Annotated in this window: 39 protein-coding genes; 21 read left to right on the plus strand and 18 right to left on the minus strand. The window is 68.1% G+C overall.

The window, feature by feature from the left end:
* Positions 1-981, minus strand: a 981-nt coding sequence (locus FJV41_RS18890) for an RCC1 domain-containing protein (RefSeq protein ID WP_368773770.1), incomplete at its 3' end; no start/stop codon positions are given.
* Positions 982-1,198: 217 nt separating this feature from the next.
* On the opposite strand from FJV41_RS18890, the gene FJV41_RS18895 reads away from it, so the two are divergent.
* The 3 genes from FJV41_RS18895 (at position 1,199) to FJV41_RS18905 (ending at position 4,086) form a co-directional block, all read left to right on the plus strand.
* Positions 1,199-2,215 carry a sensor histidine kinase gene (locus FJV41_RS18895; protein ID WP_246137276.1) on the plus strand — a complete coding sequence of 339 codons (1,017 nt, stop codon included), beginning with the start codon at positions 1,199-1,201 and terminating at the stop codon, positions 2,213-2,215.
* Complete coding sequence (locus FJV41_RS18900) at positions 2,212-2,997, plus strand: LytR/AlgR family response regulator transcription factor (protein ID WP_141643908.1); 786 nt, start codon at positions 2,212-2,214, stop codon at positions 2,995-2,997. Before FJV41_RS18895 ends, FJV41_RS18900 begins: the two co-directional genes overlap by 4 nt.
* A gap of 114 nt (positions 2,998-3,111) precedes the next feature.
* Complete coding sequence (locus tag FJV41_RS18905; protein ID WP_141643909.1) at positions 3,112-4,086, plus strand: TolB family protein; 975 nt, start codon at positions 3,112-3,114, stop codon at positions 4,084-4,086.
* 139 nt (positions 4,087-4,225) lie between these two features.
* Here the strand turns inward: FJV41_RS18905 and FJV41_RS18910 are convergent, their stop codons facing one another.
* Entirely contained in the window at positions 4,226-5,056 is an 831-nt protein-coding gene (locus FJV41_RS18910) for a helix-turn-helix transcriptional regulator (RefSeq protein ID WP_141643910.1), read from the minus strand.
* 90 nt (positions 5,057-5,146) lie between these two features.
* Between FJV41_RS18910 and FJV41_RS18915 the strand changes: the two genes are divergently transcribed.
* Positions 5,147-5,665 (plus strand): DUF3224 domain-containing protein, encoded by a 519-nt coding sequence (locus FJV41_RS18915; protein WP_246137277.1) that lies wholly within the window; start codon positions 5,147-5,149, stop codon positions 5,663-5,665.
* An 84-nt stretch (positions 5,666-5,749) separates the two neighbouring features.
* Here FJV41_RS18915 and FJV41_RS18920 read toward each other — a convergent pair whose 3' ends face one another.
* The 3 genes from FJV41_RS18920 to FJV41_RS53745 form a co-directional block, all read right to left on the minus strand.
* Entirely contained in the window at positions 5,750-6,349 is a 600-nt protein-coding gene (locus FJV41_RS18920; protein WP_141643911.1) for a hypothetical protein, read from the minus strand.
* Positions 6,350-6,439: 90 nt separating this feature from the next.
* Positions 6,440-8,899, minus strand: a complete 2,460-nt coding sequence (locus FJV41_RS18925) for an ABC transporter permease (protein WP_141643912.1) — start codon at positions 8,897-8,899, stop codon at positions 6,440-6,442.
* A 148-nt stretch (positions 8,900-9,047) separates the two neighbouring features.
* The gene (locus FJV41_RS53745; protein WP_246137278.1) at positions 9,048-10,184 is read right to left on the minus strand and encodes a leucine-rich repeat domain-containing protein; all 1,137 of its coding nucleotides are present in this window, start codon (positions 10,182-10,184) and stop codon (positions 9,048-9,050) included.
* Between the two features lie 171 nt (positions 10,185-10,355).
* Between FJV41_RS53745 and FJV41_RS18935 the strand changes: the two genes are divergently transcribed.
* The gene (locus FJV41_RS18935; protein ID WP_141643913.1) at positions 10,356-11,561 is read left to right on the plus strand and encodes a serine hydrolase domain-containing protein; all 1,206 of its coding nucleotides are present in this window, start codon (positions 10,356-10,358) and stop codon (positions 11,559-11,561) included.
* A 9-nt stretch (positions 11,562-11,570) separates the two neighbouring features.
* On the opposite strand, the gene FJV41_RS18940 is transcribed toward FJV41_RS18935, so the two are convergent.
* On the minus strand, positions 11,571-12,446 hold the full coding sequence (locus FJV41_RS18940; RefSeq protein WP_141643914.1) for an NAD(P)-dependent oxidoreductase: 876 nt from the start codon (positions 12,444-12,446) through the stop codon (positions 11,571-11,573).
* 23 nt (positions 12,447-12,469) lie between these two features.
* Complete coding sequence (locus FJV41_RS18945; protein ID WP_141643915.1) at positions 12,470-13,216, minus strand: SDR family oxidoreductase; 747 nt, start codon at positions 13,214-13,216, stop codon at positions 12,470-12,472.
* Positions 13,217-13,384: 168 nt separating this feature from the next.
* On the opposite strand from FJV41_RS18945, the gene FJV41_RS18950 reads away from it, so the two are divergent.
* From FJV41_RS18950 to FJV41_RS18965, 4 genes are all read left to right on the plus strand, one after another.
* Entirely contained in the window at positions 13,385-14,197 is an 813-nt protein-coding gene (locus tag FJV41_RS18950; protein WP_141643916.1) for an AraC family transcriptional regulator, read from the plus strand.
* Positions 14,198-14,244: 47 nt separating this feature from the next.
* Positions 14,245-14,811 carry a hypothetical protein gene (locus FJV41_RS18955; RefSeq protein ID WP_141643917.1) on the plus strand — a complete coding sequence of 189 codons (567 nt, stop codon included), beginning with the start codon at positions 14,245-14,247 and terminating at the stop codon, positions 14,809-14,811.
* Between the two features lie 67 nt (positions 14,812-14,878).
* Positions 14,879-15,316 (plus strand): GFA family protein, encoded by a 438-nt coding sequence (locus FJV41_RS18960; RefSeq protein WP_141643918.1) that lies wholly within the window; start codon positions 14,879-14,881, stop codon positions 15,314-15,316.
* A 21-nt stretch (positions 15,317-15,337) separates the two neighbouring features.
* Positions 15,338-15,877 carry a hypothetical protein gene (locus FJV41_RS18965; protein WP_141643919.1) on the plus strand — a complete coding sequence of 180 codons (540 nt, stop codon included), beginning with the start codon at positions 15,338-15,340 and terminating at the stop codon, positions 15,875-15,877.
* A gap of 19 nt (positions 15,878-15,896) precedes the next feature.
* Here the strand turns inward: FJV41_RS18965 and FJV41_RS18970 are convergent, their stop codons facing one another.
* Positions 15,897-16,526 carry a TetR/AcrR family transcriptional regulator C-terminal domain-containing protein gene (locus tag FJV41_RS18970; RefSeq protein ID WP_141643920.1) on the minus strand — a complete coding sequence of 210 codons (630 nt, stop codon included), beginning with the start codon at positions 16,524-16,526 and terminating at the stop codon, positions 15,897-15,899.
* A 68-nt stretch (positions 16,527-16,594) separates the two neighbouring features.
* On the opposite strand from FJV41_RS18970, the gene FJV41_RS18975 reads away from it, so the two are divergent.
* Complete coding sequence (locus FJV41_RS18975; RefSeq protein WP_141643921.1) at positions 16,595-17,200, plus strand: peroxiredoxin-like family protein; 606 nt, start codon at positions 16,595-16,597, stop codon at positions 17,198-17,200.
* Positions 17,201-17,324: 124 nt separating this feature from the next.
* Positions 17,325-19,160, plus strand: a complete 1,836-nt coding sequence (locus FJV41_RS18980; protein ID WP_141643922.1) for a M4 family metallopeptidase — start codon at positions 17,325-17,327, stop codon at positions 19,158-19,160.
* 9 nt (positions 19,161-19,169) lie between these two features.
* Here FJV41_RS18980 and soxR read toward each other — a convergent pair whose 3' ends face one another.
* Positions 19,170-19,637 carry a redox-sensitive transcriptional activator SoxR gene (gene soxR, locus FJV41_RS18985; RefSeq protein WP_141643923.1) on the minus strand — a complete coding sequence of 156 codons (468 nt, stop codon included), beginning with the start codon at positions 19,635-19,637 and terminating at the stop codon, positions 19,170-19,172.
* A 157-nt stretch (positions 19,638-19,794) separates the two neighbouring features.
* Between soxR and FJV41_RS18990 the strand changes: the two genes are divergently transcribed.
* From FJV41_RS18990 to FJV41_RS19010, 5 genes are all read left to right on the plus strand, one after another.
* A complete protein-coding gene (locus tag FJV41_RS18990; protein ID WP_141643924.1) occupies positions 19,795-20,766 on the plus strand; it encodes a zinc-binding dehydrogenase in 972 nt (323 codons plus the stop codon).
* A 583-nt stretch (positions 20,767-21,349) separates the two neighbouring features.
* A complete protein-coding gene (gene pdxR, locus FJV41_RS18995) occupies positions 21,350-22,780 on the plus strand; it encodes a MocR-like pyridoxine biosynthesis transcription factor PdxR (RefSeq protein ID WP_141643925.1) in 1,431 nt (476 codons plus the stop codon).
* A 194-nt stretch (positions 22,781-22,974) separates the two neighbouring features.
* Positions 22,975-23,394, plus strand: a complete 420-nt coding sequence (locus FJV41_RS19000; protein ID WP_141643926.1) for a type II secretion system protein GspG — start codon at positions 22,975-22,977, stop codon at positions 23,392-23,394.
* Positions 23,395-23,700: 306 nt separating this feature from the next.
* Positions 23,701-24,030 (plus strand): YgdI/YgdR family lipoprotein, encoded by a 330-nt coding sequence (locus FJV41_RS19005; protein WP_141643927.1) that lies wholly within the window; start codon positions 23,701-23,703, stop codon positions 24,028-24,030.
* Positions 24,031-24,302: 272 nt separating this feature from the next.
* Complete coding sequence (locus FJV41_RS19010) at positions 24,303-25,955, plus strand: carboxylesterase family protein (protein WP_141643928.1); 1,653 nt, start codon at positions 24,303-24,305, stop codon at positions 25,953-25,955.
* Positions 25,956-26,073: 118 nt separating this feature from the next.
* On the opposite strand, the gene FJV41_RS19015 is transcribed toward FJV41_RS19010, so the two are convergent.
* From FJV41_RS19015 to FJV41_RS19025, 3 genes are all read right to left on the minus strand, one after another.
* Positions 26,074-26,931, minus strand: a complete 858-nt coding sequence (locus FJV41_RS19015) for a PA5033 family protein (protein ID WP_141643929.1) — start codon at positions 26,929-26,931, stop codon at positions 26,074-26,076.
* 139 nt (positions 26,932-27,070) lie between these two features.
* Positions 27,071-27,847, minus strand: coding sequence for a class I SAM-dependent methyltransferase (locus FJV41_RS19020; RefSeq protein WP_141643930.1), 777 nt, complete (start codon positions 27,845-27,847; stop codon positions 27,071-27,073).
* A 216-nt stretch (positions 27,848-28,063) separates the two neighbouring features.
* Positions 28,064-33,010 carry an RCC1 domain-containing protein gene (locus FJV41_RS19025; RefSeq protein ID WP_181790755.1) on the minus strand — a complete coding sequence of 1,649 codons (4,947 nt, stop codon included), beginning with the start codon at positions 33,008-33,010 and terminating at the stop codon, positions 28,064-28,066.
* A gap of 289 nt (positions 33,011-33,299) precedes the next feature.
* On the opposite strand from FJV41_RS19025, the gene FJV41_RS19030 reads away from it, so the two are divergent.
* Positions 33,300-34,496: a serine hydrolase domain-containing protein gene (locus tag FJV41_RS19030; RefSeq protein WP_181790757.1), complete on the plus strand. Its 1,197-nt coding sequence runs from the start codon at positions 33,300-33,302 to the stop codon at positions 34,494-34,496.
* A 36-nt stretch (positions 34,497-34,532) separates the two neighbouring features.
* On the opposite strand, the gene FJV41_RS19035 is transcribed toward FJV41_RS19030, so the two are convergent.
* Positions 34,533-36,236, minus strand: a complete 1,704-nt coding sequence (locus tag FJV41_RS19035) for a serine hydrolase domain-containing protein (RefSeq protein WP_141643933.1) — start codon at positions 36,234-36,236, stop codon at positions 34,533-34,535.
* A gap of 384 nt (positions 36,237-36,620) precedes the next feature.
* Between FJV41_RS19035 and FJV41_RS19040 the strand changes: the two genes are divergently transcribed.
* The gene (locus FJV41_RS19040; RefSeq protein WP_141643934.1) at positions 36,621-36,992 is read left to right on the plus strand and encodes a hypothetical protein; all 372 of its coding nucleotides are present in this window, start codon (positions 36,621-36,623) and stop codon (positions 36,990-36,992) included.
* Between the two features lie 140 nt (positions 36,993-37,132).
* Here the strand turns inward: FJV41_RS19040 and FJV41_RS19045 are convergent, their stop codons facing one another.
* A complete protein-coding gene (locus FJV41_RS19045; protein ID WP_181790759.1) occupies positions 37,133-37,561 on the minus strand; it encodes an ester cyclase in 429 nt (142 codons plus the stop codon).
* A gap of 168 nt (positions 37,562-37,729) precedes the next feature.
* Here FJV41_RS19045 and FJV41_RS19050 point away from each other — a divergent pair, with 168 nt between their 5' ends.
* Positions 37,730-38,266, plus strand: coding sequence for a GNAT family N-acetyltransferase (locus tag FJV41_RS19050; RefSeq protein ID WP_141643936.1), 537 nt, complete (start codon positions 37,730-37,732; stop codon positions 38,264-38,266).
* A gap of 65 nt (positions 38,267-38,331) precedes the next feature.
* Here the strand turns inward: FJV41_RS19050 and FJV41_RS19055 are convergent, their stop codons facing one another.
* From FJV41_RS19055 to FJV41_RS19065, 3 genes are read right to left on the minus strand one after another with little or no spacing between them, the layout of a single operon-like run.
* Complete coding sequence (locus tag FJV41_RS19055; protein WP_141643937.1) at positions 38,332-39,885, minus strand: hypothetical protein; 1,554 nt, start codon at positions 39,883-39,885, stop codon at positions 38,332-38,334.
* A gap of 10 nt (positions 39,886-39,895) precedes the next feature.
* The gene (locus FJV41_RS19060; protein ID WP_141643938.1) at positions 39,896-40,228 is read right to left on the minus strand and encodes a hypothetical protein; all 333 of its coding nucleotides are present in this window, start codon (positions 40,226-40,228) and stop codon (positions 39,896-39,898) included.
* A complete protein-coding gene (locus tag FJV41_RS19065; protein WP_141643939.1) occupies positions 40,218-40,925 on the minus strand; it encodes a DUF899 domain-containing protein in 708 nt (235 codons plus the stop codon). Before FJV41_RS19065 ends, FJV41_RS19060 begins: the two co-directional genes overlap by 11 nt.
* 114 nt (positions 40,926-41,039) lie before the next feature.
* On the opposite strand from FJV41_RS19065, the gene FJV41_RS19070 reads away from it, so the two are divergent.
* Positions 41,040-42,260 carry a tetratricopeptide repeat protein gene (locus FJV41_RS19070; protein WP_141643940.1) on the plus strand — a complete coding sequence of 407 codons (1,221 nt, stop codon included), beginning with the start codon at positions 41,040-41,042 and terminating at the stop codon, positions 42,258-42,260.
* Positions 42,261-42,293: 33 nt separating this feature from the next.
* Positions 42,294-42,962 (plus strand): Vgb family protein, encoded by a 669-nt coding sequence (locus FJV41_RS19075; protein ID WP_141643941.1) that lies wholly within the window; start codon positions 42,294-42,296, stop codon positions 42,960-42,962.
* Positions 42,963-43,056: 94 nt separating this feature from the next.
* Here the strand turns inward: FJV41_RS19075 and FJV41_RS19080 are convergent, their stop codons facing one another.
* Positions 43,057-44,517: a fibronectin type III domain-containing protein gene (locus tag FJV41_RS19080; protein ID WP_181790761.1), complete on the minus strand. Its 1,461-nt coding sequence runs from the start codon at positions 44,515-44,517 to the stop codon at positions 43,057-43,059.
* Between the last annotated feature and the right edge of the window lie 429 nt (positions 44,518-44,946).

Genomic DNA, 44,946 nt, shown 5'->3' on the forward strand with positions numbered 1-44,946 from the left:
GCCCCACCCCCACAATCCCCCGCTCTCGTCGAGCGCGATGACCCACTGGCTTCCTCCTGCGGCAAGCTCTTTGACGCGAGCGGGGATGTTCAACGAATTCGGTCGCGCATAGTCGGGGTTGTTGCCCCTGCCCAAGGTCTCACCGGCGGCGCTGCCGCCCCAGGCCCAGACCTTGCCGGTGTCATCGAGCGCGAAGATGCTGCTGTCGTTCGTGGTGAAGCTCGTGATTCGCACGCCCTGCGGCAGCGGGACGCGCACGGGCCGGGTGATGTTGCGCGGCTCCCTGTTGCCGTCTCCCGCGATGCCCAACGTGTCTCCAATCGCTTTGCCGCTCATGCCCCAGACCCAGACGGAGCCGTCCGCCTTCAGCGCCATGTTGAACAGCAGCGCGCTGCGCACCGCGATGACGTTGTCGAACGTCGCGCCGGTGGAGTCCTGGAGGATGAGGTACGGCTGGCCGTTGTTCGGCGTCGTCGTGCGGTTGGGGTAGTCGTTCGTGGTGCCGTCGCCCCGCTGGCCGTAGAGGTTCTGTCCAAAGGTCCAGACGCGGCCCTGGACATCGAGCGCGACGCTCTGGAAACCGCCGCCCGCCACGTCCTTGAAACGCAGCTCCGCGGGCAGGGCGATGTCGACGGGCGGGACCTGGTTGTATGGGTTGGCGTGGCCGACGCCGAGCTGCCCGGCGCGGTTGGAGCCGATGCCCAACACCCGACCGTTCACCAGGTAGAACAACTGGTACTCGGCGCTGGCGATGCGGGTCAGCCCCGCGAGGCTGTCGGTGGGCCCTCCACCCGCGTCCTGCGTTCCCGCATCCTGAGTCCCCGCGTCTGGTGCTCCCGCGTCTTGTGTTCCCGCGTCGTCGCCGGCCACCTCGATGAACCCCGTGTCTGGAGGGTCCTCCGTTCCCGAATCATCGGACGACGCGGAGCACCCCATGAGGACCACGGCGAGCGAGACGAAGAGCGTACGGAAAAGTGACATGTGTCTATTGTCACTTGATTGCCGCAATAAAGGGAAGTCAGGCGGAGATGGACTCCGTCCGACATCCTTCAATCGCCCCCGGTCACGGGGCTGACCTGCCTGCTCACTCGGGCCCGCGAGCCTGGCCTTCAGAGGGGAGCCCGGCGTGGATGTGAAAGCCGACGCGAGTCCGTGTACCTTGGGTGGCATGTCACGCGGACGCGGTTGGATTTTGTGGGTGGCGGCCTTCGCCTACTGGACCTTGCAGGGGCTTGCCGCCTCCAGTGAGGCGCACTCGGTGCGGGGCGTGTCCTGGGCTCATGCGCTGCTCACGGATGGCTTCGCCACCGCGCTGTGGGCACCCGTCACCATCGCCGTCGTGTACTACGGCCTGCGCTTCCCCTTCGAGCGGCGTCGCTGGCGCTCCCGTCTGGCGCTGCACGTGGGCGGCGCGCTCGCCGTCTCGTTCTTCCGCGCCACGGTCATCTACTCGCTGGACCCGTACTTCCACTGGTACGACGCGCCCCCCGCCTACACGGCCGTCCTCGAGCACGCGCTGCTCTACAACCCGTTCATCTACCTGACGCTCCTCGGTGTGGCGCACGCCATCTACTACGCCGAGCAGCTCCGGCTTCGGGACACCCAGCTCGCCCGCGCCCAGCTCCACGTCCTCAAGTCCCAGCTTCACCCGCACTTCCTCTTCAATACGCTCAACTCCATCTCCGCCCTGGTGCACCGGGACCCGATGGGCAGCGAGCGGATGATTGCTCGGCTCAGTGACTTGCTGCGGGGCACGCTGGATGCCGCGGGCCGCGAGGAGGTGACGCTGCGGGACGAACTGCGCACCCTCCAGCTCTACCTGGACATCCAGGGCGTGCGCTTCACGGACCGGCTCCAGGTGAAGCACGAAATCGAGCAGGACACGCTCGGCGCCCACGTGCCGCACTTGTTGCTCCAGCCTTTGGTGGAGAACGCCATCCAGCATGGCATCGCCCCACGCTCCGCCCCGGGCACGGTGACGGTGTCCGCCCGGCGCGAGGGCTCGGCGCTGCTCCTGGAGGTCCGCGACGACGGCGTCGGGCTGCGCGAGGCGACAGCGCCCAGGCCCTCGGGAGGCGGCAAGGGCCTGTGGATTACGCGGGAGCGTCTGGTACAGCTCTACGGCCCGGACCACCGGCTGGAGCTGCGCGGACGCTCGGAGGGCGGGGCGCTGGTGTCCCTGGCCATTCCCTTCCGGACGGAGCCGGCGACATGACTCCGCCCATCCGCGTGCTCATCGTCGACGATGAGCCGCTGGCCCGGGAGCGGCTGAAGGAACTGCTCGCGGACGAGTCGGACATGGCCGTCATCGGCGAGTGTCGCGACGGTGTGGAGGCCATCGCCGCCATTGGCAGGGAGCGTCCGGACCTGGTGCTGCTGGACGTGCAGATGCCGGAGCCCGACGGCTTCGGCGTGCTGCGCGCGGTGGCCCAGGAGCAGCAGCCGGCGGTCATCTTCGTGACGGCGCACCGGGACTTCGCGGTGCAGGCGTTCGAGGCCAACGCGCTCGACTACCTGCTCAAGCCGTTCGACAGGGAGCGCTTCCGTCTCAGCCTCGCGCGGGTGCGCGAGCGCCGCCGCACCGGGGCCATGGAGTTGGACTCGGACCTCATCGAGCGGCTCGAGTCGCTGTCGCAGCGACTGCCTCCCACGTCGGAGCCCTACGCGACGAAGTTGGTGACCAAGGTGGGCTGGCGCATGCGGTTTCTTCGCGTGGAGGACATCGACTACCTGGAGGCGGAGGGAAACTACGTCTCCGTCCACCTGGGCAAGCAGTCGTACCTGGCGCGCGAGACGATGAACGCGCTGGAGGCGAAGCTGGACCCGAAGGACTTCGTGCGTGCGCACCGCTCGCTCATCGTCCGCGTGGACCGCATCGAGGAAGTGGAGCCGCTGCCCCCGGGCGAGTTCGTGCTGACACTGAGGGATGGCACGAAGCTGACGTCCGGCCGGAGCTACCGCGCCAGGCTCCAGCGGGCCCTGGACCTGCCCTCCTGAGCGGGGTGGGGCGGCGATTCCACCGTTGGCCCCAGGACCTCCACCGTTCGTCACAACTCCATCGCGAGCGTTGGGAGGTCGGGCGACTGTGTCTCCAACACAAGGAGACGTCGCATGAATCGATTCACCCCTGGGAAGTCGTGGTCTCTTGGCCTCTTCGTCGCCATGTCCTCCATGACGATGGCGTGCGCCGCGCAGGAGCCTGAGTCCGCCAAGGTGGCGGAGGCGCTCGGCGCGCAAGAGGTGTCCAGCGAGTCGTTGCGGTTCCTGACCTGCCCCGCGGGCGGCAGCATGTTCGCGCCGGGAGAGGTCTCCCTCCCGGACCGCTCGGAGTACCGGCTCACCTTCTCCTCGGACGGCAACACGGCGTACTACCACGTGGATGCGGCGGAGGCGCCGTTCCAGGCCATCTACGAGACGCACAAGGTGAACGGCCACTTCACCCCCGGACAGCTGGTGTCCTTCTCCGGCACGTACCTGGACACCGACCCGTTCCTCACGCCGGACGGCAACTCGCTGTTCTTCTCGTCCACCCGTCCCGTGACGGGCACCGAGGAGCGCGCGGACTCGGACCTGTGGGTGGTGCACAAGCAGGCGGATGGAAGCTGGGGCGCGCCGCAGCACCTGGGCCCCAACGTCAACTCGGACCGCCAGGAACTCTACGTCAGCGCGACGCGTGATGGGACGGTGTACTTCGCCAGCGGCACGTTCGACTCGGACTTCAACATCTACCGCTCGGAGCGCCGCGGCCCCGGCTACGCCCCCGCGGAGAAGCTGGGCACGGGCGTCAACAGCCCGGACTACTGGGAGTACAACTCGCACATCTCCGCGGACGGCCGGGTGCTCATCTTCGCCTCGCTGAACCGTCCGGAGGGTCACGGCCTGGGAGACCTGTACGCGAGCATCAACATCGGGGGGCGCTTCACCAAGGCCATCAACCTGGGGCCGGCGGTGAACACGGAGAAGGACGAGTTCCACCCTTCGCTGAGCGTGGACGGGCGTCACCTCTACTTCGTGCGGCAGACGTGGGCGCCGTTCGTGCCGTCGGACTTCTACCAGCTCGACACCTACTGCCTGCTGTTCCAGTGACGGCGAGGGAGACCGCCACCCGGGGCGGCGCTCTCTTGACGTGAAGCAAGGCGGGGCGGGCGGGGAGTGGCGCAGGGGCACTCCACGCTCGCCTCGCTGTTTCGTCGGGGGGGGATTCAGCCGGCGATGTACCGCGCGCCTATCGCGAGGCGCGCTTCCCACGTGCGGCGGCGGCCTGCGCGGCGTACTGCCCGGGCGCGCGGCCCACGAGCGCCTTGAAGTCCCGGATGAAGTGGGACTGGTCGAAGTAGCCGAGCTGGAGCGCGAGGCTCGCCATGTCGGGCGCGTCCGCTCGCGCGAGCTGCTCGGCGGCTTCGTGCAGGCGATATCGCTGGATGACCCACTTGGGGCTCACGCCCACGGCCGCGCTGAAGCGTCGCTGGAGGTTGCGCGGCTCCAGCCCCGCGAGCGCCGCCACCTGCTCCATCCGCGTGAGGGACGCGTCCACGGCGAGCCGCTCCACCAGGTCGCGCATCCGCGCAATCGGCTCGGGCATGGCGGGCATTAGAGGTCGCAGGAAGTCCTCGGCCAGCACCATGCACCGCCGCACGTCCGGCTCCGCGAGGATGGCGTCCTTGAGCGCGATGCTCTCCTGGCCGAACACGGAGCGCAGGCTCACCGTCCGGTCCGTGAGGCGCGACAGCGGGGCCTTGAGCCAGGGCTGGAAGGCGGCGGGACGGAACTTGATGCCGAACACGCGCGACTGTCCCTGGAGCCTGCGGTGGAACCGGCGTGACTGCACGCCCGCGATGCGCGCCTGGTCCCGCTCGAACACCAGGTGCACGCAGGGGTGGGGCAGGGTCTCCGCCAGCAGGGGCGGCTCGCCGCGCAAATCCCAGCGCACCGTCCAGAAGTGCTGGATGAACGCTTCCAGGTCAGCGGAGGGAGCGAAGCGCTCGTGCGCAATCCTGCCCTCGGGGGCGGGGCGCTGAAGGACGCCACGGGGCGCGTCGATGCGAGGGCGGCTCACCGGCGGGCATTCTGTCGGCGTGTCGCGTTTTTGCAATCGGCGCGCAACAGGCACCTGTATCTGGTGGGCCACTCGATGAGGGGCCAGCGCATGATGAAGCCCGGGATGATGATGTTGTTGGCGTGGGCGCTCGGCGCCGTGCTCGCACAGGGATGCGCGGGCAGTCAGGCGACGGTTCCCCCACGGACAGGGAGCGAGACGAACATGACGAAGCGTGTACAAGGGCCTTTTGACGTCAAGGTGAAGCCCATGGCCCCGGATGAGGGCGCGGCGGCGTCGCCCATCGGACGGCTGTCCATCGACAAGCGGTACCACGGCGAGCTGGAGGGCACGGGGGTGGGGCAGATGCTCGCGACGATGGATGACGGCAAGTCGGGCGCCTATGTCGCGATGGAGCGCGTCACCGGAAGCCTCCAGGGGCGCAAGGGCAGCTTCTCCATCCATCACACCGGGCGCATGACGCGCGGCGCGTCCGAGCTCACCATCCTCGTCGTCCCCGACTCTGGAACGGACGAACTCAAGGGGCTCTCCGGCTCGATGCAGATTCAAATCGACGACAAGGGCGCCCACAGCTACGTGTTCGAGTACACGCTCCCCGACTCGCCGTGAGCGTCCCACCTGGAGCCGGGCATTCCGGCTCCCCGGCTCCCCGGCTCCGGTGAAAGGCGCCAGGCCCGAGGCGCGCAGGTCCGCTCAGCGCAGGACGGAGCGGCCCGCCTTCAGCTCCTGATGGAGCGACTCGCCGAGGACGAGCTGTCCGTCCTCGCTGAGGACGTGGCTTTGGAGCACCGTCTCGAAGCCGCCGATGACGGCCTCCGGCTTCACCTCCCGCCACGTCTCGTCGTCGGAGATGAGCGCGCCCACGTCGAGCGCGCCGAACTCCACCTGGTGGCCATCCTCGATGAACACCTTCGCGCTGAGCTTCCCGCTCACGCCCAGCGTGTCCATGTCGAACGAGTTGGCGTAGAGCACGTTCTGCACCTCGAGGTTGCCCGTCACCCGCACCTCCGAGCCGCAGACCATGTCCCGCGCGCGCAGGTTCCCCATGACGTAGAGCTTGGAGAAGTCGTCCTCGTTGTAGAACTGGTCCGCGAGGCAGCCCGTCACGGTCAGGTTCCCCACGACGATGATGACGTCATTGGGCTCCAGCTCGAAGTCACCCTCGAACGTGAGGTCCCCCTGGCGCAGCGCGAACTGGAGGTGCTCGTCGTCTTCACTGAAAGGCGTCTCGAGGAGGCTCTCGAGAATCATGTTCGCGCGGGCGCGGTCGATGGGGTCGAAGGAGTCAGCCATGCGAGGCACTCTAACGAGCGCCCCCAGGGCCTCAAGCACCGCGGGCCTCCTCGTCCTCCGGGGCCCGGGCGAATGCTGGAGATTCAGCGCTTACTCGCTTCGCAGGGCCACTTGCGGATCCACCCGTGTGGCCCGGTGCGCGGGCAGCCAGGTGGCCAGCAGGGCCACGACGGCCACCAGCAGCGACAGCGAGCCGAAGACGACGGGGTCCGTGGCGCTGACGCCGAACAGCAGGCTGGACAACACGCGCGTCAATCCCCAGGCGCCCACCAGTCCCAGCGCGACGCCTCCGAGCGCCAGCCGCAGGCCCTGGCTCAGCACCATGCGCAGCACGTCCGAGGGCCGCGCGCCCAGCGCCATGCGGATGCCAATCTCCCGCGTGCGCTGACGCGCCGTGTACGCCATGACGCCGGACAGGCCCACGCTGGCGAGCAGCAGCGACAGGACGGCGAACACCGCCACGAGCATGGACACGAAGCGAGGCCGCGCGGTGGACTCCGTCACGCGCTGCTCCATCGTCCGCATCACGCCCACGGGCAGGTCCTTGTCCAGCGACGCCACGGCGGAGCGCACCGAGGCGGCCAGCGCCATGGGGTCGCCTTCCGTCCGCGCGACGAACGACATGAGGAACAGCGAGCGCTGGAGCGCGGGCAGATATGCCTCCGGTCGGGTCTCCTGGGTCGGCCCGTCGTACCGCACGTCACGCACCACGCCCACCACGGTGAGCCAGGGCGTGCTCGCATCCCCCACTCGCACGCGTTGCCCCACCGCGTCCGTCCCCGGGAAGTGGAGCCGCGCGGCCGTCTCGTTCAGCACCACCACTGGCTGTGACTCGCGGGTGTCGGTGCTCGTCACGTCCCGCCCCTGGCGCACGGGGATGCCCAGCGACTCGAAGTAGCCGGGCGTGACGACCTGGAAGCCCACGCTCGAGCGCTCCTCGGGAGTCGCGGGCGCGCGTCCCTCCACTTCCAGGTCGAACCAGATGTCGGCACCCCCCAGCGGGAGGTCCGTCACCGCGCCAGCGCTCCGGATGCCGGGAAGCATCGACACGTGCTCCACCACCTGCTGGAAGAAGGCGCCCTGTCGCGCCTCGTCCGGGTACTTCTCCTTCGGCAGCGCCAGGGTCCACGTGAGCGCGGACTCCTGGCGGAAGCCTGGGTCCACGTCCTGGAGTCGCCACAGGCTGCGCAGCAACAGTCCCGCGCCAATGAGCAGCACCACCGCCAGCGCCACCTCGCCCACGACGAGCGCCCCGCGCGAGCGACCGCCTCCCGCGAGCTTGCCGCCCGCCGCCTGTCGCAACACGCCATCGAGGTCCGGCCGCGACGCCTGGAGCGCGGGCAACAGGCCGAAGAGGATGCCGGTGCCCAGCGACATGCTCAGCGCGAAGGCCAGCACCCGGGCGTCCACGCGAACCTCGTCGAGCCGGGGCAGCTCCGCCGGTATCAGGCTCAGCAGGACGTCCATGCTCCACACGGCGACAATCAACCCCAGCGCGCCCGCGAGCAGGCCCAGCAGCACGCTCTCCGTGAGGAGCTGCCGAATCATCCGCCCGCGCCCCGCGCCGAGCGCCGCGCGCACCGTCATCTCCTGTCGCCGCGCCGCCGCGCGCACCAGGAAGAGGTTGGCCACGTTCGCGCAGGCGATGGCCATCACGAGCCCCACCGCGGCCAGCAGCACCCACAGCACCGGCCGCACGTCGCCGAGAATCTGCTCGCGCAAGGGCACCAGGGTGATGCCGGAGTGGACGTTGCTCGCGGGGTACTCCTGCTCCAGTCGCTGGGCGATGGCGCCCATCGCCGCGCTCGCGCGCTCCATCGTCACGCCGGGCTTCAGCCGCCCGAGCACGCGCAGGTACGTGGTGCTTCGGGACTGACTGAGGTCCAGCGTCCCATCCGAGCCGAGCTGCGGGATGTCGTGCGAGGGCGCGGGAATCCACAGCTCGGGCGCATCCGCGGGCGCGGAGGTCTTCGGTCCGATGTTGGGCAGGGTGAAGCGCTCCGGCATCACCCCGACGACCTGGTAGTCGCGGTCCTCGAGGCGCACGTCCCGGCCGATGATGCGCGGGTCCGCGCCGAAGCGGCGCTGCCACAGTCCGTGGCTCAGCACCACGACGTGGCGAGGCCCCGTCTCCTCGGCGACGGGTTGGAACGCGCTGCCCAGGGCCGCTCGCACGCCGAGCACCTGGAAGTAGTTGGCGGACACGCTGGCGCCGCGCAGGCGCTCGGGCGCTCCGTCCCCGGACAGGCTGACGCCGATGTGGGAGAACGCCGCGAGCTCCTCGAACACGTCGCCTTGTGCACGCCAGTCGAGGAAGTTGGCGGGCGCCACGGTCCACCGAGGCTGGCTCGGCAGCCGGGTCCAGGCCAGCACCAGCCGGTCCTGCTCGGGGAAGGGCAGGGGCGACAGCAGCACCGCGTTGACCACGCTGAAGATGGCGGTATTGGCCGCGATGCTCAGCGCCAGCGTGAGCACCGCGACGACGGTGAACGCCCGGTGCTTGGCGAGCATCCTCACTGCGAGGCGAAGGTCTTGGGTGATGTCGGACAAGGCCCCTCCGGGGGCGAAGGCTGTGGCCCAGCAGCCGAAGCAAGGCTTGCGCCATCCCTCTATCAGGGCGTGCCGAGTGAAACCCCGGAGTTGTCTCGGGTCGGGTTGCCCGTCCCTGGGAAGTGGCTTCCCATTTCTGGAACGCCGCTCAGGGGAAGCGCACCTGGCACTCCGGGCGCGTGTGCTTGAAGGCGTCGACCTCTTCCGAGGGCAGGCAGGTGAGCGAGACGTCGAGGGACTTGAGGTTCGGTATCCGTGACACCCACGCTGGGAGCGTGGTGATGGGCGTGGCCTTGAGGCTGAGAGCGCTCAAGCGCGGGAGCCGTCCAATCCACTCCGGAACGACGCGAAGTCCCGTGCGGTCCAGGGTGAGTGACTCGAGGTTCTGGAGTTGTTCCAGCTCGGGAGGAAGGGCGTCCAGCCCCTTGTTCCAGGACAGGTCGAGCTGTGTGAGCTGCGTGAGCCGGGCCAGCGCGGGGGACACTCGCGTCAGCTGCGCGTCCATGAGGGTCAGTTGCTCCAGCGCGGTGAACTCCCGGACCATGTCCGGTAGCACGCCCAACCGCCGCTCCTGGAGCAGGATGGACCGGGTGTCCCGAGGGAACGTGCCGAGGATGTCGGCGGCGGCTTGCTCCTGGATTCGCGCGGACACTTCTCCGTGTGACTCCTGCTCCAGGCCGAGCGGGTCTCCCAGTCCCTTGGGGGCACCACGGCGAGGCGGCTTCGCCACGGCCTTGCTCAGGGGGGCGAGCTTCTTGGCGAGCCAGGGCGTGAAGGGACCCAGCTCGCGCAGGGGCAGGCTGTCCTCGACCTCCCAGACGACGAGCGAGTCGTCGTGCTCGCTCTTGCCGAAGCAGTAGCCATTGACGTCATGGAGGTCCTCGGACGCGAACATCAGGAAGCGGTAGGCGTGATGGCCCGCCTCTCGTTCCTCGCGCACCTGGGTCCACGAGCGTTCCGGTACGCCCATGCCTTGGGACGCCTGGACGCGCCAGCGCGGCGGAAGGAATGCCAGCGCCTTCTTTCCGGTGGTGACCCAGCGAAAGCCCAGCGCCTCGGTGAAGCGCTGATACGCCTCCGGGAGCATGCCCGTCGTGTCGGGGGCCTGCTCGAAGGTCATGTGCAGTGGCTCCAGGTCCGCCGGGTACTGCCCCACCGCGTCCTGGCCCAACGTGTCCCGGAGCTGTTGCTCCAAGGCTTGCCAGGTCACCTCGGGCGCGACGGCGGGAGCCGCGGACGTCTTTTTCGAAGTGGCACGAGGGGCGGCGGTCTTCTTTTGCGCCATGGGGTCCTGGCTCGGTGGTGGCCCCGATTCCCTACCGCCCCGTCAGCGGGCCAGCAAGGGCGCTGGAGAGGAGAGCCCCGCGATGGTGAGATGCCGAAGAAAGCTGACACTCCCCTGTCATCTCCGGGGGACATGGTCCCAGCCTCGACTCGCATCTCCGGAGAGACCTTCATGAGCGCGCCCACTTCCCAGAAGTCACCTGACGCAGGAGCCGGTCCGCGAGGGCCCGCTGTCGCGCGGGAGCCCGCGCTCGCGGCGCGCGTGGACGCGGGCATCGACTGGGCGCTCGCGCAAAAGCGCATCGTGGGCACCGTCGTGATGGTCGCCAGGAATGGCCAGGAAATCTATCGACGCGCGGCGGGCTTCTTCGACCGTGAAGCCGGTACGCCCATGCGCGACGACGCGCTGTTCCGGCTGGCGTCCCTGACGAAGCAGTACGTGTCCGTGGCGGCGATGGCGTTGCTGGAGCAGGGCGTGCTGCGGCTCGAGGACCCCGTGACGCGGTGGATTCCGAGCTTCCGCCCGAAGCTGGAGGACGGGAGCGAGCCCGTCATCACCGTGCGCCACCTGATGACGCACACGGCGGGGCTGACGTACTCCATCATGGAGTCCGAGGATGGGCCGTACCACCGAGCGAACGTCTCCTCGGGCCTGGACCAGCCGGGCCTTTCCATGGAGGAGAACCTGCGCCGGATTGTCTCCGTGCCGCTGTCCTATGTGCCTGGGACGCGCTGGGGCTACTCGGTCGCCACGGATGTGCTGGGAGAGGTCCTCGCCCGCGCCGCGGATGCGACGCTGCCCCAACTCGTGGAGCAGCTCGTCACCGGACCGCTGGGCTTGAAGGACACGGGCTTTCACGTGGTGGACACTGCGCGGCTCGCGACGCCGTACGGTGACGGAAAGCCGGAGCCGGTGCGCATGGGGAAGGAGCACTGGGTGAGCTGCGTGCCCAGCAACGTGCCCTTCGTGCCCGACCGCGTCTTCGATGCGCGCTCCTTCGCGGCGGGAGGCTCCAGCATGGTGGGCACGGCGGAGGACTTCCTGAAGCTGTTGGAGGCGCTGCGCACCGGCGGCACGCCCGTGTTGAAGTCGAGCACGGTGGAGGCGTTCGCGACGGAGAGCGTGGGCGTGGAGGCCGCGACGCTGGCCCCTGGCTGGGGCTTCGGGCTGGGCATGGGCGTGCTCGTGGACCCAGGTCTGGCCCGCAGCCCTCAGCCGAAGGGCACGTGGCAGTGGATGGGCGCGTATGGGCACACGTGGTTCGTGGACCCGGTGAACCAGCTCTCCGTCGTCGCGCTGACGAACACCGCGTTCGAGGGCATGTTCGGTGCCTTCCCGAAGGTGGTGCGCGACGCCGTCTATGGCGTCACGCGGTGAGCGCCCGGCTCAGCGCAGGAAGCGGGTGAGGACCGCGAAGTCGTCCTTCCCGTGTCCCGCCTTCAGGGCCGCCTGGATGAGCGCATCCATGGCCCGGGGGATGCCGTCGTGGATGCCGCGCTCCTTGCACAGGTCCAGCAGGTGCTGGAACGCGACGTTGTGGGTCTCCAGCGTCGCCAGGGTCTCCTCGTCGGCGCCCAGCGAGTCCCGCTGGACGCGGGCGAACACGTCCGCCACGGCGCCATCCACGACGGGGGCGAGGGCCTTGTCGAACGTCGCCAACGTCTCGAGCGGGAGCTTCTCCGCGCGGCAGATGGCCACCGCCTGCAGCACGCCGAACAGGGAACCCCACATGTGGACGAGCAGCGCGCTGTCGAGCGCGGACGCGTGGCCCACGTTCTCGCCCACGTGCCGCGGGTTGCCTCCGAGCGCGAGCAGCGTGGGCCGGTGTTTCTCGAACAGCGCCGAGGGGCCCGCGTACAGGAGCGTTCCCTCGGGCTGGCCGATGAAGTCCGGCGTGCCCATGATGGCGCCGTCCAGGTAGTCGATGCCGTGCCGAGCCGCCCAGTCCGCCTGCTCGCGCGCGAGGGCAGGGGAGCCGGACGTCAACTGCACGAGCAGCTTGCCGCGCAGCGCCCGGGTCACCTCGTCCTGACGGAGCAGGTGGTCGCTGGTGTCGTAGTCATTCACGTTCACCACGACGATGTCGGCGGCGTGCACCGCGTCCCGCACGCTCTCCGCGATGCGAGCGCCCAGCGCGGCCAGGGGCTCACACCGGGCCCGCGTGCGATTCCAGACCGTCGTCACATGTCCACTTCGAAGAAACGCCTTGATGAGCGCGGAGCCCATGCGGCCCGCGCCGATGACACTGATGTTGGGCTTCATGTTCGTGTGTCTCCTGTATCGAATCAGAACTGCGAGAGGCCGCCGTCGACGGGCAGCTCCGCGCCGGTGGTGAACGTCGCCTCGAAACCGAGGAACAGCGCCGCACGCGCCACTTCGTCGGCGGAGCCGATGCGCTTCATGGGCGTGATTTCCTCGCCCTCCTTCTCGAAGGCCGCCACCTCCTCGGGCGTGGCGCCGGTGACACCCAACGTCGGCGTCCGGGTGAAGCCGGGGCTCAGCGCGTTGACGCGGATGCCTCGGGGCAGAAGCTCCACGCCGAGCACGCGGACGAAGGCGCGGACCGCCGCCTTCGCGCCCGCGTAGGCGCTCATGCCCGGTGCACCCAGTTCGTCCGCCACGGAGGTGGTGAAGACGAACGCCCCGCCTTCGCGGACGTGAGGCGCCAGCCGCTGCGCGGCGAAGAACGCGCCCTTGGTGTTGATGCCGAAGGTCTCGTCGTACTCGGCCTCCGACACCTGGTCGAAGGGGCGCAGCTTCGAGTAGCCCGCGTTGATGAGGACGAAGTCGACCGAGCCCAGTTTCTCCTTCACGAGCGAGGCCAGCGCGTCGATATCGCGCAGGCTCGCGGTGTCGGAGCGCACCACGTGCGCCCGCGGACCCAGCTCCTTGCGTGCCGTGTCCAGGCCCTGCTCGTTGCGCCCGGTGAGCAGCACCTCCGCGCCCTCCGCGAGCAGCGCCTTCACCGTTGCGAGTCCGATGCCCGCGGTTCCCCCGGTCACCACCGCTTTCTTCCCTGAATACCTGCCCATGTGCATGACTCCGGACGCCTGGCTGGAGGCGTGGCCGCGCGGCGAGCGCCACCGGACGGCCACGTCGTGTTGGATGTGGGAAAGGAATACCGACGGCCCCCGCGCGGGTCGCGCACGCGCGGATGATTCGGGAGCACGAAAAGCCGGTGGCCCCTATATTCGGGCGCCATGAGCGAGCACGCGCGACGAACTCCTCGAATCAGCCTCGGTGTCGAGATGCGCGTGACGGCCGTGGGTGACTTTCTGCACGCCGCCAGCGCGGACCACTTCATCAGCATCCATTCCGGCAACCCCGTCCGGGTGGCCTGTCACTCCAGCCGCATCCGCTCACTGCGCACGCGGGGCGACCTCAGCCTGATGCCCGCCGGCGTGTCGGACACCTGGGTGGAGGACGACGCGAGCACGGCGGTGGACCTGCGGCTGCCCCACTCGCTCTTGCGGATGGCCGCCGAGGACATGGGCCTGGACCCGGACCGGGTGGGGCTGGAATCGCGCCACCACTTCCGCGACGAGCAGATTGAGCACATCGCCTGGGCGCTGGAGGCGGAGTCCCGCGCGGACTTCCCCAACGGGCTGCTCTACCGGGAGAGCCTGGGGCTGGCGCTCGCGGCGCGACTGCTGGCCCGGTACCGGACCCAGGCCGAGGCGCGCGGCGGGCTTCCCGCGTCCCAGCTCCAGCGAGTCACGGACTACGTGGAGGCGCACCTGGAGGAAGACCTCTCCCTCGCGAGCCTGTCGCGCGTGGCGGGTGTCAGCGCGTCGCACTTCAAGACGCTCTTCAAGCGCTCCACGGGACTGCCCGTCCACGAGTATGTGATTCAACGGAGGGTGGAGCGGGCCCGCACCCTGTTGCTGCGCGGTGGGCTGCCCACGGGGCAGGTCGCGCTGGAGGCGGGCTTCTCCCACCAGAGCCACATGTCCCGGTGCATGCGCCGGGTCCTGGGAGTGACACCGGGCGCCATCGTCCGCTCGCGCGCGTGATTCCACGTTGCCCGTGAGGTGAGGCGCGGCGTAGAGCCGGGTCCACCATGTCAGAGACGCCCACCACGCAACTGCTCGCCCTGTTCCAGGCGAACGACCTCCACTTCGACTCCGCCGAGGACGCCTGGGCGCGCGCCGAGCACCTCTCCCCCTTGTTGGGGTGGGTGGTGGCCCACTTTCCCGACGAGTGGGCCTTCCAGACGTGCTCGGCATGGCTGAGCCTGTGCGCCGAGCGCATCCAGGGCGCGAGGCCCTCGGCGGAGCGATTCGCCCAGGCCTGCTCGGGGGCGCATCCCCGGCAGGCCCACATCGTCGCGAGCAAACTGGGAGACGTGCGCAATGCGTCGATTCTCGCCAGGAAGCCCGCCGCCGCCGCGTTCGCCGACGCCGCCAGCCACCTCGCCGAGGTGTGGGCTGCCGTGACGACGGGTGAAGTCGACGAGGAGACGGACCCCTGGGCGCGAGCCAGGGGGGCCAGCCAAGCCATGGTGACCGCCTGGCTGGAGCACCAGGGCCTGGGCTCCAAGGACAATCCGGGGCGTCAGAAGGCACAGGGGGAGTTGCTCGACCTCCTGCGTCAGGCCCGGCAGGCAGGGGGCCTCGCGGAAACCTGACATACACCTGTCACTGGCAGGGTTCATAACTCCCTCCATCAACACGCCGCACCGAGGAGAACCCACCATGAGCGAGACCGCCCCCCAGAAGTCCCCCACCTTCAAGAAGTACGTCGGCGGCTGTCACTGCGGCGCCGTGCGCTTCGAGGCCGAGTTCGACCTCGCGGAGCCGGTGAACCGCTGCAACTGCACCGTCTGCACCAAGGTGGGAACGACGACGACCTCCATGCCCCCCAGTGCCTTCCGCGTTCTCCAGGGTGAGAGCGAGACGGGCGAGTACCGGGTGGGTGACAGCCAGAACTACCGCCGCTTCTGCAAGCACTGCGGCATCCAGTGCTACGGCGGAGGCTTCGTCGAGGAGATGGGCGGCCACTTCCGCTCCATCAACCTGGGCTGCCTCGACGGCGTGGACGTCTCCAAGCTCACCGTCCAGTACTGGGATGGCCGCTACAACAACTGGGAGGCCGGCCCGAGCAACCAGCCGTGGCCGCTTCGCGCCGCCTGAGCCCGAAGTAGCGTGTCGCCCATGGGCGACTTCATCACCAGCGAGCGCGGGCCCGGGGCACCTGGCCTCCACGTCAGCAACGTCCGGCTGTCGGTGCTCTTCAACGTCCTGGCGGTCGCGGTGATGCCGCGCGCCCGGACGGACTGGGAGCTGCGGCTGGCCCGCTGGGTGGTGGAGGGCGACCAGTGCCGTCTGGGGCTGGGCATGGTGGGCTTCGACGTCTCGGAGCTCGGGTGGTCCGAGTCCGAGGACGTCTTCGCCACGCAGAAGCGCTTCCTCCTCGAACTCGTGGACGCGGCGCTGAACCGGGAGGGCTGGGAGCACCTGCCCTCCATCCCTGGCGCGGTGGAGGAGCGGCTGTTCCCCCTGCTGCGCCAGCTGCGCGAGATGGTGGAGCAGTTCCCCCGGGAAGGCCTCACCCCACCGCCTGAATACCGCTGGCCGGAGGGGCCCCCCGAGAACGGGCTGTGCGAACTGCACCGTGTCTACCTGCACGAGACGGGCTGCCTGCTCTGCAACGACGCCTCCTACGACGAACCCGCGCCGCATCGCTCGCCGTGACGCGAGCGCGAAGCCCGCGTCATCGGCGGGCCACCGCCTCCTCGAGTCCACGCAGGATGACCTCCAGGCTGCGTCGGAACTCCTCTTCCGGTGTGATGCGCCGCGCGCGCTGCGCGGTCTCCCGGAGGAGCGGATACGTGGCCGCATCCAGCTCCGCGAGCGCGGCAGTACCGTCGCCGGAGAGCGAGCCCAGGTGCGACAGCTGGACGGCTCCGAACACGTAGCTCACCAGCGTGCGGAACGCGATGACCCGCGCCGAGCCGTCGAAGCCTCCCTCTGTCAGCAGGCCCAGCAGCGCCTCACCCCACGCCAGCGTGCCCTCCGTGGAGTGGCGGCGCGTGAGCAGCAGGGGCGCGACGGCGGGATGTTGGACGACCGCCTCCCGCACGCGCGTCATCAGCCCCATCACCCGGGTCGTCCACCGCGCGCTCGACGACGGGGCGGGGAGCTCGGTGTCGCGCATCACCGTGTCGACCACCAGCGACTCCAGCGCCTCGCGGCCCTCCACGTAGCGATACAGCGACATGGTGCCCATGCCGAGCGCGCTCGCCACGGAGCGCATGGTCAACGCGTCCAGCCCCTCCCGGTCGATGACGGTGAGCGCGGCGGAGGCGATGGCTGACGGAGTGAGCGAGCGGGGACGGGGCATTCGATTGACAGCGTAAGGGGCACCTTCTTAGTTTAGGAGTACAACGTACGCCTACGCTGGAGGAAGAGATGTCCGCGCGAACGGAAGGCCGGAAGTGGTCCGTGGGGGAGCGGTTCACCGCGAGGGAGCTGGAGACTGTTTCTGGAGGGACGGTCCGCATCCCCGAGCCGGGGATGACGGTGCACCTCCAGTTCCGGCGCTTCGCCGGGTGCCCCATCTGCCACCTGCACCTGCGCTCCTTCGCGCGACGCCACGAGGAGCTGAAGGCGGTGGGGGTGCGGGAAGTCGTCGTCTTCCACTCGAGCGCGGAGGAGCTGCGCACCTATGAGGGGGCCCTCCCGTTCGCCCTCGTGGGTGATCCTCGACGACGCCTCTATCGGGAGTACGGCGTGGAGGCCGCGCCCCGGGCGCTCCTGGACCCTCGGGTCTGGGGCGGGCTCCTCCGGGCGCTCATCAACGGCTTCGGGGACTTCTTCACCGGGCGGCATCCGGCCCCACCGGTGCTCCCGGCGGGAGGGCGGCTGGGGCTGCCCGCGGACTTCCTCATTGGAAGTGAGGGGGAAATACTGGCCGTGAAGTACGGCGAGCACGCGGACGACCAGTGGTCCGTGGACGAGCTGCTGGCCCAGGTCCGCCCCGCTCCCGCGCGCCTCCAGCCCATCCCAGTGCAGTGATTCCAGGGGGTTGGGTGCACCGACGGGAAGTGTGTGCGGTTTCCTCTTACGGAGACACAACCCGGGCTCGCAGGAATCGAGAATACCTACGCAAGCCGTACTTCAACCTCTGGGCACCCCCACCATGAAGATTCGCGCCGACCTCCCGAAGCTTCCCGTCACGCGTCCCGCTGACTCCCGGCCCGTCACCGCGGAGGTGAAGAACAAGGCCGTGGGCTTCGCCGAGGGCTCCTCGTTCGAGGCGCCGGTGCGTCCCGCGCAGGTGAAGCCGGCCGCGCCGCTGGCCCCGCCGGTGAAGTCCGGTCCCGTGGCCCTGGACAGCGAGTCGAGCAAGGCCGCCATCCAGACGACGGTGGACTACCTCCAGAAGCAGGGCGCGCCCACTGTCTCGCAGCTGCTGGCCGGCAGGCCGGGCGTCAACGCCACGGACTTCGCGCCGCGCGCGGTGGAGCAGGACGACCTGGGCATGACGCACGTGCGCATGGACCGCAAGAGCGAGGGCGTCCCCGTCTTTGGTGAGCAGGTGGTCAGCCACCTGACGCGCGAGGGCAAGGTCGACAGCGTCACCGGCGACGTGTCCACCATCCCCGCGGGCCTGGGCAAGAGCCCCACGAAGCTGAGCGCGCAGGACGCGCTGTCCGTGGCCCAGAAGGAGTTCGGCGGCGCGACGGACCGCAAGCCCGTCTCCGAGCGCGTCATCTTCAAGGATGCCAGCGGCGAGTACCGCGCGGCGTACCACGTGGAGATGAGCAACACGACGGACGTGGGCCCGGGCAAGGACCCGCGCCGCATGCACTACCTGGTCGACGCGAACACCGGCAAGGTGATGGAGCAGTACAACCAGATGGGCGGCGTGGGTCACCACGCGCACGGCGCGGACCATGCGCACGCCCGGCCCTCCCTCGCGGGCACCACCGAGCCGACGACGCCCACCGGGCCGTCGAAGGAGCCCACGGCGAGCAAGGCGGACGACACCACCCAGTACAGCGGCAAGGTGGAGATCGGCAGCACGAAGAACGCGGACGGCACGTTCACGCTGGAGGACACCTCGCGCGGCGGCGGTGTGCTGACGCGTGACGCGCTCAACCGCAACCCGGATGACCCGAGGCAGGACGGCGTCCACGCCCCCGTCACCGACGCCAACAACGTCTGGGGCGAGGCGACCGACTCCGCGCGCACCAAGGACGCGGTGGACGCGCAGTACGGCGCGCAGGCGACGTACGACTTCTACAAGGAAGTGCTCGGCCGCGACTCCATCGACGGCAAGGGCGAGAAGCTCATCTCCGACGTGCACGTGGGCAACGACTTCGCCAACGCCTTCTGGGATGGCGAGAAGATGAACTACGGCGATGGCGACGGCGACCAGTTCGGCTCGCTCACCACGCTGGACATCGCGGGCCACGAAATCACCCACGGTCTGACTGAGCGCACCGCGGGCCTCGAGTACCGCAACGAGTCGGGCGCCCTCAACGAGGCGTTCAGCGACATCATGGGCGTGGGCGTGGAGTGGCACGCGAGCCAGAAGAACGAGGCGGTCAAGTTCGACTGGACGGTGGGCGAGGACACGTTCACCCCGAACAACGGCGACCCCACCGACGGCCTGCGTGACTTGAGCAACCCGTCCAGCGACGGCATGTCGCCGGACCACTACTCCAAGCGCTACAAGGGCTCGCAGGACAACGGCGGCGTGCACATCAACTCGGGCATCGCCAACAACGCCTTCTTCCTGCTGTCCGAGGGCGGCAAGAACCGCACCTCCAACACCGAGGTGAAGGACGGCATCGGCATCGAGAAGGGCCTGAAGATCTACTCCCGCGCCCTGAGCTTTTACATGACGCCGCAGACCAACTTCGCCCAGGCGAAGGAGGCCACGCTCAAGGCGGCGCAGGACCTCTACGGCAAGGACTCCGTCGAGGCCGCGAAGGTGCTGGAGAGCTGGGCCGCGGTGGGTGTGAAGTAGCCGTCCGCTTCATCGCTCCTGGGTCGGTGGCTCGTGTTTCGGAGCCCTGACCCAGAAGCGTGGACCGGGCCCCTGTGCGGCGGCCCGGTCTCCTGGATTCACGTAGCGGCAGCGGTCCAATGAGAGACAGCCGCAGCCGATGCACCCTGTCAGCCCCGCCTTGAGCCGCTCGAGCTCGGCGATGCGCTCGTCGATGCGCTGACTCCACGTCCCGGACAGCCGAGCCCAGTCTTGTCGGCCTGGGACGGTGTCGACGGGCAGTCTGGCGAGCTCCCGGCCGACCTCTTCGAGGCTGAGCCCCACGCGCTGGGCGAAGACGATGAACGCCACGCGCCGGATGACGGGCCTGGCGAAGCGTCGGTGGCGCGCGGAGGTCCGCTCGGAGTGGATGAGGCCCCGCTCCTCGTAGAAGCGCAGCGCGGAGGTCGCGACGCCGGTTCGCCGGGACAGCTGTCCAATCGTGAGCGACTCGTCCATGCCTCGATATGCGCGCACTTCGCCTTGACTTCAAGTGCACTTGAAGTCGCAGATTTCCTGGCGTGCGGCGTTCGAGTCACGAGCGGGCAGGCAGGCGGGACATGGTGTCTCGCCGCCTGGCTTCGCCGTGTCCGCGCGGCCATGGAGGGTGAAACGCATGCGCGCAATCCAGGTGTCGAGGTTCGGTGGGCCAGAGGTGTTGGAACCCCGTGAGGTGCCCGAGCCCAGGCCCGGGGCCGGCGAGGTCCTCGTGGAGGTCTCCTTCGCGGACATCATCTTCGTCGAGACGCAGATTCGGACAGGTTGGGGACGAGAGTTCTTCAAGATTGACCCGCCCTACGTGCCGGGCTTCGGCGTGGGTGGGACGGTGAGCGCGGTGGGTGAGGGCGTGGACCCGGGCTGGGTGGGTCGGCGGGTCATCGCCAACACGGAGGAGCGCGGGGGGTATGCGGAGCGTGCTGTCGTCTCGGTGCGGAAGATGGTCCCTGTGCCGGACGGGCTGGAGCTGCGCGACGCGACGGCGCTCCGGTCCGATGGTCCCACCGCGCTGGGACTGATGGAGAAGGCGGCGATTCGCCCGGGACAGTGGGTGCTCGTCACCGCGGCGGGGGGAGGGATGGGTGTCCTGCTGGTGCAGCTCGCGCACGCGGCCGGAGCGCGGGTCATCGGCGCGGCGCGGGGGGCGCGGAAGCTTGCGCTCCTCCGGGAGCTCGGCGCCGACGTCGTGGTGGACTACTCCCAGCCGGACTGGGGCCAGCGGGTGCTGGACGCCACGGACGGGCGGGGCGCGGACGTGGTGTTCGACGGCGCTGGCAGCGAGCTGGGCCAGACGGCCTTCGGGGTGACGGCGCGAGGAGGACAGTTCTCCGCGCACGGGGCACCTGGTGGTGGGTTCGCCGAAATCGACACGGCCGAGGCGGAGCGGCGGCACATCTCGGTGCGCGGCATTCAGCAGGTCCAGTTCCCCCTGCCGGAGCGTCAGCGGTTGACGGAGCAGACGCTGGCGTTGGCCGTGGCGGGACGGCTGCGGCCGGTCATCGGGCAGGCCTTCCCCCTGGAGCGGGCGGGGGACGCCCATGCGGCGCTCACGGCCCGAAGCATCACCGGCAAGGCGCTGTTGCTGATTTGAGCGGCGGGCCCTGTGGGCCGGAGCTGGCGAACGCCGTCAATTGGCTCCTTCATTCTTCTCCGGATTGGCCCTTGAGTAGAGCCAATCCGCCCTCCACCCTGGAACACCATCAGGAGGAGTGACTCATGAGGAGAAGTCGGTGGAAGGCCGGGGGTGCGCAGGTAGCGCCGGGCCCGGTACTCATCAGCGTGACCGAATTCACCGCCGCATACATCCGAGACATACCGGCGATCTGGTGGGAGGGCTCGAAGCTGAGACAAGCCTGGCCACAGCTCGAGGGCGCGGTGGGAACGTGGTTGTGGTTTGAGGTCCTGGGCCGAAGGTCCGGGTCGGTTTCCGTATGGAAGAGCGAAGAGGACCTTCGACGCTTCGTGCGCTGGGCCCCCCACGTGCGAGTGGTTCGACGGTTCCAGGGCCGAGGGACGATGGTCTCCACCCAGTGGCGGGCGGAGGAGTTCGACCGCCGGGCAACCTGGGCACGGGCCGCACGCTGGATTCAACGGAGGACCCACGCTCCCGACGCAGTGGACCCATAGGTGTCCACACATTGACCCTTTCCAAGGGGCCAATGAGGATGGCCGCGATGGACCTCCACTTGACGGTCTCCGGACGACACGGGCTTGCCACGCAGCTCTACCGCCAGTTGAGGGATGCCATTCTCGAGGGTCGCATTCGAAGTGGCGACAACCTTCCTCCCACGCGAGAGCTGGCTGACCGACTGAAGGTCTCCCGCAATACCGTCACCGCCGCCTATGAACGACTGACCTCGGAGGGCTTCCTCTCCGCGCGCGTGGGTTCGGGCACCTTCGTTCGGTCGCCGATAGCGCCAGCCGAACAGCGACGCAACGCCCTGTCCGGAACGGGGCTCCGCCCTCTGCCCGTTTGGGACCGAGTCACCGTGGGACCGGAACGCCCGGCGCGAAAACCCGCCTTCGACTTTCGCGCCGGGATTCCGGATGCGCGACTCTTCCCGTTCGCCGCCTGGCGCAGGCTGGTGACCCGGGAGTTGCATTCAGCGGAGAACCGCAAGGCGCTCTACCAGGAGCCTTCTGGGCTGCTTCGACTGAGGCAAGCCATCGCGCGACATGTAGGAGTCGCCCGGTCGATTCAGGCGACAGCCGAGGACATCCTCATCACCAACGGAACCCAGCAGGCGCTGGACCTCATCGGCCGCGTCCTGTGGGAGCCGGGCGCCGTGGTGGCCATGGAAGACCCTGGCTACCCCATGGCGCGACTGCTGTTTCAGTCACAGGGGGCGCGGGTTCATCCGGTGCCGCTGGATGCGGAAGGGCTGGCGGTGGACGCATTGCCGGAGAACGCGGCGGTGGTCTACACCACGCCGTCCCATCAGTTTCCACTCGGCATGCCCATGTCCCTGGCGCGGCGGATGGCGCTGCTCTCCTGGGCGGAACGCCGTCGGGCAGCCATCATCGAGGATGACTACGACAGCGAGTTCCGGTTCGACGACCGACCGTTGGAGCCACTCCAGAGCCTGGACCGAGGCGGGCGAGTCATCTACGTGGGGTCGTTCTCCAAGACCCTGCTGCCGGAACTTCGGGTGGGGTACCTGATAGCCCCGCCCTCGATTCGTCCCGCGCTGCGAGCCGCCAAGGCCCTGACGGACTGGCACAGTCCCCTCACGACTCAAGCCGCTCTGGCGCGGTTCATGGAAGAAGGGCTGCTGGCGCGGCATGTCCGCCGGGCCCGGAAGGAGTACCAGTCCCGCCGTGATCGACTGGTGAGCGCCATCGAGCGCCACCTGGGGACCTGGGCGGAGCCCGCTCCATCGGTGGCTGGGCTCCACCTGTGTGCCCTGTTCCGGGACGAGCGATTGCACGCCGACGAGGTCGCGCGCGCCGCGAACGCGGAGGGCATCGCGGTGTATCCGTTGTCTCGCTTCTCCACCGCCCCCACACCTCCCCAAGGGCTCGTCCTCGGGTACGGGGGCATTCCCGTGAACCGGATCGACGAAGGCGTACGGCGGCTGGCCGCGGTCCTCGCGGCGACGCGGTAACCACCGGGCTCGCGGCCCTGACGAACCTCATGACGGCACGTGGCCTGCACTGGAGGCCCCCGGGCCCGACGCCGGAGGTCGGAAGAGGGCCCTTCAGGGCAGCGCCATGCGCGAAGCCAGGGTGCCGAAGGACAGGGCGACACGCGTGGCGAGGTGGGGGCCTGCCATTACGTCACATGAGGTGAAGAACAGGCATGAACCAGAACAAGTCCAGGCAGCAGCGCCGTCGCAATCGCGGCATGACGCTCATTGAAATCATGGTGGTCATCACCATCCTCGGCCTCATCGCCGCGGCCGTCGGGGTGGCTGTCATTCCGACGTTGGGTGAGGCGAGGGGAGACCGGGCCTCGTTGGATATCAAGACCATCGAAACCGCGCTCAAGCTCCACTACTCGAAGAAGGGCCGCTTCCCAGACACGCAGTCCGGGCTCGGCGCGTTGGTGGAGAGTCGGACCCTGGAGCAGCTCCCCAAGGACCCGTGGCAGAACGACTACGTGTATCTCAACGAGGGAGGCCGGCCCGTCGTCATCTCCTACGGAGCGGACGGCACCGTGGGTGGCGAGGGAGAGGACGCGGACATCTCCTCCTCGCCCGCGAACTCCCAGAAGGGCTGAGTCCGCCCATCCGACGGGTGCGGGGAACAGGGCGGGCCCGCTTGTTCCCTCCGGCACCGCCCGCATCGCGGTGCCGAGTCGTTGGGGCCAGACCCCGCATGCTCTCCCCGCAGCGAGCGGGGTACCTGTCTGGGCTCTCCTGGCTCATACCGCCAGAATGCTACATCCTGAATGTCTCATGTCTGTCGATTGGGTCATGGTGTTTGTGTTTTATTGTTTCGCGGTTTAGGCATCGAAGGCCGGATTTCATCCGAACCTCCGGTGGCGCCCGTGGGGCGTCCTCTCGTCCAAGAGAAAGGCCTGACCATGAAGAAGCTGTTCCTGGGAATGTTCCTGGCAATGATGCCGCTCGTCGGCTGTGGCACTGATGAGGCGAGCCCGCCGGAGACCGGCCAGGTGATGACCACCGAGGATGGCCGCGAGCTGGTCATCGAACAGCGGACGGCTGAGCCGGGCGAGCAGGCACCGGACGCCGAAGTCGCCAATATGAGCGTGGACGAGGACAATCTCGCCTGCTGGGTGGTGCTCAATTACTGCAGACATCCGAACACGGGGCGGCCGCATTGCACGGCCACCGGCTGTACCATCGCCCAGGCCATCAAGCACTGTCAGGCGCTCATCAGAAAGACCTGCTGAGCTGTCACTGCGGGCATCCCAAGGGACCTCTCGGCCGTGGCCGGGAGGTCCCGGGAGGTCGGAGCGCCATCTCGTCAAGGGAATATGCTATACCACAGCAATATGGTTGCGGAATGACCACGAATTGCCGGGGCAGACGGTGCCTTCCGGGGAACAAGAACATCAGAAATTGATTAATCTGGACAATCGAGATTAGTCAGGATTGCTTGGCCCTCCTCACCATCTCTGAATGAGGAGGCTTTGTGATTCGTTCGCGGCTTCGTGACGTATGGATGCGTGGTTTCGCCTCGCTGGGCGTGTTGCTGGTCGGATGTGGAGTTCCCGAGGACGGTGGCGCCGAGCAGGCCCTCTCCTCCACGTCCTCGCCGCTCGTGGGACAGAAGCTGGCCATCACTCCGGCGATGGTTCAACCGGACGGTGTCCGCCCGACGCTGGGCGTCTATCAAAACCTCTACGACGAGCAGGCGCTGATAGGTGACCCGCGCGCGGGCTCGACCTTCAAGCCCGCGACGACCTGGGGCAACGTCGTCTACAACGAGACCCAGTACCCCATGGGTTTCATCATCGACCTGGGCCAGCTCCACGACGTGACGGAAGTCGGCGTGTTCGACACGTACGACCACAACGGCTCGGTCTCCTTCCGTGTGGGGGCGCCGGGTGCATGGACCTCCACCTTCACCATCAACACCACCCTGTGGGAGACGTGGCAACTGGTGCCCGTGGGCCAGCGCACGCGCTACATCCACTTCGCGCGCACCATGTACGGAGCGTCGAACGAAATCGTCATCTATGGCGCGCCGGTGGGCCCGCCCGCCAACGTGCCTCCCACGGCCTCGGCGGGCCTGGACCAGACGGTGGTGCTGCCCACGTCGTCCGCGCAGCTCACCGGCACGGCGAGCGACTCGGACGGAACGGTGGTCTCCCGGCAGTGGACCCAGTTCTCCGGGCCGAACACCGCCACGCTGACGGGCGCGAGCACCCTGACCGCCACGGCCTCGGGCCTGGTGGCGGGGCTCTACGAGTTCGACCTGCTCGTGACGGATGACCAGGGGGCCACGGCCACCTCACGCACCAAGGTGCGGGTGGAGCCCGCCAGCACCGGGCGAGGCACGACCACTGAAATCTACAGGGACACCACGAGCACGCTCCCGGGGAACTATGGCTACGTCGTGTACCTGCCGCCGGGCTACAACGCGGCCACGAACTGGCCCATCGTCATCTTCCTGCACGGCGCGGGTGAGCGAGGCGACGGCGGCACCAACCAGCTCAAGCGCGTCCGGAACATGGGGCTCCAGTCGTACATCGACAAGAACGGGAAGGACTATCCCTTCATCCTCGTGTCGCCCCAGACGAGCACCAGCAGCTACTGGAACGACCAGGAGGCCCTGGACAGCCTGAACCCCTTCATCGAGCGAATCCTGTCGACGTACAAGGTGGACAGGAAGCGCGTGTACCTGACGGGCCTCAGCATGGGCGGCGCGGGCACGTTCTCCTATGCGCAGAGCTTCCCCGCGAAGCTGGCGGCCGCGGTTCCCGTGTGCAACGGAGGCTACGGCGCCTCCGCCGCTCGCGCGCAGGCCATGGTGGACGCCAACCTCCCGGTCTGGGGCTCACACGCCATCAACGACCCCGTCTCGTATTCGGGGACACGCGAATGGTTCACCCGGCTGGGACAGGCCATGGGGGCCACGGGAACCGTCATGGACACGTACACCTATCCGCCTCGGGCGCAGACCGCGTTCTTCCGCCCGGCACTGGGGCGGTGGGACTGGGTCGACGGCCAGACGGCCCAGGATGCGAATGGGAATCCTCCCGAGCGCCCGGTGCTCTTCACCCTCTTTCATGACGGCGGCCATGAAATCTGGGACCGCGTCTACCAGGACCCGAAGGTGTTGAGCTGGATGCTCGCGCAGCAGCGCCCCTGAGGTTCATCTCTCTCCGGACGGAGATGAGGTCCGAAGCCGCGGTGCAGGTCACACCGGCGGCCCGGCGTGGGGGTTGGATATCCTCCGCGCCGGTGCCGCCGGATGTTCTCGTTAATGACTAGCGGATGATTCCCTGGGCGTCGTAGATGGTCTTGGTGGAGGAGCTGGTGCTGATCACGACTTCGTCCCCGGCCAGGCCATCGATGTTGGCGATCATCTGCAGGGTCCAGAATCCGGCGATGGGGTAGTCCCGCGTGGCGCGGCTGGCGTCCCGGATGATCCTCACGTACGAGACGTTGTTGATGATCAACTCGGCGCCCGGCTGTCCATTCGTGTCGGCGACGCCCATCAGCGCCCAGGTGCCGCTGGAGATGGGGTAGTCACGAGTCCCTGACGCCTGGTGGTCGATGATTCGAATGGCGGCACCCGTGTTGATGGGCAGTTCAGTCGCTCCGTCGCCGGTCAGGTCATGAAAGCCCAGCGGCGTCCACGCGCCCCCGGAGATGGCATAGTCGCGTGTCGCCGAGAGCCGGTGGGTGATGACCCGGACGAAGCTCCCCGCGTTGACGGCCAGCTCCTGGCCCGCGAGTCCATCCATGTTGCTGAAGCCAATCGGAGCCCAGGCCCCGCCGGAGATGGGATAGTCGCGTGTCGCCGCGGTCCGGTGGGTGATGACCCGGACCAGGTTTCCCGCGTTGAAGGCCAGCTCGGCGCCCGGCGAGCCATCCATGTCCGTCGCCTGAAGGAACGTCCAGGCGCCCGTCGAGATGGGGTACGTGCGATTGCCGCCATTCGTTTGTTGGACCTCGATGTAGCTCAGGTTGTTGTAGACGGACTCCAGCGTGCCATCTCCATTCAGGTCCCACGCCCCCATGAATGTGCCCGCCGCATACACGGGGCTCGCGCTCAGGGTGAGCAGCAGGAGCGTTGTTTGGACGAAGGAACTGCCTGAAACCAATGCACTCTTCCGGGACATGTGCGCCTCGCGGTCTGAGTCCAGATAGGTCTGACTATCAGGACTTCTCTGGAATATCGCCAATTCGCACTGGGCGTGTAAATGACCTGCCCCGTTTCCCTATCGCCAGAGGTCCGTGGCGACGTCCGTCCCTGAATCCTTACCTGTTGGAGGATGCGCTGGGCTTGTGTGCCTCGATGAGGAAGCGTGTCGTGCGGGCGACGAAGGGGCCGTCGCGCTGGATGCGCTCGTGGAGGGCCCGGAGCTGGGGGCGGTAGCGCTCGACGGTGAAGTCCGGGACCATCCAGATGACCTTGCGCAGGAAGTAGATGACCGCGCCGATGTCGAAGAACTCGGTGCGCAGGGACTCCAGCCGCAGGTCGGTGACATGGAGTCCGGCGGACTCCGCCTGGGCACGTGCGTCGTCGGGGTGGCGCCTGCGGTGGATTTCGGCGGGCAGGGGGCCGAGGAAGAACTCCACGAGCTCGAAGACGCTGGCGGGGCCGACCTGCTGGGAGAAATAGGTTCCGCCGGGTTGGAGGACGCGGGCAATCTCCGTCCACCACGTCGTCACCGGGTGGCGGCTGACGACCAGGTCGAAGGCGCTGTCGGCGAAGGGGAGGGGCGGCTCGTCGGAGTCGGCGACGACGACCACGCCGAGCGGGTGCAGCAGCTTTGTTGCCTTCGCGACATTGGGTGGCCACGACTCGGTCGCCACGGTGAGGGGAGGCCGCTTCGGCACCCCCGCGAGCACCTCGCCACCGCCGGTCTGGATATCGAGCGCGGCGGAGGCTCGGGCCATTCGCTCACCCAGTTGTCGCAGATAGCCCCAGGAGGGGCGTTGCTCGGTGGCGCGACCGTTCAGCCAGGAGAAGTCCCAGCCTTCCACGGGGGCACTCGCGGCCTCGGCTTCCAGTTCCTCGTACGTTCGCGACATGCCCTGGCTTCTATCGCGAGGCTCCGTGCGTCGTGGTGGAGACCTGTCCTTTCTTCGCGCGGGCCAGCGTGCCGAGGACATTCAGGGCGCCCGCGACATCACGGGCGCCCCTCATGTCACTGAAGCGAGAGGCCCTTCGCCTGTACGGCATGCGGTCCGACGTCGACCGAGGTGTCGACCCGCCTGTTCAGGACCGAAGTGAGGACGGGGCGGTCATCACGGGACTGGCACGTGGACGGGTGTGGACCTGGAGGTGGTCGTCCCGTCGCAGAGCTGGCCATAGCCGTTGGCTCCCCACGTCGAGAGCGTCCCATCAGGCCTCATGACCACGGTGTGACTGCCATGCGCTGCGAGAGCAATGACGCCGTGAACACCCAGCACCTTGACCGGGGTTGTGCGACTGGTGGTCGTGCCGTCGCCGAGCTGGCTCGAGTGATTTCCTCCCCACGCCCAGAGTGAGCCATCTTGTCGCAACGCCACGGTGTGCCAATCACCGGCTGCGATGGCGACCACGCCAGACAAACCCTGCACCTGCACTGGCGTCAAATGGTCGATGGTCGTTCCGTCGCCGAGTTGCCCGTAGACGTTGTCGCCCCAGGTCCAAACGGTACCATCCTGACGCAGCGCCACGGTGTGGTCACTACCCGCCGCGATGGCCTTCACGCCGTACAAGCCCTGGGCTTGTACGGACGATGAGCGCTTGGTTGTCGTCCCGTCGCCGAGCTGGCCGTACCAGTTGTCGCCCCAGGCCCAGACGGTCCCGTCCTGCCGTAGCACCACGGTGTGCGAGTCACCCGCGGCGATGGCTGTCGCTCCCGACAAGCCCTGCACTTGCGTCGGCGTGCGACGCCAACCGGACGCAGTCTCGTCAAGACCCCAGGCCCAGACGGTGCCGTCATTTCTCAGCGCCGCGCTGTGCCAGCGGCCCGCGGTGATGGCTGTCAGGCCAGACGGGACCTGTATCTGCGCGGGGGTTGCGCGGTCAATGCTTGTCCCGTCGCCCAGACTGCTGAATGCGTTGGAGCCCCAGGCCCACACCGTGCCGTCCTGCCGCAGCGCGAGGGAGTGGTCGTCGCCCGCCGCAACGGTCGTCACGCCGGTCAGCCCAGCCGCCTGGACGAAGTGCGTGCGCCAGTGCGTGAATCCATCCCCGAGCTGTCCATCTACGTTGTTGCCCCAGGCCCAGGGGATTCCGTCTTGTCTCAGTGCGACGGAGTACTCCCTTCCCGCGGCGAGGACCATGATGCTGGACACCCCCTGTACCCGCACCGGTGCGGAGCGGTCCGTGGTCGTCCCGTCGCCGATTTGGCCATAGGCGTTGTCACCCCATGTCCAGGTCGTACCGTCCTGTCGCCGTGCCAGGCTGTGATTTGCGCCTGTTGCGATAGCTCTCACGTCGGACAATCCTTGGATTCGCACCGGCGTCGTTCGGCTGGTGCCCGTCCCGTCGCCGAGTTGGCCATCGAAGTTGGAACCCCAGGTCCACACTGTGCCATCTGCCTTCAGTGCCATGGAGTGACGCCAGCCCGCGGCAAGAGCGGTGACTCCGGACAGGCCAGGCACTTGAATGGGTGTGAGGCGGTCGATGGTCGTCCCGTCGCCGAGTTGGTTGTCGCCGTTGTCGCCCCAAGCCCATACGGTGCCATCCGCTTTCAACGCCATGTTGTGCTCCCAGCCAGCAGCAATGGCTGTCACGCCGGAGAGGTTGTGGACTTGCACCGGCGTTGGACGTTCGGTTGTCGTTCCATCACCGAGTTGACCGTAGTAGTTGTCGCCCCATGCCCAGACGGTTCCATCTTGTCTGAGTACCAGGGTGTGGTTCCAGTGCGCGGCAATCATGGTGACGCCGGTCAGGTTCTGGACCTGTACGGGGGTGGGCCGGCCGGAGCCTGTCCCATCTCCGAGTTGGCCATAGTTGTTGCTGCCCCATGTCCAGACAGTGCCGTCCTGTCGACGTGCCACGGTATGACGGAGGCCGGCGGCAACGGCCGTGACGCCGGAGAGGTTTTGCACTTGTGTTGGTGACGAGCGCCAGCCGCTCGTTCCATCTCCAAGCCAACCGGTGGTGTTGTAGCCCCACGCCCAGACGGTGCCGTCCTGTCGCACGGCGACGGTGTGTGCGTCGCCCGCCGCGAGCGCGACGACGCCGGTCAAATTCCGTGTCTGTACGGGGGTCAAGCTTCGAGGAATGATTCCATCGCCGAGTTGTCCGTCACTGACTCGGCCACAGGCCCTCACGGTGCCATCGTGGCGCACCACGATGGAGTGCGAAGCTCCAGTGGCGACGAGCGGCAGGTCGGTAGCAGCGCAGACGAATCCTCCCGGGTTCGCATCGACCAGGGTGTCACAGTTGTTGTCGACGCCGTCGCACACCTCCGAGGCTCCGGGCCGGGTGCCGGCATTGCCGTCATCGCAGTCGCTGGCGTTGGTGACGTAGCCGCCGGGCACCGCGCAGGCCTGGGTGGTCTGGCTGGGGCTGCCGAAGCTGTCCGCGTCAGCGTCACGGTAGAAGGTGGTCTTCACCCCTTCGTCGGTGGTGCCGTTGCAGTTGTTGTCCACGCTGTCGCACACCTCCGAGGCGCCTGGGCGGATGCTGGCATTGCCATCGTTGCAGTCGCTGGCGTTGGCGACGTAGCCACCGGGCACCGAGCAGGCCTGGGTGGTCTGGCTGGGGCTGCCGAAGCTGTCGCTGTCCGCGTCACGGTAGAAGGTGGTCTTCACCCCTTCGTCGGTGGTGCCGTTGCAGTTGTTGTCCACGCTGTCGCACACCTCCGAAGCTCCAGGCCGGGTGCCGGCATTGCCGTCGTCGCAGTCGCTGGCGTTGGTGACGTAGCCGCCGGGCACCGAGCACGCCTGGGTGGTCTGACTGGGGTTGCCGAAGCTGTCCGCGTCCGCGTCACGGTAGAAGGTGGTCTTCACCCCTTCGTCGGTGGTGCCGTTGCAGTTGTTGTCCACGCTGTCGCACACCTCCGAGGCGCCTGGGCGGATGCCGGCATTGCCATCGTTGCAGTCGCTGGCGTTGGTGACGTAGCCGCCGGGCACCGAGCAGGCCTGGGTCGTCTGTCCGGGGCTGCCGAAGCTGTCGCCGTCCGCGTCACGGTAGAAGGTGGTCTTCACCCCTTCGTCGGTGGTGCCGTTGCAGTTGTTGTCCACGCTGTCGCACACCTCCGAGGCTCCGGGCCGCGTGCCGGCATTGCCGTCATCGCAGTCGCTGGCGTTGGCGACGTAGCCGCCGGGGACCGAGCAGGCCTGGGTGGTCTGGCTGGGGCTGCCGAAGCTGTCGCCGTCCGCGTCACGGTAGAAGGTGGTCTTCGCCCCTTCGTCGGCGGTGCCGTTGCAGTTGTTGTCCACGCCGTCGCACGTCTCCGAGGCTCCAGGCCGCGTGCCGGCATTTCCATCGTCGCAGTCGCTGGCGTTGGCGACGTAGCCAGCGGGCGCCGAGCAGGCCTGAGTGGTCTGGCTGGGGCTGCCAAAGCTGTCTCCGTCCGCGTCACGGTAGAAGGTGGTCTTCACCCCCTCGTCGATGGTTCCGTCGCAATCGTTGTCCAGGCTGTCGCAGGACTCCGTCGAGGGCCCCTGCACCGGCGCGCATTCGATGGCGCCGTGCGTGCAGTACGTCACTCCCGCGCCGCAGACGCCCTCGGCGCCCGTCGTGCACGCCGCGAGACCGCCTGGATTGCCGTCGTCCGCCGAGCCATCGCAGTCATTGTCCAGCCCATCGCACTGCTCCTCGGAGGCGGACTGGTTCTGCTGGCACACCACGTTGCCCTCGGTGCAGGCCGTGGTGCCGGTCGCGCAGACCCCCAACTGGCCGGTCGCGCAGCTCTCGCCTCCACTCGGATTGCCGTCATCCACCTCGCCGTCGCAGTTGTCGTCCGTTCCGTTGCAGACCTCCGGTGCGCCGGGGTAGGTGGTGGACATGTAGTCATTGCAGTCGATTTCCTGGACGAAGCCAGGGGAGGGTTCACAGGCCTGCTCCGTGAGGAACTCGTCCCCGAAGCCGTCCTGGTCGCCGTCGAAGTAGAACGTCTGGGTCAGCGTCGTGGAGACCGGCGCCGCCGACGTCGAAGGGGTGGTGCTGCCCGTGCCCAGCTGCCCCTGGCCATTGTTTCCCCAGGCCCACACCGGGCATCCGGGCCGCACCGCCAGCACGTGCTGGGCCCCCGCCGCCAGGGCCCTCGCGTCCGACAGGCCCGCGACATTCACGGGCGTGGCGCTATGGGTCGTCGTGCCGTTGCCGAGCTGACCGGAGGCATTGTGGCCCCAGGCCATCGCCACCCCGTTACCGATGATGCCGAAGGAGCTGTTGTGTCCGGCCACCAGCGCCGTGACGGCGAAGACTCCACTGACGGGCGTGGGCGCCAGGACGGGCGACGTGGAGGCGATGCCGGTGCCCACCTGTCCGAAGTTGTTCTGCCCCCAGCCCCACACGTTTCCGAACTGCGCATCGACGATGAGGGAGTGCCCCGAGCCCGCCGCCACGGCGGTCGCGCGGGGAATTCCAGTCACCAACACCGGCGACAACACGGTGGCGCTGGTCGCGCCAGTGCCCACCTGACCGAAGGTGTTCTGGCCCCAGGCCCACACCCCGCCATCCGCATCCAACGCCATCGCGTGATTGATGCCAGCGGCGATGACCCGGAGGGTCGGCAAATGGGGGACCACCACGGGCGTGGCGACCGCGGCGCTCGTCGCCCCCGTGCCTATCTGGCCAGAAGTATTCTGCCCCCACGCCCACAGCCGCCCATCGGCGCTCAGCGCCAGGGAGTAGTTGCCGTTGGCGGCGATGGCCTGGATGTCTGAGAGCGCGGCGACGCGCGTCGGCACCAGGACGCTGCCTCCCGTGCTGCCGAGCCCCGCCTGCCCGCTGGTATTCTGTCCCCAGGCCCAGACGTTGCCGCTCACATCCAGCGCGACGGAGTGGGCAATTCCAGCCGCCAGCGCCTTGATGGGAGGAATTCCAGGGACGAGAGATGGCTGGGCGGTGCTGCTGGTGGCCCCCGTGCCAAGCTGTCCGGCTCCATTCTGTCCCCAGGCCCAGACCTCGCCATGTTTGTTCAAGAAAAGTGAGTGGTAGGCCCCTGCCGCCAGGGCCTGGGTCACCCGCACCGAACTGAGCGACTGGGGCTTCGAGCCGAGGTGTTCATCCGCTTGGGCGACCACGGTGGGTTCACCGCAGCCGAGAGCCATGAGGATGAAAGCCAGGAGTGACGCGAGACGAGGGCGTAGGTCTGCCAGGGCCGGGTATGTCACGTGGCGGGCCTTTCTAAATTGGAGGAGGGATGTGGCTGGCTTCAGTATGTGATGGCTGGATGGCAGGTGTTAGCAATTCCTTGGCAGGGTAGGTTCTACCCTGCGTGAGTCAGGATTCTCCCGGTCCATGATTGGGTTTGTCATGTTCGACCCCAGAGAGGGGGGTGACACCTCCGCAGCCGAGCGGTGTTCCCTGTGCATGAACATCCACACCCGGAGTCTCGAAGTCCGCCACGGTGATTCACTCGAACAGGGGCCCGCGCGACGGCCGAGCTTCACCTCGCTCTCCCTCGTCCTGTTCCTCGCCCTGGCCGGAGCCGTCAGTGGTTGCGGCGACGACGAAGAAGAACCCACGACGCTGCACGCGGACCTTCAAGCCATTCTCGAGGACGCCGTCGCCAAGGGCGTGACGCCTGGGGTTTCGCTGGCCGTTGCCTCGGACAAAGGCCCGATGTGGCTGGGGGTCGCGGGCGTCGCCGACGTCGAGCGGAATCAGCCCATGTCCGCGCAGCACCGCTTCCGCGCGGGCAGCATCCTCAAGAGCCTGGTCGCCACCGCGGTGCTCCAGTCCGTCGAACGGCGCACGCTCGCGCTGGATGACACCCTGACGGAGCGACTGCCGGCGAGCGTGACGGACCGTATCGAGAATGCGGGAGCCATCACCGTGGCCATGCTGCTCGGTCACCGCTCGGGCATTCCGGAGTGGGTCACCGACGAGACGAACATGGCCATCATGGCGGACCCGGAGCACCGCTGGACGCTCGAGGAGATTCTCGGCATCTCCGGAGCACGGCCCTCGGCTTTCCCTCCCGGTTCCCAGTATGGCTACTCGAACACCAACTACGTGCTCCTCGGCGAAATCCTCTCGGCCGCGGAAGGCCGGAGCTGGCGCGAGATTGTCCGAGAGCGGGTCATCGAGCGAGCGGGGCTTTCCCACACACGCGTGCCCGAGCCGGGAGACCTGGACTGCCCGGCGCCCTGCGCGCGTGGCTACGTTCCCTTCGACGGTGCGCTGGCGGACCTCACCGTCGTCGACCCGTCGATGGCCGGGGCTTCTGGCGGTCACGCCCTGGTGACCACCGTCTCCGACCTCCTCACCTTCTGGAAGAAGCTGCGCGCTGGTGCGCTCTTCGAGCGCAGGGAGACGCTGGAGGCCATGTTCGCGTTCCAATCGGCGCCCGACCCCGAGTCACGACTGGTCGGCTACGGGCTCGGGGTGATGCGGCTCGAGTCCCAAGGCGTTGTCGCCGTCGGACATCTGGGCGGCACGGCGGGCTACCAGAGCTTCATGCTCCATGTCCCCGCGACGGGCCGCTACGTCACGGGGAGCATCAATGTGCTGGGAGACCTGGCCGCGGTGCTCGTGCCCATCCTGGACCGCGCGGGACGGCCCTGAGCCTCGAGCGAAGTGGGCCGGCCAGAGAGCCGCTGTTCAGGGGCCGGAAGCCTGGCGAGCCGCCCCCGTGGGTCGCGGTGCCTCCATCCGCTCCGCGCGAAACCGGCGCAGGCGTCGGCTGCTGACCAGCAATCCATCCACGCCTCCGGAGGCCGCCCGTGTGAAGGTCACCGCTCCGAGCGAGCCGATGAACCGGTCCCCACCCACGGGCTCCAGCACGACCTCGTCCCGACGGGGCCAGCGCACGGCCAGTTTTCCGTCCGCGATGCGCACCGTGTAGGTCATGGCGACCTCCTCGCCGCGATACTGGCCGACGAACGCCGCCAGGTCCGAGGGCGTGGGCATGGGCGCGCTCAGGCGGATGAAGTCCCTCGTCGTGGGCCAGGCATCCCGGATGCGCAGCTCGCGTGGGGCCTGGGGCGTCGGCGCCACGAAGCGCCAGACATGCGTCGACTCGCCCGGGCGGAACGCGCCATCGCCAATATGGACGAAGGCCTTGGGCATGCCGACCTCGCGCAGCGCTCCGTCCTTGACCTCCAGCCGCACGACTTCATCCGTCAGGGGACTCCAGTAGTTGCCGGCGAGCGCGGACAGCTCCGCCTCCGGAAATGCGACGGCGGGCGGCAGGGTGTCCTTCAGGAGGTCACCCAGATACACCTCGGCCACCTTCCACACGAGGTCCGTGACCGCAATCGAGCCGTTGTTGCACAACGCGACGATGGCCAGCCGTTGGTCGGGGAAGAGGACGGCCTCCGTGCGGAAGCCGGAACCCGTGCCGTCATGTCGCACCGTGCGCAGACCGCGATGCTCCGCCACATGCAAGCCACCGCCATAACGCGTCTCGGTGCCATTGTTCAGCTTGCCGGAGGTCTGCATCAGCGCCTTCAAGGCCGGCCCGCCGACGCGCCCATCGAGCAGGTTCTGCTCCCACTTCAGCAAATCACTGACAGTGGAGAGCAGATTGCTGGCGCCGTAGTGGTCGTTGTTGGGCATGCTGATTCCCCAGCCGCTCTCGCGGGGGAAGTAGCCCATGGCGCGCCTGGGAACGACCGCGTTGTGGTCTTCCTGGAACCCGGTGTCGGTCATTCCGAGCGGCTTGAAGAGCCGCTCGTCGGCGAATGCCCGCAGGGGCTTGCCGGAGACGCGGTGCACGATGACCGCCAGCAATGTGTACGCGGCATTGCCATACAGGATTTCCGTCCCCGGCTCGAAGTTCACACCGCGTTGCCGGGTCAGCACCTCGAGGATGTCCGCCTCGGTGTTCAGGTCGTCGCCGCGCAAGCCGGCAAGGCTCAGCAACTGACCCTGCTCGCGCAACCCGTTGGTGTGGTGCATCAGGTGCGCGATGGTGATGGTCTTGCCGTAGTCGGGTATCTCCGGCAGGTATTTGCGGATGTCGTCGTCCAGCGACAACTTGCCGTCTTGTGAGAGCAGCCCGATGGAGTACGCGGTGAACTGCTTGGTGACAGAGGCCAGATTGAAGACGGAGCGCGGCGTGATGGGGACGTCGTATTCCAGATTCGCCATGCCATGGCCCCGCGCGTAGTCCACCACGCCGTCGCGAGAGACACCCACCGCGCAGCCGGGCGTGGCCTTGCCACTCCATGGCGAGAAGATGGCGTCGACGCGTGAATGACGCTGGGCCCGAGAGCCCCGTGGCGTCTGGGCACTGGCGATGCTTCCGGGAAGGACCCACTGAACGACGAGGGCCAGCAGAAGAAGAGAACGGGGAAGTCGCATGCGAAGGAGGCTCCTCGAGCGGGACGTCGAGCCGCCCCGCGACGAGAGGGAGGATTCCCGAGCCCTCCGCCCCGCGCGGGGCATATCTGCGAAGCCCCGCCAGGCGTCGGTGAACCGCGCGTTTCAGGCGGTGAGCCGCCGGGCGCGAAGGACGCTGGACATGGGCCTCGAGTCCCTGTGGGTGTTCGAGCAGCCACCTGTTCCGGGCGCCAGTCGGGCTCGAACTCGTTGGCGCGTGCAATAGCAAGCGGTTCCGAGTGTACTGTCGCCTTCACGCGTCTGGGGTTCCTGGAAGGCGCCCAAGTGACCCTGTTGTCAGTCACGGAGCTGACTCAGGCTGAGCGTCAGACACGGCATGGCACCGCTTCGGGAGGCCGTAGGCTGGTGTGGCTCGTCGAACCCACGGATGCACCTCCGACGAGCATGCCTGTGATTGGCGACGTGAAGCTGACCGCTGGAGGGGAGCTGTACAACCCCGTGACCAATGCGACCTCATCGAAGCCATTCTCACCAGACATCGCCATCTACGACGTTCCGCAGTTCGCCCAGAAGTTTCCCAAGCTCATGGGAGGGAAGAAGCTCTCGCCGCGAGAAAAATCCTTGATTCTCGAGGTGGTCATCCGAGGCTCCGCGCTCAAGAAAGAGGCCCTGGAGACGGCCGAGCTGGAGCTCGGGTTCCTGCCACCGGGATCAACGCCCGAGAGCGGTGTCACTCCTCGCTACGTGTCCTATCGTGCGAAGCTCAAGCGAAGATAACTCGGCCAAGGCCAATCGTTGTTGGGGAGGGGACTTGAGCCCCTCGAACTGCCCCGGTGTGCTTTGTCAGGCAAGCCCCTGAGGGTGTGCTGACGCAGCGCCCTGGCGGCGCGGTTGCCGGCATGCTGTTGCGATTCGCCTCAGCGGCGCGGGGCGCGTGCGAGCTGCTGACGCAGGTGGGACTCTTCCACGAGCCCCCAACGTTCGAGCAGCCGGCCGTCGGCGGAGAAGCGCAGCAGGTCGAGGACGGTGTAGGCCACCGGGAGTCCCGTCGGCGCGAATCCCATGAAGGGTCCCAGGTGGGTGGCTCGGGGCAGGACGCGACAGGCGACCTTGTCACCCTCCGCGACCAGGTCCTCGAGCACGAAGCGAACGTCGGGAAACGCGGTCCGCAAGCCGGCGAAGGCCTCTTTGATGCCCTCGCGCCCGGGCTTCATGTCGGGGTCTGGATGATGGTCGATGGCGTCGTGCTGGATGACGTCATCCAGGAGGCTGAAGTCGCCGGAGTGGATGGCTTCTTCGAGCCGCGGGTAGAACCGGCGCGCGGCGTCCTTGGCGGTAATGAGCATCGGATGTCCTGGTGAGGAGCGTGGGTGTGGGAGTCTCTCCATGGCTTCCGCGCGTGTCTTGCACGAATCGGACAGCGGCCGCGCGTCATGCCCGCTTGGCCGCTCCAGGGCGCGTGGCGCGTCTATTCTCTTGAGGCAACACCACGCTCTTGGAATCGTATTCCTCCCATGTCCCTGCCGCTTCGTATCGAATGTGGTCCCTGTGTCCTGCGTCCCTGGCGACGCGGTGACGAGGCGTCCCTGGTTCAGCACGCCAACAACCGCGAGGTGTGGCGCAACCTCCGTGACCGGTTTCCCCACCCCTACACGGCCGAGGATGCCGCGGGGTGGGTGAGCTACGCGGGAGCCGTGCTGCCTCCCACGGACTTCGCCATCGAGGTGGACGGCGCCGCGGTGGGCTCCATGGGGCTGATTCCCGGCAAGGACGTCGAGCGCTATTCGGCGGAGGTGGGGTACTGGCTCGGGCAGTCGCTGTGGGGGCGGGGAATCGCCAGCAGCGCGCTCGACGCGTTCTCTTCGTGGACCTTCGCGAACACCGACCTCCTCCGCCTGTTCGCGCTGCCCTTCGCCGACAACGTCGCGTCGTGTCGGGTGCTGGAGAAGGCGGGCTTCCAGCGCGAGGGCCTGTTGCGGCGCAGCGCCGTCAAGGACGGCACCGTGCATGACCAGGCGCTCTACGCGCGCCTGCGCCCGATGGGGCCCTGAGCCCGCCCGCGGCTCAGGGGCTTTCGCGGCTCGGCGCAGGGGGGATGGCTTGAAGGCCACGCCCCTCAGTAGTTCCAGGCGGTGCAGTCGGTCGTCGTGCGGGTGACGAACTCGGCCAGCGTGCGCAGGTTCCGCACGAACGTGCTCGTGTCGAGATAGTCACCCGGCGTGGCGCCACTTCGCGGACCGCTCGGGCTGTAGGTTGTCAGCCACTTCTCGTTGTTCACCGTCGCATCCACGGCCTGGGCCGTGTCGGCGCGGAGCTGCTGGCACGAGCGCTTCATCACCGTCGTGTCGCTCGCCAGCCGGTTGTACTCCGCGCGGAGGGCGACGAGCTGGGACGGACCCTCCCACCCATAGTTCTGGTAGGTCGGCGGGGCCTGGGAGAACCGCACAGGGTAGCCGCCGGGCTTCACCGTGAAGAAGCCCGTGTTCGCCGGAGAGGTGTCATCCAGTTCGATGTAGCGGTGGATGAGCGTGTCGTTCGCATGATCGACGGTCTCCAGGTACGCGAGCGCGGTGCCGACCGCGTCGCGGTTCGCCGGCACGCTGGGGTCGAGCTGGTAGAGACGAAGCAGCGCCCACATGGCGTCCTGACTCTCCTGACCGGCGATGGCTGGAACCTCCCAGTTGCGCGCCCAGCGCGGCTGCATCTGGATGTCATATTGCTGCGCCCAGGCGGGCTGGGGCTGGGGCATCTGTGCCCGGCGAAGGAATCCCCCGAACGCGGTGCGCATGCCCTGATAGGTCGTGGCCTGCGCGGGATAGATTTCCTGGGCCCAGTTCAGCATCTCCACGAAGGCCGTCGCGAGGTTGTCGTTCAGGGTCGGGTCATCCCAGTACTCGTGGGTGTAGGTATTCGCATAACAGTTCGCGAGGCCACACGAGGTCCCGATGGAGGGCGGGTAGCTGGCCGTGAGCGCCGGTCGCGCGGCGACGGGACCGGTGAAGCCCTGGGGGAATCCACCATTCGTCGGGAACTGCGAGGTCTCCACCCGCGCGCGGGCGTAGGACGAGGCGTCGGAGATAGTCGTGTTCGCGAACCCGAGGAGCTGGTCGGCGCGCATCATCGCGATGAGCGCGTTCTGGGTGGTCTGGTCGTCGTAGGTCGTCGTCGTACAGCCGCCGCAGCTACAGCTCGCCGTGGTGTGGCGGTAGCACCCCTTCAGCGTCGGCGTCGCCTTGAAGTCCGCGTAGAGCCGCCAGCCTCCCGACTTGACCTGCCCATGACGCAGCGCCATCGCCGCGTCCGTCGCGTACGTCTTGAGCGCGGGTGTGGCCGGGTCCGCGAGGGCCGCCTCGACGAACGCAATCACCACGTCCGACGTGCCGGGCGACTGAATCATGATCTGCGCTTCGTCGAGCTGGATGTCGCCCCAGCGCTCGCTCAGGTTGTTGGCATTGTGATGCCACGCATAGCCGCCCTGGCGTGCCACCTGGTCATGGAAGTACGTCGCCGCGTTCCGCATCCGGCCGAGCGCCTTCGCGCGGAGCGGAGTCGTGGCCTCCCGCGCCGCCTCGCCAGTCCGAGTGCCTTCGTCATCGGGTTCGGAAGGCATGGGCGCGCAGGCGAACGTCGAGAGCAGCGGAAAGAGCACGAGCACAATGGGTCTTCGCATGCGCGCTACGCTAGCAAGCAGGTGGCGCGTGTGCAGCGTCGCCTCCAGACGCCGGGTCCTGAGTGGGGCGCGGCGGCCCGTCTCCAACAACCCCTGGAGGTGGTGGGGCACCGCGCAGGCGACGAACGAGGATGAACCCCAGCGAGAGGGCCGCCACGGTGAAGCCCGCGAGTCGCAGGTGTGTCCCGATGACTCCAGCCACGCCGACCGTCACCCCGAGCAGCGACAGATACGCGGCGATGCACAGGGGGCACTTCGGGATGAGCGCGGCCAGCAGCCCCAGGGCCAGCGACACGCCCGGCGCGCCCACCGCCGGGCGGCGTGTCAACGGGTCAGCGGCCATACTGGTCTCTCAGTCGCACCCACTGCATCGGCCAAGGCAGCCCGTCCTCGTCACGGCCCTTCGGGACGAGGTCCAGGACCTGGTAGGCCGTGTTGATGACCTCGATGCCTCGTCCATAGGTCCCGTAGGTGTGGAAGACGTCGCCGCGCTCGTCCTTCGCGAAGGCGCTGATGCCCGGCATGTCTGAGTTGGACTCCCGTAGCGGTCCGTAGTTGTAGACGGCTTCGCCGCGCTCCCGTTCGTCCGGGTGGAACGACACGTTGAAATCGAAGTTGAAGGTGTTGGCCTGGGATGACAGCCACTTGAAGCGCCAGCCCATTCGCTGCTGGAACGCCTGCAGCTTGGGCAGCGCCGCGCGGGAGATGGCGACGAAGCTCACGTCCCGCTGGGCCAGGTGCTCGACGACTCCGTTGAAGGAGTCCGCCCAGAACGAACAGTTCTTGCAACCCGCCTCCCACTCTGGCGCGAACATGAAGTGATAGACGACCAACTGGCTTCGGCCCGCGAAGAGCTGCGCCAGCGTCTCCTGCCCGTCGGGGCCGTTGAACACATAGGGCTCGGCCACGCGCAGCCAGGGGAGGGCGCGGCGTGTGGCGCTCAGCTCGTCGTGCATGCGCATGAGGGCCTTCTCCCTCGCCAGCAGTTCCTTGCGTGCGGCGAGCCACTCGCTCTTCGATTCCGTCATGACGGGTGTCACGTGATTCCTCCACGGGGATTGGGGACTCCAGACGTAATGGGTGGCGGGCGTGGGGCGGGAGTAACAAAGGCGACGGGCTTCCCAACGCAGGTGGGGTGCTGGAGGATGCGCGGCATGGATGTGCTGGTCACCGTGGCGGCTCGGGCGCTTCGTGAGGGAGACCCACTCGGTGCGCTTCAACGCGTGGCGCTCCGAGAGGACGCTCCGGCGTTGGCCCTGAGAGGGGTCGCGATGGCGCAGTTGGGCGAGTTCCCCAGGGCCCTGCATCTGTTGAAGCGTGCCGCGCGCGCCTATGGCTCCGGGGACGTCCTTGCGCGGGCGCGCTGCGGCGTCGCGGAGGCGGAGGTGGCGCTCGCATCCCGCGACTTCGAAGGCGCGGAACTCGTGCTCGTCGAGGCGCTGCGAACCTTCGAACTCCATGGCGACTCCGAGAACGCGCGCTACACGCGCCTGTTGCAGGCACGGCATGCCCTGGTGCTGGGACGTGTCGATGCAGCCGAGCGGTTGATTGCCGAGCTCGACCCGCGCGATGCGCCCGCGATGCATTCGACGCTCGCACGGCTGCTGTCGTTCGAGGTGGCGTTGCGCCGGGGGGAGATTCGCTCCGCCCGCACCGCTCTCGAACACGCACGCGTCGCCGCCCGGAACGCGCGCATCCCCGCGCTTGGCGCCGAGGTCGAGCATGCGGCCCGGGTCCTGAGCATCCCCGCCGCGCGAGTCGTCGTTCGGGGCGAGGCGCGGCCTGTCTTGCTCGACGAGGTCGAGTCCCTGCTCGGCTCGGAGCACCTCGTCGTTGACGCCTGTCGTCGCGTGTTCCGTTCGGGCTCGCGGGTCGTGTCGCTGTCCACGCGCCCCGTGCTGTTCGCGCTCCTGCGGGTGCTGGCCGAGGCCTGGCCGGGTGACGCCTCACGCGACGCGCTCGTCTGGCACGTGTTCGGAGCGCGGCGGGTGAATGCCTCGCATCGCGCGCGCCTGCGCGTGGAACTGGGTCGTCTGCGCACGCAGTCGCGCGACCTGGTGGACATCCAGGCGACCCCGCGCGGCTTCGTCCTGGTTCCCCGGCGTCCGGTGGAGGTCCGGGTCCTCACGCCGCCCGTCGAGGGGGCGGACGGGGCCGTGTTGGCGCTGCTCGCGGACGGTGAGCACTGGTCGACCTCCGCGCTCGCGCTCGCGCTGGGGGCAAGTCAGCGCACGGTGCAGCGCGCGCTCGCCACGCTGGAAGAGGCCGGACAGGTCCAGGGTCTGGGGCGTGGCCGCGCGAGACGCTGGGTGGCTCCCCCGGTCAGCGGCTTCACGACGACCTTGTTACTCCCCACCTCGGGTTTCCCTGGGTAGAGCGGACCACGGGACATCGGAAGGAGCGCGGACATGGACAAGACTCGGAGCGAGGTGGAGGAGACACAGCCAGCGGAGGTCGTCCGTGAGTACGGCCCGTTCGAGGGCGCCTCGCGCGTCCACGGCGTGACGTTCGACGGCGCACAGGTCTGGTTCGCTGGCGGCGAAACGCTTCAGGCCTTCGACCCGGCGAGTGGTGAACCCGTGCGCACGCTCGCCGTCGCGTGTGACGCGGGGACCGCCTTCGATGGGCGGCATTTGTTTCAGCTCGGCGGAGGGCTCATCCGGAAGATCGACCCCGAGACGGGACAGGTGTTGAAGACGCTCCCGGCTCCGGGCAATGGCAGTGACTCGGGGCTCACCTGGGCCGAGGGCTCGCTGTGGGTGGGTGAGTATCGCGGCCGGAGAATCCATCGAATCGACCCCGAGACGGGCGCCATCCTGCGCACCATTGAGTCCAACCGCTTTGTCACGGGCGTGACGTGGGCGGAGGGGGAACTCTGGCACGGCACCCTGGAAGACGGCGCGAGTGATATCCGGCGGATCGACCCGGCTGACGGCCGCGTGCTCGTCAGGCTCACGTTGCCCGAGGGAGTGAGCGTCACCGGGCTCGAAGCGGACAGGGGCGACCTCTTCTACGCGGGTGGCGGCGCGAGCGGCAAGGTGCGCGCCGTGAGGCGGCCTCGACGCTCGCGCCGCTGATGAACTGGGTGAAGACCGCACGCCTCGCTGGAGCCTCCGCGATGGGAGGTCCGGCGGGTTCACCCGAGGGACGGCGGCGCGGTGTCGTCAGGGTCTACAGCCGCGTGACGCGCTTGAGCGCCTTGGTGTTCCCCTCACCGAGCGAGAAGAAGGCGCTGCCATCAGGCGCGAAGGTGAGTGCCTCCGAATAGCCGGGGTTCGTCACCTCGCACCGGGTCCCCAGCAGCGCCGCCGGGACGCTCTGCCCCGCCTGTCGCTTCCATAGGAAGGTGTGCGTATAGGTCTTGATGAGAATCTCCCCGCCGTCGGGGGAGATGGCGCCTCCCGTCACCACGCGGTCCTCCTCCGCCGTCGAGCCCGGCAGGAAGTCGAGCTCCGCCACCAGCTCCAGCGTCCGGGACACGCCCGGCGCGTTCAGCGGCACGGCATAGCGGTACACCTGCGAGTGTCCCGACGGCGCCTTGGTCACGATGTAGATGTCGCCCTGGGTGTCCACGAACATCGCCTCCGCGTTGGGCGCCACGCCGCCTGGATAGGTGAACGGGAAGCGCTCCACGCCACTCACGGGCACCGTCACGGGCGCCTGGGCCACGCTGACGGTCGGCTCGGGGAATCGCACGACTTCCCGCACGCTCGGCAGGCCATTGTTGTCACCGATGCGCCCCACGTAGACGTAGTCCACGCTGCTCACGGGGCCGGGGCCCATGGCCATGTCCTCCCAATCCAGGTTCGGGTTGCTCGACAGGGTGTAGGTGCCCAGGAAATGGCCGTCCACGGCGCTCAGCGCGTAGACGTGCTCGACGCAGTTGCCGCCGCTGGCGCCACACCGGTCATTGTGCGTCCAGACGACCTGGGCGTTGGCCCTGCTGGCCGCGAGCCCCGAGGCATCGGTGAGGATGGCGACGTTGTGCGGCGTCAGATTGACCGGCGCGCCGAAGGTCGGGCACTGAGGCGTGCTCGCCGCGGGCGTGGCGGTGATGGGCGTCGCGTAGGCCGAGGCATTGCCGGAGAGGTCCTCGGCCTTCACCATCAGCTCGTAGGTCGTGCCATTCACCAGCCCCGTGAGCGTCACCAGGGGCTGGGTGAGGCTGTAGCGGTAGCTGTAGGTCGCGGCCCCCGCGGCGCGGTACTTCACCGTGTACCGCCGGAAGTCCGGCTCGGTGTTGGCGCTCCAGGTCAGTCCGAGCACGGTGTCGCCTGGAGTCGCCACGAGCTGTCCTGGCACCACGGGAGGTGTCACGTCCGGCCCGGTGGGCGTCGGCGTGGCGTTCACCGCGGTGCAGTACGCCGAGGCATTGCCCGAGGTGTCCTGGGCCTTCACCTCGAAGGCATAGGTCACTCCATTCACCAGCCCCGGGAGCGTCAGGGGCGGCGCGCCCACTCCCCACTTGTAGGACGGCGTCGTCTGTCCAACGACGCGGTAGCGGACCGCGTAGTCCTTGAGGTCCGCCGCGGGGCTCGGGTCCCACGACAGGATGACACCGCTGTTCGCCGCGAGGATGCTCAAGCCCGTGGGGACGGGAGGGGCCTCGGTGTCCGCCAGGGGGCTCGACACACGGGCGGCTTCTGGCAGCGCTTCTTCCTCACCAGGAGCGGATGAGACGCCGCACCCCACGCAGAGGCTCAACAGAAGACTGCACAAGCCGGCGAAAGGCATGAGTACACGACGCGTCACGGTGACCTCCTGAAATGTCATTCCATGGATGGAAACACGCCGCAGCCTAAGGCCCCGCACCCGGGGCAACAATGACGACAGGATTTACGTATCCATCCAGGTCAAAGTTTGACCTTCACAATGAAAGAGCCGCTTGAGAACAAGCGTTCTGAAGTCATCGCCCGGCTCAGCCCACGGGGCAGCTCCCGCACCCTCCTGAATCAACTCCCGAGAATTGGAATGGGAGGTCTCACATGTCATTCGGTTTCCTGAATCGCATTCGCCGCAAGGTTGTCGCATGGCCCAAGCCTCCACCGCCTCCGCCCCCAC

It is taken from the genome of Myxococcus llanfairpwllgwyngyllgogerychwyrndrobwllllantysiliogogogochensis (genome assembly GCF_006636215.1).
Taxonomy (GTDB): domain Bacteria; phylum Myxococcota; class Myxococcia; order Myxococcales; family Myxococcaceae; genus Myxococcus; species Myxococcus llanfairpwllgwyngyllgogerychwyrndrobwllllantysiliogogogochensis.

Bases quoted from the DNA above. Each gene is read 5' to 3' on its own strand.
- FJV41_RS18900 (WP_141643908.1), top strand. From the start codon at position 2,212: ATGACTCCGCCCATCCGCGTGCTCATCGTCGACGATGAGCCGCTGGCC.
- FJV41_RS18905 (WP_141643909.1), top strand. From the start codon at position 3,112: ATGAATCGATTCACCCCTGGGAAGTCGTGGTCTCTTGGCCTCTTCGTC.
- FJV41_RS18915 (WP_246137277.1), top strand. From the start codon at position 5,147: ATGATGAAGCCCGGGATGATGATGTTGTTGGCGTGGGCGCTCGGCGCC.
- FJV41_RS18920 (WP_141643911.1), bottom strand. From the start codon at position 6,349: ATGGCTGACTCCTTCGACCCCATCGACCGCGCCCGCGCGAACATGATT.
- FJV41_RS53745 (WP_246137278.1), bottom strand. From the start codon at position 10,184: ATGGCGCAAAAGAAGACCGCCGCCCCTCGTGCCACTTCGAAAAAGACG.
- FJV41_RS18935 (WP_141643913.1), top strand. From the start codon at position 10,356: ATGAGCGCGCCCACTTCCCAGAAGTCACCTGACGCAGGAGCCGGTCCG.
- FJV41_RS18940 (WP_141643914.1), bottom strand. From the start codon at position 12,446: ATGAAGCCCAACATCAGTGTCATCGGCGCGGGCCGCATGGGCTCCGCG.
- FJV41_RS18945 (WP_141643915.1), bottom strand. From the start codon at position 13,216: ATGGGCAGGTATTCAGGGAAGAAAGCGGTGGTGACCGGGGGAACCGCG.
- FJV41_RS18950 (WP_141643916.1), top strand. From the start codon at position 13,385: ATGAGCGAGCACGCGCGACGAACTCCTCGAATCAGCCTCGGTGTCGAG.
- FJV41_RS18955 (WP_141643917.1), top strand. From the start codon at position 14,245: ATGTCAGAGACGCCCACCACGCAACTGCTCGCCCTGTTCCAGGCGAAC.
- FJV41_RS18960 (WP_141643918.1), top strand. From the start codon at position 14,879: ATGAGCGAGACCGCCCCCCAGAAGTCCCCCACCTTCAAGAAGTACGTC.
- FJV41_RS18965 (WP_141643919.1), top strand. From the start codon at position 15,338: ATGGGCGACTTCATCACCAGCGAGCGCGGGCCCGGGGCACCTGGCCTC.
- FJV41_RS18970 (WP_141643920.1), bottom strand. From the start codon at position 16,526: ATGCCCCGTCCCCGCTCGCTCACTCCGTCAGCCATCGCCTCCGCCGCG.
- FJV41_RS18975 (WP_141643921.1), top strand. From the start codon at position 16,595: ATGTCCGCGCGAACGGAAGGCCGGAAGTGGTCCGTGGGGGAGCGGTTC.
- FJV41_RS18980 (WP_141643922.1), top strand. From the start codon at position 17,325: ATGAAGATTCGCGCCGACCTCCCGAAGCTTCCCGTCACGCGTCCCGCT.
- soxR (WP_141643923.1), bottom strand. From the start codon at position 19,637: ATGGACGAGTCGCTCACGATTGGACAGCTGTCCCGGCGAACCGGCGTC.
- FJV41_RS18990 (WP_141643924.1), top strand. From the start codon at position 19,795: ATGCGCGCAATCCAGGTGTCGAGGTTCGGTGGGCCAGAGGTGTTGGAA.
- pdxR (WP_141643925.1), top strand. From the start codon at position 21,350: ATGGACCTCCACTTGACGGTCTCCGGACGACACGGGCTTGCCACGCAG.
- FJV41_RS19000 (WP_141643926.1), top strand. From the start codon at position 22,975: ATGAACCAGAACAAGTCCAGGCAGCAGCGCCGTCGCAATCGCGGCATG.
- FJV41_RS19005 (WP_141643927.1), top strand. From the start codon at position 23,701: ATGAAGAAGCTGTTCCTGGGAATGTTCCTGGCAATGATGCCGCTCGTC.
- FJV41_RS19010 (WP_141643928.1), top strand. From the start codon at position 24,303: ATGCGTGGTTTCGCCTCGCTGGGCGTGTTGCTGGTCGGATGTGGAGTT.
- FJV41_RS19015 (WP_141643929.1), bottom strand. From the start codon at position 26,931: ATGTCCCGGAAGAGTGCATTGGTTTCAGGCAGTTCCTTCGTCCAAACA.
- FJV41_RS19020 (WP_141643930.1), bottom strand. From the start codon at position 27,847: ATGTCGCGAACGTACGAGGAACTGGAAGCCGAGGCCGCGAGTGCCCCC.
- FJV41_RS19030 (WP_181790757.1), top strand. From the start codon at position 33,300: ATGAACATCCACACCCGGAGTCTCGAAGTCCGCCACGGTGATTCACTC.
- FJV41_RS19035 (WP_141643933.1), bottom strand. From the start codon at position 36,236: ATGCGACTTCCCCGTTCTCTTCTTCTGCTGGCCCTCGTCGTTCAGTGG.
- FJV41_RS19045 (WP_181790759.1), bottom strand. From the start codon at position 37,561: ATGCTCATTACCGCCAAGGACGCCGCGCGCCGGTTCTACCCGCGGCTC.
- FJV41_RS19050 (WP_141643936.1), top strand. From the start codon at position 37,730: ATGTCCCTGCCGCTTCGTATCGAATGTGGTCCCTGTGTCCTGCGTCCC.
- FJV41_RS19055 (WP_141643937.1), bottom strand. From the start codon at position 39,885: ATGCGAAGACCCATTGTGCTCGTGCTCTTTCCGCTGCTCTCGACGTTC.
- FJV41_RS19060 (WP_141643938.1), bottom strand. From the start codon at position 40,228: ATGGCCGCTGACCCGTTGACACGCCGCCCGGCGGTGGGCGCGCCGGGC.
- FJV41_RS19070 (WP_141643940.1), top strand. From the start codon at position 41,040: ATGGATGTGCTGGTCACCGTGGCGGCTCGGGCGCTTCGTGAGGGAGAC.
- FJV41_RS19075 (WP_141643941.1), top strand. From the start codon at position 42,294: ATGGACAAGACTCGGAGCGAGGTGGAGGAGACACAGCCAGCGGAGGTC.